We start from the raw sequence: 57,671 nt of genomic DNA, 5'->3' as shown, positions 1-57,671 counted from the left end.
CCGCCCGTAGCCGCTGCCTGCATCGGCGACGAATCGGGCACGACTTGACTGCCATCAAATTTCCATTGCTTGCCATCGGCCATAAACACCACACCTTTGCCATCCGCAGGGATAGTTATGGCTTCAAATGGCAGGGCATCGGCAGTATAGGTTTTTCCTGAAGCGGTTGATAATGCCGCCGCAAGTTTAGCATGATCGAAAGCCGCACCTTTGCTGCCATTTTTAGGGTTGAACATCATGAACTGGTTACCTTCACGATACCAAAAGCGGTCATCGGTTGTCCAGTTTATGCGGGTGCCAATACCGCTGCGGGTAACTAAAGGGGTAAGCGCCCCGGCCATCTGGCTTTCGGCACGTTCATAATCTTTAGCAGTGTAGGCTTGCTGGGCGCCGGCACTTAATGCCAATGCCAGCGGGATAGCCGTAAGTAAAAATTTATTCATGTAAGTTTGGTTAAGCAGTTATGCTGTATTTGGATCAATTAACAAAGCAAGATACTGCAAATCCGCCGTTTGTCAAGTAACGTTTATGTTAGATGATCGACGGAAAACTAGGGTTTCGGTTTACGCAGGTTTCTCGCAGAGACTCTGCGCCCGAATGAGCGCGTCATTGCGAGCGATAGCGTGGCAATCACCGGTAAGCAGGTCCGCTCTGCACATGGGGATTGCCACGTTGCTGATAGAAGCTCCTCGCAATGACGCGTGGTTGGTGGTTTTATCTTTGTGGTGGCGAAAATAGGGGATTCTCTGTTATATAAAATATCAATTGCCTGCCCTGTTCTTTTCGCTATCCGCGCTGCCTGTATTGCGTTTTTTAGGGATGTTTGCCGATTTACCAAAGTTATAGCTAAAACCCAGCGTTACCGAACGGTTGGCATTATCGTTATGATAGGTAATGGCCGCACCGGGTACATTCCTGATGTTACCGGCTGAATAATTACCCTTGAAAAGGTCACGCGCGCTTAGTTTTATAGCGCCATTGTTGTTTAATATCTTTTTTTGCAGGCCCATGTTTAATTGCTTGCGCGCTATGTGGGTAAATTGCGAATCGGTAAAAGGTGAAACATAAAACATGGTTAGCTCCGCGCTCCAGCCATGCGATAAGGTAAACTGGTTGGTATTGTTTATGAAACAGTAAGCGGTAGTGTTATCAACCGGTATAGTACCCAATTGGCCCTTGTAGCGTGTCCAGTTATATTCGGCATCCAGGTAAAAATGCCACCATTTAAACGGATCGAGATTGGTTATAGCCGCAACATTTTTTTCGGCCCGGCTGCCCAGGTTAATGCTATTGGCAAAAAATATGTCGCCTTTTTGGTAATCGTATTCAACCCTGTAATCGGTAACATAGCTATACCCTGCCGATAAGACCAGCATGCTTTTATAGCTATAGCTAAGCTGGTAATTATTGGTAAACTGCGGTCTTAAAAACGGGTTACCCGTAAAAGCACTGTACTTATCCAGGATGATAATGAATGGATTCAGATCCTGGTAGGCAGGCCTGTCTATACGGCGGCCATAAGAAACACTCACGCTATTCGACCCTGCCGAATCCAGTTTATAAAGCACAAAAGCAGTAGGAAACAGATCAGTATAGTTTTTTACAAATGATGAATCCTGCCCCAGGGCATTACCCAACTGGTGGGCATTTACGCGGGTATTTTCGGCCCGTAAGCCTGCTTGCAGGGAAAAACGCTTCCATTCCTGACTAAAGTTTGCATAGGCCGCGTTAACATTTTCCTTATATATAAAACGGTTAGTGTTGTTATTATCTACCGTAGTAACATTGTTTACAATGTTGAAGTAGTTGGCCGCGTTATCAGTATTTACATAGCTGGTTTTCAGGCCAAGGTCAAGCCTTGTTTTTTTATTAAAAGGTAAGCTGTAATCTGTTTTACCCGACCAGATATTAACGTATACCGGCAGGTTATCAATAATATTTTGATTGCTGCCCAAAGCGCCTGAGGCATTATAAGTAGTGTTGTAAAAAGACTGATCGCGGTGATTACTGTAGCGCACATAATCAAAATCGGCCGTGATATTTGTGCCCAGGCTATCGTATTTGTGGCTATAGTTAAAATTAATGCCGCCGTTGTAATTTTTGTAGTTGGTGTTGTTCTCCGCAACAACGGTCGAATCGATCTTACCCGCGGCGTTCTTTAAAAAGCTATTGACCGGGTTGTGATTATCACCGGTTGATATGACGCCGCTAAGCACCACACCTAAGGTGGTTTTGGGTGATATATAATAATCTACACCGGTTTTTAAATTGCTGTTATAGAAAGATGGATTAAAGAAAGCAACCTCGGTATACGATGATCTGACGTTGTTGCCGGCATCAAAGTAAGTTCGGCCTACATCCAGCCGGCGGTAGGAGTTTTGTATGCTGTAACCTTCCAGCAGGAAAAAGTTAATCTTATCTACCCTGTAATTCATGTTAAAACTTTCGGAAGTACGCCAGTACTTAGCAAGGCCAGCGTTTGCCGCGGCCGAACCATTGAACCCTTTTATTTTTGAATGTTTGGTTTTGATATTGATGATCCCTGCATTGCCCGATGCATCGTATTTGGCGGGCGGGTTGGTCATTAGCTCTATCTGGTCAAGATGCGAGGCGGGGATCGATTTAAGGTAGTTGATCAGGTCGTCGCCCGAAAGATAGGTAGGCTTATCATCTATCAATATCATCACGCTCGATTTTCCTTTGAAGCTGATACCACCATTCACATCCACAATTACACCCGGGGCTTTCTCTAATGCTTCAAGCGCGTTTGCGCCGGTATTGGTTATAGATGACCCTACGTTCACCACCATGCGGTCAACCTTTTGTTCAATGTATGACTTTTGCGCGGTTACTGCCACCTCTTTCAAGGTTGTCCCGCCAGGCTGAAGCGTGATTGGGGTTAAGTTAACTAATGATTTTTCAGTAGAAATATAGACAACATCGCTGCGATAAGTTTTAAAACCCACATTACGTACCTGTAAACGATAGGCCCCGTTGCCGATATTACTAAATACAAACCTACCCTGTGCGTCAGCCTGTCCGGTTTTAACCGTTGCTGAATCCTTTGCGGTAACTAAAACTACGGTTGCTGCAATGGCAGGTTGTTTATGATCGTCCAGCACCTGCCCGAATATTTTGCCTTCGGGCGATTGGGCTTGTGCAAAATTCAGGGCAAAGCCCAGCCATGTGGCTAAAAAAGCCAGGGTTAATGTTTTCATAATGAGTGGTTGGGATGGGGCTTTACAGCAATTCAACAATGCGTCATGCTGAACTTGTTTCTGCATCCCACATGCAAAGAGTGGAGGGTGGTTACTTTGCATGTGGGATCCCGAAATAAATTCGGGATGACGTATTGTACTACAGACTTTATTTCGCTTTGCGGATATAGATATTGCCGTTCATATTCTTCATCAGTATTTCGGGGCCACCGCCGTTTATTTTACCGTTAACCCAATCTTCAACGGTTATGCGGTACATGCCGTCTTTAGCGCTTTTAGTTGATTTTGCCGGGCTTTTTTCGGTTACCATATCAAAGTCGCTGTAAACATTGCCCTGGTCAGATCGTGCTTTAATATTGGCCTTTAAACTGGCCGGGAAAGTTACATCAACATTGCCGTTAAGCGTAGTAAAAGCCATAGCCGCATTCGGCTCGACCGATTTAAAACTTACAGTTACGTTACCATTAGTAGTGTTGGCTACTACCGAGCCGGATACGTTGGTGAGTTTAATGGCGCCATTGGTATTGTTCATTTCCATATCGCCGCTAATATCATCGGCAGTAATGCTTCCGCCATTGATGGTACTTAGATTGATATTTGTGGCACCACGTGGTATTTTAATAGTTAACGATGCCATTTTGCCGGGTAAATTATTGTTAATGCTTACTTTATTGCTTTTCTCGGAAGCACTAATATCCAGGTTTTCGCCACTTGATATACGCCTCATACCGTTGCTGATTTCCTTGCGGTCCTTGCGGCCATGCTCGCTTTGGGCATCAATTATTATGTCTTTTCCATCATACACACTAACTTTTATAGAGCCGCTTATGGTGTGTACATCAATTTTGTACGGTTTGCCCGGATCGCTCAACGGGACGGTTAACTGTTGCGATTCCTGTGCCATCAGGCGGGTGCTTAGGGTTAGGGCTAATGCTACCAGGCCTGTAAATTTTATTGCTTTCATGTTATTTGGAGTGTTAAATTATGCTTTTTTAATATAAATATTGCCGTTAAGCGTTTCAAATTTGAATACTTTGCCGCCTTTGCCAATTTTTATGGCAGTGTTTTTATTTAAGCGGTAGGTGGTGCCGCCAGCCTTTTTGTTTTCTGTTTTGGTGATCTCGGTAGGTAATACCTCGGTATCGGGAAAGTCGGTGTAAAATTGGCCGTTCATACTTTTAAACTGTACGTTGGCTGCCAAATCTGAAGGAAATGTAGCCTCCAGTTTGCCGTTTAATGTATAATAGCTTGATGCCTCGGGCGGGTTACTTAAATAATTAATGGTAAGGTTGCCATTTATGGTGCGTGCAACGGTAGTGCCTTTGGCATTTATAATGCTGATAGCGCCGTTTACATTATTTACTTTCAGGCTGCCGTACACGTCTTTCACACCAACATTACCGCTGTTTACAGTGCCAACATTAATATTTATATTGTTGGGTACTTTCACGGTGTAGTCCAACTTTACGGTGTAGTAACGGTGCCTGTCCCCATCATTATTCCAGCGGCCGCTATGCGGACGGGTATCATAAGGTTCGGCAGTGTAAGCGATAATGCTGTCGGCTTTTTGGTCGAAGCCCAGTTTAAATTCAGCTTTTGCTTTGGCCATTTCCTCGGCATCGCGGGCCGAGATAGTTTCGTCTATTTCAATTACAACCTGGTTGCCGTTGTAGCCTTCAACTTTAACGCTGCCAAATACATTGTAAAGGGCAAATACGGTAGCTGCCGCCGATTGTTGAGGTGTAAACTGCTTGCTGATATGGTCTTTAAATTCAACGTCGTACGACTTTTTTTGGGCAAAAGTATGGCCCCATCCCGCTAAAAGCGCGATCAATACTAACTTCTTCATGATGTGTGTTTTGGTTTTAAATTAAACTGTTAATCGTCTCTTTGATCTTGTTCCTGACACCGTGGTCAAGATTCTTTTGTTTTAAAAGTTCTTTAAATTCACCTACCGACCGTTTCTCTTGCAGTTTCAGCATCACATCCGCAATGGCCGATTGCATCAGTGGCGAATCCTGTTCGGTGATAGATTTTATAAGTCCCGCCCGCACTTCCGGGTGACCGGCCAGCTGTGCCAGTGCATCCAGCGTACTCAGGCGTACGTTTACGTTCGGGTCGTTATTCAGCGTGGCCAGTAAAGCATCAATTACCTGCTGGTCTACGTGCTTTATCTCGCTGGTGTAGCTCACCCCCTTAATCCTTTCAGATGCCGACGGGTTCTCCAGCATGGCCAGCATCATGGTTTGTTTTAACTCATGCACCTGGCTGCTCAGTGCCTGTAGTTGCTTATCCTGCTGCCCGCCTTTACCTGCATTAAATACCCAATAACCGCAGGCAAAGCTTATCAAAATAATCACCAGGCTGTAAGCCATAGGCAAGCGCGGCTGCACCAGCCAAAACTGGCTTAGCTTTTCTTTTAGTTCCGCCCAAATATTCCCTTTAGATGCCGCCTCTTCCTTGAAAGTATCCAGCATGGCTTCAAACTTCACCTGCATGTGTGCCGATGGGGCAGGGGTTTCAATAGTGCCCATTTCTCTCCACAATTCCTTCATGGCGGCTAATTCTTCTTTACAACCGGGGCAATCGCTCAGGTGTTGTTCCAGTTTCACCCGCTCGGCCGGCGGCAGGTCTTTATCTATCCAGCCGGTAAACAGCTCCTTATATTTATCACAATCCATTTTATGTCTGTTTAACGTTCAACTTTGGTATAAATCTCTTTTAGCTGGCACATGGCCCGGTGCACCCGCACCTTAACCGCGCCCTCGCTTATATTCAATATCTGTGCAATTTCCTGGTGTTTTAACTCCTGGAAACGGCTTAATGATAGTATCTCCCTTTCATCTTCACTTAACCTGCCCATGGCTTGCTGCAAACCCTGCGCTGCCTGCTTCCTTTCCAGCTGCTCCTCTATATTGGTGCTGCCGGGTATCCAGTCGGCCATGTCCTCAACACTGCTGGCTGCCATGGCCAGTTTTTTGCGTTTACCCTGGTCTTTTAGCACATTGCGGGCAATGGCATACATCCAGTGGATAAATTCGCCGCTGCCGGTAAAATTGTGCCGGTATTTCAGCATTTTATAAAATACCTGTTGCACCATATCCTCGGCGGCCTCGCGCTGGTAGGTCATGTGGTAAAGGAAACCGTACAACTGGCGATGGTAGCGCTGGAAAAGCAGCCCCATCCGGTCCAGGTCGCCGGCTTTTACTTTTAGCATGATCGCGTTATCATTCAGCGTATCCAAGCAGGTTTAGTTTTTATAGTTAATCATTATAGCCCTGTAAACTCCGGTTAAAAAAAATGGTTACAGGAAATTTAAGAATTTTTTTCAAGTATTAAAATCCCCGCGTTAGCGATAGGAGCGGATACCGGCCCGTGGCTAAGGCCCGTGCAGTATGAGCGGATAGCGCGGGCCGAAGGCAACGCCATTATAGTGGTTTGCTAATTGGATATGAGAGATAGTTACTGCTACGAGATTGCCACGTCGTTACCTCACCCACCACCTGCATGCCAACTCCTCGCAATGACAAATTTGATATAAATAAAATATTTCTACCTGATAATCAACGCATTTCAAATAAACACTACTAAATCTATAGATTTTATTTGGTATTTAAATTATTGCCCTTATATTTGTTGCCGTAATCGTTCTTTATTTACTTATCCAGAAAGACTGAGGGAAAGGCCCGAAGACGTCTTAGCAACCTGTGAGACCGCGTATATGCGACTTAATAAGGTGCTAATTCCTGCTCTGTAACCAAACAGGGAAAGATAAGCGAGTGAACAAAAATTCCACACCGTATTTACGGTTCCCTCTCTTTTCAGCTTTTGCAGATAAGCAACATTAAGTATTAAATTTTTCGTATTGGGTTTAAAGTTAATTATTCCGGTAATTTGCTTTAACTAACAAAATACATCTAACATTAAAAAACTGAGACCATGAGTTTACGATTAGGCGACGACGCGCCAAACTTTAAAGCCAAAACCAGCCAGGGCGAAATTGATTTTTACGAATTTTTAGGCGATAGCTGGGGTGTACTATTCAGTCACCCGGCCGATTATACGCCGGTTTGCACCACCGAACTGGGCCGTACCGCAGCCCTGAAAGAAGAATTTGCCAAACGCAATGTAAAAGTGGCGGCGCTGAGTGTAGACTCGGCAGAATCGCACCAGGGATGGATAAAGGATATCAACGAAACGCAAGACGTTGAGGTAACTTTCCCCATCATTGCCGACGAAGACCGCAAAATAGCCGAAGCATATGACATGATCCACCCTAACGCGTCGCTGAACGCTACGGTAAGGTCGCTGTTCATTATAGGCCCGGATAAAAAGATCAAACTGATCATCACTTACCCGGCATCAACCGGTCGTAATTTCAACGAGATATTAAGAGTGATTGATTCGCTGCAACTGACAGCTTACCATAGCGTAGCCACCCCGGCCGACTGGAAAGATGGCGAAGATGTAGTGGTATTGCCGTCTATTAAAACCGAAGATATACCGGCTAAGTTCCCTAAAGGGCATAAAGTAATAAAACCTTATTTAAGGACAACGCCGCAGCCAAATAAATAATACACAAGCCCCCCGAGCCCCTAAAGGGCAGGGTTTAAAGTAAAACTGTGCAAGGTTTTAACACTCCTCCTTTAGGGGTCTGGAGGGCAAAAAATATACGTATCTCCTTTAGTAAAGTAAAACTGTGCAAGGTTTTATGAAGCCGTCTCCGCTGATATATAGCGGAGCGGCTGGGGGGAGATGAATAAAACGATCAGATGGCCGAGTGGATAGGCGGAGGTTAGCAAGGCCTTTAACGGTGGTTCAACTCCATCTCTGATCTCTCTGTTTTAAATTAATAAATTAAGTAAGCTGATGAGCAACCTGCAATGCCCGGTAGATTTTGTAACCATTAACGAAAATAAGGCCCGTGTTAATGCCTTTTTTGTGCTGGCCCTGGGGGTAACTTTTTTGCTGACCAACGCCTGGGTGATAATTGCTATACTGGCCGTTGATTTTTTATTGCGCGCCACCAGTTGGGGGAACTACAGTCCGATAGGGTTTTTAAGCGACGCAGTGATCAAACAACTGAAAATTAAGCATAAACCGGTTGACCGTGCCCCTAAACGATTTGCTGTGGGCGTTGGGTTTGTGTTTACGGCGGGCATATTAATATTGCTGGCATCACAACAAAATTTCGCGGCGCAAATACTAACTGTGGTACTTATTGTATTTGCATGCCTGGAAGCCTTCGGTGGGTTATGCGTGGGTTGTTATGTGTACACTTTAGGCTTATTACTGATTAAAAAAACAAGTAAATAAAAATTTATCAAAAAAGACTACTAAAATTGTCGTCTATTTAAATGCTTTTGTTATGAAATATCAAAACATGAAATATTACGGAATTATTTACGGGTTGGACCACTGTTGTTGTTAGGCTGCACCTTCGCTTTAGTTATTGCCGAAAGGCTATCTGTTTATTCAATAAAATATATTATCATGTTAACTACCACCATTAACACCAGTAAATACCCATTTTTCGACCTTTCAGAAATTGTGCCCGAGGCCGATATTGCGTTTAAGCCATATAAGCCCCTGAAGCCGGTACGCACCGGGAATTACCTGCCCAATTTTACTTTGCAAAATACCTATACCCGCTGGCAGCACTTTTTTAATGGTGCCGAAACACACGGCGCCATCCTTTTAAAGCAATTGCTGAGCAAGCCGCTGGTAATAAGTTTTTATTCGCCACAGTGGCAGCAGCATGGTTTAGATCAATTAAAGCAGTTGAATGCTATCCAGGCGGAAATTAAGGCAAATGGCGGCAACTTGCTCATTATCACTGCAGAAAAGCAGGATAGCCTTGAAAAACTGGTTTGGGAAAACAACCTGTCGCTTAATTTCTATTTCGATGCGGCGCATGAAATTGCCCAAACCCTGCGGATATACAGCGATGCAGACCCGGTATGGAATAGGTTTTCGGGTATTGATATTAATGTGCCGCTACCGGCCACTTATGTATTGGATGCAGCGCGCCAGGTGGTTTACAGTCATGCAGAGTTTGAAACTGCATTATCAAATCGTGATGTTATCTCGGCAGTATATAACGCCAGCTTAGCGGGGAATTTGAAAAGGTCGGCATAAGGAGGGCCTCACCTAACTCTTTCCAGGGAGTATAGCCTATAAATAGGCAGAATTCACAAATTCCCTCCCATGGGGAGGGGGAGTTAGGATGTGCGGTGGTAGGGAGGGGTTTCGTGACTTTACAAAACCCCTCCCTGCACCCTCCCCATGGGAGGGAATCGCACATGGCCGCTTAAAATAAAAACATAGCAATTCTTTCAATGCTTCTCAACTTAGGTTTATGAATTGTTTGTTTGGTTAGGCCCCGGTAACGGGGCTTTTCTTATATCCTTACAAACAAGGGGCACCCCATTTTAACAAAAAACCTTATCAAAATGGAAAGGGTTATCCGTGCCATTTTTTTAAAATATTAATACACTAAGCTTAACTTGTCTTTTTTCGCAAAAGTGAATTTATGGCACTATTTTAGTATGGATATATTATGCATGCATAATATATTAAGTATATTTGTGCACTAATTAATTTACAACAATAACAATAAGCAGCTATGATAACTATAGTTAATACCATTTCAATGTTATGCCTTATCGCCCTCCCTTTAGCAAGAAAGACCACCCAAAAACACGATAAACCTGTTGTTTATAAAATTGATACAGATACTACCGAGGCCAGCTATGCTATAAATAGTAACGGATACCTTGAAGAAGTAGCCGAGAACAAGGTGAAAAGATAAATTATAAATTCAGCTCGATTAACGTATATGTAAGTCATTCTTACATCGGCCCCGGCAACGGGGCTTTTTTATGCACGTTAAAGCCGTTTTTGCAGGTCATATGTTGCTAAAAGCAGTACGGCAGGATGCTGCGGTTTGGAATTTTAGGCTTAAGGTTGTACACTTGCATTATCTACACAACAGTCGTTTCATATACCTAAAATTTAATATTTTGAAAGTAATACAAGCTGTACATCCCGAAGATTTTAAATCGTACCAAACTGCCAAGATCCGCGAGCGTTTTTTGCTGGATGGCATTGTCGATCCGGGAAAAATTAACCTGGTTTACACCCATTACGACAGGATGATAGTAGGCGGCGCCATGCCGATGGGTACCGAACTTAGCCTGGGTAATTATCCTAACCTACGTGCCGAGTACTTTTTAGAGCGCCGCGAGATAGGCATTATCAACGTGGGCGGCGATGGTACAGTTACCGCCGATGGCACCAGCTACAATGTTAACAAGCTGGACTGCTTGTATATTGGTAAAGGTACTAAGGATGTGAAATTTGCCAGCAAAAGCGCTGACGCACCTGCGGTATTCTTTATCCTGTCATCACCGGCGCACATGACCTATCCAACCGCGCTAATGACCAACGAGGACGCAGTTAAAGTAAACGCGGGCTCAGCAGAAACGGCTAATAAGCGTACCATTAATAAATATATATTTTTAGAAGGTATACGCAGCTGTCAACTGGTAATGGGCTTAACTATTTTAGAACCAGGCAGCGTTTGGAACACCATGCCGGCCCACGTGCACGACAGGCGCATGGAAGCTTACTTCTATTTCGACGTACCGCAGGGCAATAAAGTAGTGCACTATATGGGCGAAGGCGACGAAACCCGCCACATTATGATGAACAATCACGAGGCGGTAGTATCACCACCGTGGAGCATCCACAGCGGCAGCGCTACCAGCAATTATAAATTTATTTGGGGTATGTGTGGTGAGAACCAGGATTACACTGATATGGATCCGATTGCGATACCTGACTTGCGATAATTAAACATCAACCAAAAGACAACAGACATAGTGGAAAATAACTTCTCATTAGCCGGTAAGGTAATTGTAGTGACCGGCGGTACCGGCATTTTAGGCAAATCGTTTATTGATGGTATTGTGGCGGCCGGTGGCGCTGTAGGCATACTAGGCCGTAATGCTGAGATTGCTGAGCAACGCGCGGCCGAGATCAATAAGAATGGCGGCAGGGCTATCGCCTTAGTTGCCGATGTGCTGAATAAGGACGAATTGATGGCCGCTAAAGAAAAAGTTTGGGCCGAATTTGGCCGGCTGGATGGTTTGGTGAATGGCGCTGGTGGTAATATGCCCGAAGGTGCGATACAGCCCGACGAGGATATATTTAACATGAACCTTGATGGGATGAAACGCGTAGCCGAACTTAACCTTTGGGGTACCATTATCCCTACGCAGGTTTTTGGTGAGCTGATTGCCCGTACCGGCAACGGCAGCATTGTGAATATTTCATCTATGAATTCCAAACGTGCTATTACTAAGGTATTGGGTTACAATATGGGTAAAGCCGGGGTTGATTGCTATAACCAGTGGTTTGCTGTTGAACTGGCTAACCGGTATGGCGATGCCATCCGTATGAACGCGCTGGCGCCTGGCTTTTTCCTAACCGAGCAAAACCGTAACATGCACCTGAAACCCGATGGCAGTTATTCGCCACGTGCCGAGTCTGTGATCAGGCAAACCCCATTCAAGCGTTTCGGCAAGCCTGAAGAGTTAATTGGCGCGCTGGTATGGTTACTGAGCGATGCATCGGCCTTTGTAACAGGATCGATGGTGTGTGTGGATGGCGGCTTCTCTATTTTCGGGGGAGTTTAGGCCCCACCCAACCCTCCCCTGAAGGGGAGGACTAAAAATAAAATCCAACCTTCAATAGTCTCCCCCTCTAGGGGGAGATTTAGAGGGGGCTAAACCAATATAACCAAATGAAAAACCTGTTTAAACTAACCGCATTAGTAGCTATATCGGCAGTGCCTTTTATGCTAAAAGCGCAAACTGTTACGCTTGATTATTACTTCAATCACGAGGTGCACAAAACCAAAGAAGGCGCTGTAGAACGCTTCCATTACCTATGGGAAGAGAAAGACCTGAACGGCTATTCTAATTGGGGTGACGCTTTTGTGGCGGCTGGGGCCAAAATAAAGTCGCTGGATGCCGCGCCTACGGTTGATAATTTGAAAGGAACGGATATTTATATTATTGTAGACCCCGATACTAAAAAAGAAAGCCCGAACCCTAACTATATTATGCCCAAAGATGTTGAACAGATTGAAAAATTTGTGAAAGCAGGCGGCGTATTAGTAATGATGGCTAACGATAGCGCCAATGTGGAATTACCGCACTTTAATACCCTGGCGGCCAAATTCGGCATGCACTTTACCGATGATTTGAATAACCACGTGCTGGGCAACAAAATTGAAAGCGGTACTATGATGGTTGAAGGTAACCCGCTGTTCCCGACAGCTAAAAAGATATACATGAAAGACATCTGTGGCATCGCATTAACTGGGCCCGCAAAACCATTATTAAAAAATGGCGACGCGGTAGTTATCGCGACAGCCAAATATGGCAAAGGCACCGTCTTCGCTGTAGCCGACCCATGGCTGTATAACGAATATACCAACGGCCACCTGCCGGCAGGTTATGATAATGATAAAGCTATTGTTGATGTAACCCAATGGCTGCTAAAACAGGTGAAGAAGTAATGTGCAGATAACAAGCTTAAGAAATGTCATTTCGACCGTAGGGAGAAATCTTATACGCACAGCCGGCTGCATGCATAAGATTTCTCCTCGTACCTCGTTCGAAATGACATTGATGGAAAAAACTTCCGAACTCTCCTAAAACAAACTCTCGTAATCCTCCATCGTATCCACATCAATAGCAGCCGGTTTAAACGGTACAGTTACCAGGCGCTGTGGTGGATCATCGAATATTTGCCGCGCGCCTTTATCACCCTTCAACTGGTAAAGCGTTTCAAACACTTCGCGACTAAATATACAGGGCGAGCCCACCACATTGGCAAAAGCCGTAGCCACAATTACCTGGCTGCGGTGGTGTAAAAACATATCCAGCAGGTTGTTCAGGTGCTCGGTAGTGATAAGGGGCTGGTCGCACAGCATAATTAACGCGCCGGTGGTGGCCGGATTTGTGCGCGTTAAGGCCCGCAATCCTGTATGAATGGAAGTTGCCATGCCTTGCTGCCAGTTAGTATTATGCGCCACCGCTATGTTAAGACCGGCACACTCTTTAAACAATTCATCGTGGAGGGCGCCGGTAACTACCAGCAGTGGCCCCTTGCAGCGCGATGCCTGCGCGGTTTCCACCGCGTGGCGCAGCAGCGACGTATCTTTATATTTTAATAATTGCTTAGGCTGCCCCATACGGCTTGAACTGCCTGCAGCCAAAATAATGATACCAATATTATCCATTACTCAATATGTTAATAATAGGGTTGCGGTTATGTATAGGTGCGTCAACATCGCGCAGGAAGCCGCCTTTAAAGCCATTGCGGACCGCCTGTAATTCAGCCATGATGGATAGCGCTATTTCTTCAGGGTTCTCGCCGCCAATATCCAGACCAATAGGGCTGTGTATGCGGTTGTTCAACGTAGCAGTGTCAATGCCTTTTTGCTCCAGTTCATTCAGCATACGGTCAGTTTTTTTGCGCGGGCCAAGTATGCCAATATAGGCTATTTTTTGCTGTTGCGATAGGGCTTCCAGCGCGGCCAGGTCGTAGTAATAATTATGACTCATCAGTACAGCAAAGCCTTGGGTGTTTACAAACTTGTCCATTTCCCCCACGCGTGCCACAGTCACCTTTTCCGCTTCAGGGAAACGGGTGCTGGTTGCTAATAGTGGCCTGCCGTCCATTATCATTATTCGCCAGCCTAAGCTTTTAGCCATGCGGCATAAGGGTTGTGCATCGTTCCCTGCGCCATAAATAGTGAGTATGGGAGCGGGTTTTATCAGTTCCAAAAACAGGCGGATGCTTTGACCCGCATATTCATAATCATGAACAACAGAACTACATACTGCAAGTATCTCGTGCATATCTGGCAGCACTTGCTGCTTTACAAAGTCAGGATTCATTTGCCCCGGTTTAACTGAGCCATCTTTTAACAACAAAACCCGTTCAGCAGGCGCTGCTATAGTTGTGCTGGTGCTTTTTAAAACAGTGGCCAGTACCGATGCCTGTTGCAGTTGAAAGGTTTCCCGCAATAATTCTAAAGGATTATAAGCATCATTGAAGTTAATTGGTTCCATCAAAATAGAGACCTCGCCCTGGCAGCCTAATTGCGCACCATTTTCCAAGTCATCTTCAATGTCGGTGCTATCGTAAACGATAATTTCGGGTTTGCCACGCAGTATCACCTGTTGCGCCCGGCGGCGGGCATCGCCTTCCAAACAACCGCCGCTAACGGTGCCGGTTAGCTGACCTTCATTGGTCACCAGCATACGTGCCCCGGGGCGACGATAAGCCGAACCATTCACCTCAACCACCGTGGCCAGCGCGCAGGGGTTGACCAACCGGCGTTCGGTATCATAAGCGGCTAAAAGGCGTTGTAGTTCAGACATGGGTAGTTATTGGTTAGGTAAAGATAAGCCGAATGACTTGTATTAGCAATATCGGGTTAGCTTGTTGTTGTTTGGCTAAAGCCAATTCATTGGCCTTCTACCCGTTGACTAAAGTCAACGGCAATGAGGATAGCTAGACATAGTTTCAATTCATTGCCGTCCCATTTATGGGACGGGACAAAAGGCTAAGGGTCGGCTTCAGCCAAACTTCCGTAAATCATGGTTTACATGGTTTACAAAATTCGATGTTTATTTTTACACAAGTAATTGATAATGAATGTATTAAGTAGTTTACAGCCCCAAAATGTGTAAACCATAAAATCGGTAAATTCTACTTGCATTATACTTAGTTTGTATTTATCTTAGTATCTAAGATATTTATTAAACAAGATAAATGAAGGATACAGTACAACAAGCAGATAAAGTAAGCGCCCTGGGGAGCCGCTTTTCCGATGCCATCATCATTTTACATGAAACGATAGCCCGTAAAGCTGGCTTGTCTGGCACCGAGCATAAATACTTAACCATGCTGATAAAAAAAGGTGCTATGACCGCCGGCGAACTGGCCAAACAAACTGGTTTAACCACGGGCGCAATAACCGGATTGGTAGACCGGCTGGAAGCCAAAGGTTTGGTAAAACGTGCTTTTGATAAAACTGACCGCCGCAAAATTATCATTGTACCGGAACTGGATAAGATCACCGCACTGCTGACGCCATTATTCAGCAACCTGCAAAGCAAAATGATGCAGTTAATAGCAACCCTGAGCGAACGCGACAAACAGGTTATTGAACAGTACCTGTTAGCCACTATTGGTGTAATGGAAGAAGCAACTCAAAGTTTAAACGATAAATAACCTACCAATGCCATCATACGATTACCTGCACCGCGCCGAGTTTTGGCTGCTGATCACCACGCTTGTTTATTTCCTGATGAACGGGGCACAAATTTTTGAAACCGCCGTAATTATTCCCCGGTGGACGGCTAACGCCCCCGCATCATTCAGCCTGTTGAAAGGCATCGATTTAAAAACTTTTTGGATAGTTATGCATTCTGTGCATGAAATCACCTTTATGGCGGCCATTTATTTTTGCTGGGATCTCGGCCAGGTGCGCAATTGGCTGCTATTGCTTTTTGGTATCCACTTTGCCGTGCGAGTATGGACAATAGTGTATTTCGCACCCATCATTATCAGATTTCAAAAAAATGAGAACCTTGCCGCAACTGATGAGGAATTACAAATTATTGCAACCCGTTGGCGTAAACTTAACTATATCAGGGTAGGGCTATTTGTGGCTATTTCAATAGCTATGGTATTTACTTACTTCCTTTTTATGAGTATAAGATATTAAGCCAGCTTATTTAACGCTTGTTCCAAATCCTCTATCAAATACTCCGGTTCTTCCAATCCCACGTACATGCGGATGAGTTGATGGCGGATATTCCCGGCATCAAAGTCTTCTGCCTTAATGGTGGCAATGGCGGGGATAACCAGGCTTTCGTGCCCGCCCCAGGATACCGCCATCAGTATGTGTTGAAGGCTGTTACAGAAATTTTCTATCTTCTGCACTGATCCGTCCTTTAGTGTAAAACTGAACAGTCCACCGCATCCCTGCATTTGTTTTTGCGCTAATTCGGCTTGTTTAAATCCGGGCAGGAAGGGCCATATTACTTTATCTATCGCCGTGTGGTTTTGCAGCCAGTTGGTAATTACTTTGGTAGATTCAAAACTACGCTGCAAGCGCAGGGGCAGGGTGCGCAAGCCCCGGATCAGTAACCAGGCCGACTGTGGCGCCATGCTGGCCCCAATGTTCATGTATTCCAGCTCGAATATCTTTTTCAATAGCGCGCGACTGCCTGTTAACACACCTGCCACCACATCTGAATGCCCGCCAATGTATTTGGTAGCCGATTGCGCCACCAGATCTATCCCCAGCTTAATAGGTTGCTGGTATAAAGGTGAGCAGTAACTGTTATCAACCATCGTCAACAACCCTTTACTTTTGGCCAACTGGGCGATGGCTGCCAGGTCCTGCAACTCGTAACTAAAAGTGTTCGGACTTTCCAGGTATATCAGTTTGGTGTTGGGTTGCAGGGCATCCTCAAAATTTTGCAGCTCCGTACCGTTAATAAACGTGCAGGTTACGCCAAAGCGGGGCAGCAGTTTGGTGAACAGTTTAATGGTCCAGCTATAAGGGTTCTCTACACAAACTACATGGTCGCCTTGTTGCAGCAGCGAAATAACCGGGATGGCTATCGCGGCAATGCCGCTGCCAAAAACAAGGGCATCCTCGGCGCCATCCAGTGCTGCCAGCTTTTTGCGCAGGATGTTGATGGTTGGGTTGTTACCCCGCGAATATAAATTAGCATCATACTCATCGCTTAAAGCATCGCGAAAAGCATTTACCGTATTGAAGGTAAAGTTGCTGCTCTGTACAATCGGCGGCGCTATGGCATTAAAATACGTGTCACGGTCTTCGCCAAGTTCGTTTAGTATGTAGGAGATATTCATGGGATAGTTGGAACGATAAACAAAAAGTAGGTTAAGCCAAGTGCGGGGATTATAAAAAATATACCCGTTATGATAAGCTTTAGTTCCGTTGCCCGGTAGTTAAGTTGTTCCACCGGTTTCAATAAAATGCTTAACATTAGCCCGTTAAAAATTAACGCGTATATGGCCGTGGCTATAGTTAAAAAAGTCCCTGTGCTAAAGGTATCCCAACACTTTATTATAAATATTAAGAGGAAACACAACTGGAATATAAATATGCCCCGGGCAGTTTTCTTCATGGCCTTTAGCGATCTTTCATCCGCCGTTTCGGTGCTTTCAACAAATGGTTCCATTATTTCGTCGGGATCTTCCCTTTATTCAAATAAACACTCAGGTAATAAATAGCTAACCCCAAAGCAAAAACCCCCAGGCAAACAAAAGCCGCACCCGGGTTAGCCCAAAAAATATTCAAAGTAACAAACCAATAGGAGAGGATAAAGATGACAGGCACCAGCGGGAACCATTTAATAGTGTAAATGCCCGTGCCATCTAGTTGCTTGGTACGCTTGCGCAGGATGAAGATGGATAGCGCCGCCAGCGATAAGCCTATGGTATCAAAAAACATTACATAATCCAGCATCTTGCGGAAGCTATCGGCAAAAAACAGTACCACCAATATGCACAGTACAAAAAAGGTAACGCCAAATTCCTGCACCTGTGTTTTAGGGTTCACCTTGCGGAAAATATAGGGCAGGATACCGTCCTCACTCATGGCGTAATATACCCGCGGGTTGCTCATTACGTTCACATTGATATAAGCCAGCACCGAAACAAACATCAGGACAGAAGCTATTTTTGAGCCAATACTACCAAAAATAACACCAGCCATAGTAGCCGCCAGCGTAGTGGTTTGCTGCAAGCCACCCAACCCTAACACTTTATAGTAAGTAAAATTGATAGACAGGTAAAGAAAGATAACTACCCCAATACCCACGCCAATAGCCTTAGGGATATTACGTTTAGGTTCAATAATATCGCCGCCAAAGTTGATGGTTTGCTGATAGCCGCCATAGGTAAAAAATATAGGTACTAAGCTTAAACCGAGGGCGGTGATGATGTTACCGTTATTAGGTAATCCTTTCACTATCATGTGCGTATCATCGTGCATAAAAACGGCGCCGCATAAAACCAAAATGGCCAGCACTTTAAATAATGTTAACAGGTTTTGGGTGCGGGCGCTAACTTTTATGCCTAAAAATGCCAGGGCATAAAGGATCAATACCGATACTACCGCTACTATTTGTACATATAACGGCGATTGCCAATCGGGGGGCAGTAATACCGGGTTAATATAATTGGCACCGATAATGGCCACCACAGCTACCGATGCTGCGTTACTGATAACCAGTACCCAATTGATCATAAATGCGAAGGCGGGATGATAGCAATATGAAAATACCTTATAAAAACCGCCTGTGTGCGGATAGCGTGCGCCAATCTCGGCAAAGGTGAGCGCCCCGCACAGGGTAACCAGCCCGCCGAATAACCAGGCGCCGAAGAATATCCAGGTGCTGCCCGCCCGTACGGCCACCTCGCTGGGGTTAGCAAAAATACCCATGCCTATCACCAGGCTGATAACGATCATGGTCAGGTCGAACCGGTTAAGTCGTGGGATGATACTCATGTTTATCTAAACGTTAAAATGCTTTCTTAATATTATAATTTCAAAATATGATATAAAACCCGAACCAATATTTTATATATTCGTTTAACTGATCTGTATCACATCATCTGATGAATTATTCGTCACGGCAAATTAAACAAATATTGTTAATTACCTGCCTGCTGTTTTGCATGGGGGCAGCTATTGCTCAAACCAAACCTGCAAAGGAAAGCCATGAATATAAGAGCTTTTCAAAAATAGCATCCCGTTCAAACGTTACTTTTACCCTGCCCGAAGGTTTTAAAGAATTACCTGTATCCGGCGATAACATATTTAATTACGGCATGACCATACCCGGCGAGGATTTTGAAATATGGTTAAAGGTTACCCCGCAAACAGATAATACTTCCGATTCACTTTATGTAGAAATGGGCAAAGCAGAAGCAAAGCTTTTAGCCGGTGATAATCATTATTATACCCACGGCATGCCCGAACGTGTATTGACCGATTATAATGCCGATGCAGGAAGAAGCTACTTTATTTATCTGTCCGACTCGCCTGCTACAAAACACTATAAGTTTGCTTTGCTTATCACCTTGCAAAAAAACAGCAAAGGCACCATAATGGCACTTTGTATGACCAACGACAAAGGCCCCGATTTTTTTAAAAACATTAATAAGGCGCGTAATTGTATTAGGTTTAAGCCATAATCCCGCCAACCCCTTCTAACCATTTGGGAAATAATTGCCTATCCACCCAACATATTTGATTTTTGATACGATGATGCAATAAACAGAATCATTAACACATCAATAATCATCAAAAATGAAAAAATTAATTTATTGCTTGTTTGCCATTTTGCCTGCGTATTTTATTATCCAGGGTTGTAATAAATTAGATGGCATTATCTCGGCAAACGGCCAGCTAACTGCAACCAAATCTGAAGTGAAAATTAACGAGCCTGATACCCTGGTGGCTGTTGATGCAAAGGCTACCGATAACATCAGCTGGATAGTTACGCCAGGGGGAGCTAATAGTATATCAACCAACAAAAATGCCGCCGCTATTAAATTTACCCAAGCCGGTACTTATAATGTTAAGGCCAGTATAAATGGCGTAAATACCGAAAGTTTAACTATCAAGGTCAACTCATCGGTTTATACCCCGCCGGCAGGTAGCACTACCCTGCCTTTAACCGGCGATCAGATGAGTATTACCCCTGGCTTGTATAAAAGCGTATATAGCGATAGTACTTACATTTACCTTAATTTTCAAACTACCAATACCTATTGTGTTACCGACAGGCTTAATTTTACCGGCAGTGTAGATGCAGGCAATTATCAGCTTGCTTTTAATAACATTACAGAGTTTGGTACATGCACCGGCTCAACATCAACATTGCATGGCGGCCTTAATTTTAAACAAAGCGCTGCCCTGTTAGCCAATGGCACCTACCCGCTTAATATAAGTTTAAATGGTACTACCTATACAGGCAGCATAGTAGTAACATCAGCCACAATCACTTTTAATTGGACTTATACCAGTGGTGTCGTTATTAACCCTAAAATAATTACCCGGTAAAGCAATTGATATAGCTTTTTACAGATCGATACTTGTTAGGGTCGATCTGTTTTTATATTTATTGTAAAATATTTTTTGTGATACCCAGCGTTTTTGTTTCGGTGCACGAAGATGTTTTGGCTGATGAACGAACTTTCTGAATGAATCTTACCAAAGCACAAGCTGAAAAACTGGTAAAGGGGTGTATAAATAACGACCGAACAGCGCAAGAAGCCTTGTACAAGCTTTTTCATGGCGAAATGCTGCGTGTATGCTACACTTATTTGTCTGCTGAAGCATTGGCTAAAGAAGCTTTTAATACCGGTTTTTTAAAAGTATTTCAATCCATTAATAATTTTGATGCCGAAAAAGGGGAATTAGGAGGGTGGATAAGAAAGATAATGATCTACACAGCTATTGACTTGTGCCGGAAAGAACTAAAATTTAACAACCTGATCAGTCCGGTGCAGGATGACGATGATCAGTTTATTGCACCTCATATTTTAGATAAGCTTTATTTTGAAGATATACTTCAGCACATCCGCACACTGCCTGCTGCAACCCAAACAGTATTCAACTTATCGGTGATGGATGGCTTTTCGCACAAGGAAATAGGTGAGCAACTGAATATAAGCGAGGGGACATCGCGCTGGCATTTAGCCGAAGCTAAAAGACAATTAAGGGAATGGCTGCAACCAGCCGGACAATCTGCCAATCAGCCTAAGGAAAGGAGTGGAAAACAGCAATGAAAGATCTTTTGAAATACTCCAAACTATGGCAGAAGAAGCGTGATGAACTGAATATCACTGCCGACCCGGATAAGGACTGGCTGGATATGCAGCAGGTATTAGACAAGCACCTGCCCCAAACCCACAGCGCAACTGGCGGCAGCGGGGCAAGCCACCTTGCCAAATTCTTTAAAGCAGGCCCCATAGCCGGGTTATCGGCAGTAGCCATTGTTGCTACTTATTTGGTGGTGCAACTGGCCGGGCCGAAAATTAATAAGCAGCAAAAGCCGGATATTCTTGCAGGTAAACATGATACCATGATAGTATCGAATACCAATCCGCACAGCAACATTACAGCGGATTCCGCAATTATCAGCAAAAATCAAACAGCATTAACAGATTCAGTTGCCAATAATGTTGTTACGAATAATAAAAAAACTAAACCAGCGGGAACATTAGCAAATGTTAATAACACAGCCAATCAACCTGCAGGAACATTGACAGCTAACAAAGCAGGTCACCAGCCAAATGGCGCAGCCGTGTTGAATTCAACTCAGGTTTTAAATTCAAATAAGTTGTTAACACATAGCAATAACAATCAGTCGCCAATATCTGGTAAGTATAAGGGTGGGGTGAACCGATTGACACAACACGGGGCGCCATTTATTGCGGCTAATACCGCTGCCAAAGGAAACAATAAGCCTGGCAAAGAAAATGCCGGCAATGGTCAGCCCGGTGGTAGTAACTCGCCGGTTAAAATAGATTCTTTAAGAAATATTTTACCTGCTGGTTTAATTGGAGATAATACACAGCACCAACAAACCAGTACTACTGATAAACAGGCTGTACAGACAGGCGCCAACAACACAAACGTGCAATCTGGGTTAAACAATGCTGATGTGAAAAAAGGGGATAACAAGTCTGCTGTATCATCGGGTAATAACACCAGCTTGAATGATAGTTTGGCAAAAAATAATCCTGCCAAATCAAACGGCCGCCGCAGGCAACCTGTTGTTACAAGTAAAGACAACAAAAAGGACAAACGAAAGAAGATAAGCAACTCCAACGATTCGTCCTCGGTACATTCTTCACGCATAGACTGGGGTATTTTAGCCGGGGTAAATACTTCGGGCAGTTTTACACCTAAGGCTCAAAATTCAAACATCTATGGTAGTTTCCCTATTGATGCTTACCTGGGTTTATTCAGCACGTGCCACTTTAATGAAAAATGGGGCATAAATTTGCAGTTACAAGCCTTGAACCCGCAAAAAATAAGTGGAGGTTATAGCCACGCTAACGGCAGTAAGGTTGATTCAGGCAAGATCATCCAGGTGACCGACGAGCGTAAGGCTTGGTTTGTGAGTTTACCTGTACATATAGCTTATAAAATAACAGATAACATAAGCGTGAAAGCCGGGCCGGTGATCAATATCCCGGTAAAACAACTTAGTATAAATAATAGCCTTACACCAACTACCATAAACAAGGATACGGTTTATTATAAAAAGGTAACAGGGCAAATAAGAGCAGCACGGTACGATCAAAAAATAAACCTTGGGCTCTCCGCGGGGCTGGGGTTAGAGTTTGGTCGTTTTACTATAGATGCCACGTATCTTAAAAGCCTGAGTGGTTATCATGTGACCTCGGACTTTGGAAGTTATAAAGCAAACAGCGGTTCATTGCAGTTTACAATCGGGTTTAAATTTAATAAGCCCCGGTAATTTCCAATGGCCACATTGTTAATATGTGGAATACTTCCCCGCCTAAAAGTCGTTGCTATTATTATTTTTGCGTAAACGCAAACGCGCGTTAAACTTTCCAAAATACAGATGGCAGAACAAGTTGAATATTCGGATGATAGTATACGGTCGTTAGACTGGAAGGAACACATACGCCTTAGGCCGGGTATGTACATTGGTAAACTGGGCGACGGCTCGGCTTACGACGATGGTATCTACGTGCTGCTGAAGGAGATTGTAGATAACTCTATTGATGAATTTGTGATGGGGGCAGGCCGCACCATTGATATTACCATGAGCGACCATAAGGTTGCCGTGCGCGATTACGGCCGGGGCATACCATTGGGTAAGGTGATCGATTGCGTATCTAAAATAAACACCGGCGGTAAGTACGATAGTAAGGCCTTCCAGAAATCGGTTGGTTTGAATGGTGTGGGTACTAAAGCGGTTAATGCTTTATCGAACGTTTTTACCGTACAGTCATACCGCGATGGTCGCACTAAGCTGGCCGAATTTGCCAAAGGCGAACTGGTACGTGATGAACCGGAGAAAGAGACCACGCAGCGTAACGGCACGGCAATCAACTTCTTCCCCGACGATACTATTTTCCGCAACTACCATTTTATACCGGAGTTTGTAGAGACCATGATATGGAACTACGTGTTCCTGAACTCGGGGTTGACCATCAACTTCAACGGGCAAAAATTCTTTTCAGAACGCGGCCTGTATGACCTGCTGACTAAAAACACCAATGTTGAAAACATCCGCTACCCCATTATTCACCTGAAAGGCCCTGATATTGAGATAGCCATGACCCACGGGCAGCAATATGGCGAGGAGTATTATTCATTCGTGAATGGTCAGAACACTACCCAGGGTGGTACCCACCAGGCGGCATTCCGTGAAGCAGTGGTGAAAACGATTAGGGAGTTTTATGATAAAGATTACGATGCCTCGGATATCCGCGCATCTATAGTGGCGGCTATTGCCATTAAAGTACAGGAGCCGGTTTTCGAATCGCAAACTAAAACCAAGCTGGGATCGCAAAACGTTGGTCCTGAAGGGCCATCGGTGCGTACCTTCATCGGCGACTTTGTAAAGAAGGAACTGGATAATTACCTGCACAAAAACCCCGCTACTGCCGATGCCCTGAAAGCCCGGATATTGCAGTCGGAGCGTGAGCGTAAGGATATTGCCGGTATTAAAAAACTGGCTAACGAGCGTGCAAAAAAAGCATCGCTTCATAACCGTAAGCTGCGCGATTGCAAACTGCACTTTGAAGATACGCACGAGCGCCGCCAAGACACTACGCTGTTTATTACGGAAGGTGACTCGGCCAGCGGATCGATCACCAAATCGCGCGATGTGATGACGCAGGCGGTATTTAGTTTGAAAGGTAAGCCACTGAACTGCTTTGGCCTGACCAAAAAAGTGGTATACGAGAACGAAGAATTTAACCTGCTGCAGCACGCGCTGAATATTGAAGATGGTATTGAAAACCTGCGCTACAACAACGTAGTAATTGCTACCGATGCCGATGTAGACGGTATGCACATCCGCCTTTTGCTGATGACCTTCTTCCTGCAGTTTTTCCCCGACCTGGTGAAAGCCGGGCACGTTTTTATCCTGCAAACCCCGCTGTTCAGGGTGCGTAATAAAAAGGAAACAGTTTATTGCTATAGCGATGAGGAACGCATAAACGCCATCAACCGCCTGGGTGTAAAACCCGAGATCACCCGCTTTAAAGGCTTAGGTGAAATATCACCAGAGGAGTTTGGCCTGTTCATCGGTAAAGATATCCGCCTTGACCCGGTGATCCTGAAAGACGCCAACATTAAAGGCCTGCTGGAATACTTTATGGGTAAGAATACGCCTGTGCGCCAACAGCATATCATTCAAAACCTGCGTGTTGAAAAGGATGACGAAACCGTTAACCCAACTATCGCTGTTGAGGAGGATGAGGTGCTGCCGGTAGCGGTGTAAAACAAAATATCGGCGATTCTAAGAATAACAATAACTAACTTGTAGTTGTATGAAAAGTATTTGGCTATCGCTGTTAATAATTTGTTGTTTTAGCTGCTCTAATCCTGTAAATAAACATTCCTCCAACGATACTGTATCAGTTTCAAAGTTTGATGGGAAGGAAAAGGTTGACGGGGGAAAAGATTCTTCGAACGATATAAGGGTTTCTACGTTACACAACAAAATGATTGGCATTTGGACAGCAGGTGAGTCTGAAAACGCGACATTTGATATGCGAAAAGATTCTGTTTATTATGTTGATCAATTTTCAACTTATAAGTACACCTTAAAAAAGGATTCGATTACATTTTTTTATTCTGACGGCCCGCAGAAGTTCAAGATATATTTTGTTCGGGATACAATGGTGATGGAGAACAAGGATTTTGGAACAAGTAAGTTTTGGAAATTTAAGGGTTAAACGAAAGCTGGATGTCATGGCGAGCCTGTTGAACCATTAGGTAGACCTCGCTCCATCCTTCGACTAAACTCAGGATGACAGGCTGTCTTAGGATGGCCATAATTTCCACTATGGTCGGTCTTATGACTGCACCATTTTAAGGCAGTCATTTGCATTTTCGAATATAACTCTCTATCTTGTTTCCCCCGCTTTTTGGACGGGTTGAAATAATGATAAATCACGAGATAAAAATAGCCTTTGAGGAGTATAGTACTTTAGCAGAGTTGAGCAAGGCAGACCAAAATATATGCCAAGAGGCGGTAAAAGCGATGGAGAACTCGCATTCGCCTTATTCGAAATTCAGGGTGGGAGCGGCTTTACAGTTGCAGAGCGGCAAGGTAATCCACGGCAGTAACCAGGAGAATGTAGCTTATCCATCGGGCCTGTGCGCCGAGCGGGTGGCGCTGTTCAATTGGGGGGCTAACCATCCAGCTGATCCTATTAAAACCATTGCCATAACGGCGCATACCAACGATTTTGAAATCATTAAGCCGGTAACGCCATGCGGATCGTGCCTGCAGGTAATGGCCGAATATGAAAAAAAACAAGATGAGCATTTGCGAATAATCCTATATTGCATTGACGGACCGGTATGGGTAACCACGGGCGTTGCCAGCTTTTTACCGTTCATGTTTTTTGAAGACAGATTAATTGCCCAATGACAATGAAGTTTAAGTTTTTACTGATTATTGCGCTGGTATTTAGCGCTAACGTGTTCGCGCAGGAAACTGCCAAACCCAAATTAGCTTATCCATTCGAGGATGAAATTAACGTCTTTAAACACCAGGATAGTATAGCTATGCCGAAACCCGGCGGCATCCTGTTCATCGGTAGCTCATCTATCCGCAAGTGGACGGAATTGCCAAAGCATTTTCCCAATAAACCCATTATTATGCGTGGTGTGGGCGGTTCTAAAATAGAACAATGGGTAAAATACTATATGCCATTGGTAGTATACCCGTATAAGCCATCAAAAATATTTATTTATGTGGGCGATAATGATATTGCTGCTGGCAGCGGCGCGCAGGCGGTTTACGATAATTTTGTGCAAATGCTGGGCATGATCAGGGAACATTTACCCAATACCAAGGTGTACTTCATGTCTATGAAGTTAAGCCCAAGTCGCGCCAGATACTATAATGAAGTTGCCCTGGGCGATATGATGATAACCGCCTATATTAAAACACAAAAAAACGTGGAATATATTGATGTGAACACCACGTTGCTCACCCCAAAATCATTACCCGATTCCGTATTGTTTCAAAAGGACATGCTGCATTTAAACCTTACCGGTTATGAGCATTGGGAAAAAGTAATTGCCCCGTATTTATAGCGGTACTGACAATGTAACATGTGCACAGTCTTCTCCGGAATACCCTGCGGCGACTGAAAAATATGGGCGTGTAATTTTATGTACGTTTGAGTCATGGCTGTAATCATTATTGTTGTTTTACTGGCGCTTGCTTTGTTAGCATGGCTTTTATGGGGCAAAAAGCGCCCGGTTATTGTTATAGATGAAAAACAAACCGCGGGTTACCGGCAAATATTAACATATAACGTAAGCTATTATCAAAATCTTGATGCAGCCGCTCAAACAAAATTTGAGCAACGGGTAATCGCGTTTTTAAGCAGTACAATTATTGAAGGTGTGGATATTGAAGTTACTGAGCTGGATCGGGTGCTGATAGCCTCAAGTGCGGTGATCCCGGTTTTTGGCTTTCCCGAATGGGAATACCGCAATTTAACCAGTGTGATACTTTACCCCGATACTTTTGATAACGATTTCCAGTTTGAGGGCGGTAACCGCAGCATTATGGGCATGGTAGGCTCGGGTTATATGAACGGGCAAATGCTTTTATCGCGACAAGCGCTGGTTAACGGATTTGCAAAAAATGGCGGTAAAGCAAACACCGCTATCCACGAGTTTGTGCACCTGCTGGATAAAACCGACGGAGCGGTTGATGGTGTGCCCGAAATATTAATAACACATGATTACGCCGTGCCCTGGCTGAAAATGATGCACCAGGAAATGCACCGCATTGAGCAGGGGAAGTCGGACATTAATATGTATGCCACTACTAACGAAGCAGAATTTCTGGCTGTAGCTGCAGAATATTTCTTCAGCAAGCCCGACCAATTACAGCAAAAGCACCCCGAATTGTACGACCAGCTTAGCCGCATGTTCGCGCAAGATCCTGCTGTTGACTAATAAGCCTACAAAAACTTCTTCACGTATGCCAGGTAAATGTCCCAATCGCTTGGGACAGTACCATGACCGCCCTGGTGCATGTAATACCCCAGTGGATTATAAGCTAACGAGGTATCCCCGGCTTTAGGCCATTCTGCGTTACCAGGCCCTTGTAAACCAAACAACTGATAAGCCGGCTGCGCTGCTACAGCAGAAAGAAACTCGCCATGCGGGTCCGACCAGAAATCGGTATCGCCGGTTTGCAATAATAACGGGCGCGGGGCCATCAGTGAAACCAGCATATGCGCATCAACAGGGGAAAGGTTGAAATCCTTAGCATACTTATGCCATTGCGGCGCGAATTGGTAGTAATAGCGTGACGTATCGCTCATGTGCGCCAAATTCTCGCCGTAGTTGCGCCTGCTTAAGGCCGCGCCGCCTTCGCCGCTGCAACTGGCTATCACCATTTTAAAGCGGGTATCGTGCCCGCCTGTCCACAGTACGGTTTTACCCAGGCGTGATACGCCCTGCAAGGCCACACGTTTGGCGTCTACCTGTTTATCTGTTTCCAGGTAATCCATGGCACGGCTTAGCCCCCAGCTCCACGCAGATATCGCGCCCCACTCATGGTCGCCGGGAACCTGCTCGCCGGGTTTCATATAATGACCGATAATCCCTTGCTTGTAGCCGGTTTTAAAGTCAGGCTCAATATCGCCGTAGTAAACGGTTGCAATACCATAACCATTGGATGTGAACCGCTCTATGTCAGCTTTGCTTAATTTACCTAACCCGATTTTAGGCGCAGGTAATTTCTTACCATTCTTATCCCACATAGTTCCCTGCTTAACGCCGGGATCATCAACCGATAAACTGGAATTAGGCGCGAAGGAGATCATCAGCACCAAAGGTGCAGGTTTGTTGGTTTTTGGCAGGTACATTAGCAGGTCCATTTTATAGGTGGTATCAGCTGTAAAATATACGGTCACCTGCTTGCGGATGGCATCGCCGTTAAACACTGGCGTGCCTTTGTCAAACACATCAAAGTGGATATCGGTTGGTTTGCCCGGCATAGTGCCAAACTGGTTTTCTTCAAAAAGCTTTACTATTTCGGGGCGACGTTTGCTTAGCCAGGTTTGCTTATCGGTAACCTTTTTGCCGTTTTGCATGGTCAGTACATCAGGCAGGGTGTAGTTGCCCACTTTAGCCTCATCATAATTTACCGGGATGCCCGCCACTACCGTTGCCAGTGGTTTTGCCGGCGCGGTCTGACTAAAAGCTGAAACCGAAGCGCAGGCTAAAACGCCCACTGCCAAAATTGATTTGATGTAATGCCTTTTCATAACGTTTATTTTTTGTGGTGATGATCAGTGTAATTGGTAAGGTGTAGCCGGTTGCGGTATCGGGTCTTGCGATTTTGGTGCCGGTATGGTTACCGCGCCCTCCAGCCCTTTGCCGCTCACATTATAAATGCGAAGCATCGGTCCGCTAATGCCGGTAACGTTAATGTTTTTAATATTAGCGTTTTTGATGTTGACCAGCGTAATGCCCGATTTAGCTGTACCTGTAATATTTGCCAGGGTAAAGCCCTCTAAAGGTTTATTAGGATGTATGCCCGTGCCGCCATCAACCAGTACCGGCACATCGGTTACCCTGATATTGGTGAAGCTGAAGTTTTTAGTGGTCGGGATGCCTTCATTGCCCGGCACCGGGTCCTGATCTTGTAAACCGCTGCCGCTTAGATTAAAGCGCAGGAACCCGCCTTGCATACCCGAGACTTCCAGGTTATTGGCGCTGATATTCTCGATAAACGCTCCGCGACCAACACGGCTTTTCATATAAAGTGCGAATGTCTTGGCCCCGGTGAACGCGCAGTTTTCGATAGTGACATTGCGGATGCCGCCGGATGTTTCACTGCCGATACCGATGCAGGCAAAAATAGAATCGGCAAAAGTGCAATTTTTGATATGGACATCCTCGGTAGTGCGCAATAAACTATAGCCTTCCATTCCGCGACCAGATTTCAGCGAGATGCAATCATCGCCGGTGGCAATATCGCAGCTATCAATCACCACGAGCTTACAAGAGTCAACATCGATACCATCGCCGTTACCGCCTGTGCTGCGGATGTACAGGTTTTTGATATTAACCGTATCGCAATAAGTTAAGTGGATAGACCACATGGAGTGGTATTCGGTTGCGAAGTTGGAAAACCTGATATCGGTGCAGTTGATCGGTTCAATCAGTGCAGGGCGACGCAAAGGGTTATCAGCAGTTGGGCGACCGCTTACCTTATCATTACCCGCAATTTTACCCGGGCCGGTAATGGCAATATTTTTCGCCCCGAAAGCATAAATTAACCCGGAATATCCCTGTATCCATTTGCCTTCCCAGCGCACCTGCATCACATGGTAATCGTTCAGATCGGGCGAGCCCTTGATTACCGCATCTTTTTCCAATCGCAATTCAACATTCGACCGTAACTCAATAGCCCCCGTTAAGTAATTCCCGGCTGGCACAATTACCTCGCCACCGCCCAGGATATTACATCTGTCGATAGCCTGTTGGATAGCAGCCGTGTCCTTAGTTTGCCCATCGCCTTTAGCGCCAAAATCGCGCACGTTTAGACTAACGCTGATAGCTTGGACGGCAACATCAACTTTATCTAATGAAATATTTTTGGCCAACGATACCGTGGGTACAGCCAGCAGGCCAATCCCGGCATGTTTTAAAAACGTACGGCGTGTGTTTGCTTTCATAAGCAGGTGTTCAGAATAGTGTAATGCTTGGGGCAGGTTTATTTATACGATATTAAGAAAGTATTCTTCATCATACCTACACAAACCGTCTAAATATTTACGCAAACGATTGCGCTATTACTTGCCTGATAGTTAATAAAGTACTTCCTGTTTTTTAGCACCAACAGCTTGTTGCCAGCCAAGGTAACCAGCCGCTATTTTATCCGCATACTTACCTGTTTCCACTGTCAATTTTTGCGCGTACAATTTTTTAATGGCAGCCAGGTCTTTAAATGTTCCTGCTTTCAATCCGGCCAATAAAGCCGCGCCAAGGGCGGAGATATCAGGCATTTCGCTGCGCACTACTTTGCAATCCAGCAAATCGGCTAGGAAGTTCAGCACAAACTGGTTGGCTGTTAACCCGCCGTGTATCATCAACCCGTTTAATTGCATGCCCGCATCGGTTTGCATGGCGGTTATCACATCCTTTATTTGGTAAGGAATGGATTCCAGCGCGGCACGTACTACGTGGTTCTTATTACAATCGAAAGTCAACCCGCAGATGCTGGCCTTGCGGCTCATATCCCAATGGGGCGCGCCTAAACCGCTGAAAGCCGGGATAAGATAAACGCCATTATTATCTGCCACAGCATTGGCCAGGGCCTCGGTTTCTGATACATTATGGATGATGCCCAGTTCGTTTTTCACCCATTCAACGGTCGACCCGCAGGAAACGATAACACCTTCCAGCGCGTAGTCTACCTGCTGGTCGGTACTCCAGCAAATAGTCGTGATCATTCCGTTGCCCGATGCTTTTGGCTTATCGCCGATGTTCATCAAAATAGAACAACCCGTACCCAGCGTAGCTTTGGCCGTGCCGGGTGTAAAACAACCCTCGCCAAATGCCGCCGCGTGGGAATCGCCAATCATACTCATTACCGGGATAGGGGCGGGCAGCAGGCCGCCAAAATCGGTATCGGCAAAGTGTGATGATGATGGCCTTAGTTCCGGCAGTTTCAAAGTATCTAAACCAAATTGTGCCAGCAGTTCTTTATCCCATTGCAATGTATGCAGGTTGAAGAATAGCGTACGCGATGCATTAGTATAATCGGTTAAATATTTTTTGCCCTTGGTGAATTTATACAGCAGCCAGGTATCCACCGTGCCAAAATGCGCCTGACCTTCGGCTACTGTAGCGGTTACCAGGGGGATATGCTGGTTAAGCCACATCATTTTGGTGCCCGAAAAGTATGGGTCGATAATGAGGCCGGTTTTATGGTTGATCTCGGCTTCCAGGTCGCGTTCCAGCAATTCCTTACATACCGGCACCGATCGTTTACACTGCCAAACCACTGCGTTATACAGCGGCTGACCGAATTCGTTCCACACCACAAAGGTCTCGCGCTGGTTAGATATGCCGCAGGTTTTAATATCGGTCAGGTCCCCGCCGTCTTTCTCAAATTCGGCCAGGCAGTTTTTTATCGATGCGAGTACATTGGTGTATATTTCTTCCGGGTCCTGCTCCACAAAACCGCCTTCATCATAAAACGTTTTCAGGGGTTCGGTAGCTTTGGCAAGCACTTGTCCTTTGCTATCAAAAACAATGGTTTTAGTACTGCTGGTACCCTGGTCTATAGCTAATATGTAGTTGTTTTCCATGTAATGCTTAGTCGTTTTTTGAGTTGGCTTTGTCAATAATTACCGCCAATAATATCACCCCGCCTTTAACTACCTGTTGCCAAAACGGTGATACATTCAGCAGTACCAGCCCGTTATTCAGCACACCGATAATGATAGCGCCCAGCACAGTACCCATGATAGTACCACGCCCGCCCGACAGCGATGTGCCGCCGATAACCACCGCAGCGATGGAATCCAATTCGTAGCTCATGCCCGCGTTGGGTTGGGCCGAATCTAACCGTGAGGTAACCATGATACCACCCACCGCGGCCAGCGCCCCGGCTATCGCATACACAGTAAGTTTTACTTTGTTAATGTTGATACCCGACAGGCACGAGGCATGCTCATTACCGCCAATGGCGTAGATATAGCGCCCTAATGCAGTTTTTTTAGTAATCACAACCGCCGCGATGACCACCACGCCTGATACCCAAACAGGCAAAGGAATACCCAGGAACCAGCCCGTGCCGATGTAATCGAAATTATCGCCGAGGTTGGATATGGGAAAGCCTTTTGTCCACAACATGGTCAAACCACGGGCAATGGTAAGCATGGCCAGTGTTGCCACAAAGGGGGGAACCTTGAACTTGGTAATGGTCCAGCCATTGAATAAACCTAACAAGCCGCCGACGATCAAACCTATAAGAATAGCACCCAATACCGTAAACCCAATGAACAGGTTTTGCGATGCCATTTCAATGCCGAACTTTAACAGCCCGGCGGTCATGGCCCCGCAAAGCGCCAGCACCGAACCTACTGAAAGGTCGATCCCCGCGGTGAGCACCACCAATGTCATCCCCACGGAAATGCAGATGTTGACCGAGATCTGCCGCATCACGTTCCAGGTGTTATCCACCGTCAGGAATTTATCCGACATCAGGGCAATGCCAATGCACAGTAAAACCAGCGCAATCAGCGATTGAAATTTTACCAGTTGGGGTTTGTAAGTAGCTAAAGTTGCTTCCATATTTTAAATGCTATCCGCAATGGCGGCTTTAAGTATGTTGTCTTCAGTTGCGTTAGCCGCGTCGAATTCGGCGGTGAGGCGGCCATCGGCCATCACCAGTATACGGTCGGATATGGCCAGTATCTCCGGCAGTTCGGACGATACCATGATGATACCCAAACCTGAGGCAGCCAGTTCGGCAATGAGTTTATAGATCTCGTTTTTGGCGTTGATATCAATGCCGCGTGTCGGTTCATCCAGCATTAAAACCTTGGGGTTTGTGGCCAGGCATTTGGCTATCACAATTTTTTGCTGGTTACCACCGCTCAGGTTTTTAACGATCTGTTTATCCGATGGCGTCTTGATCTTCAGCGCGCCGATATATTTCTGTGCCAGCGCTGCTTCTGTTTTATGGTTCAGCAAACCCGTAGCATGCTGCATGGCATTTAGCGAGCTCAGGCTGATATTTGTCTTTACATCCAAACCTAAAACCAGGCCGTCCTTTTTCCGGTCTTCGGGAACTAAAGCCAGTCCGGCGTTTATCGCGTCGGCAGTAGTTTTGAACTTTACCCGTTGGTTATCAAGCGTAATTGTGCCGGATACCAGCCCATCACAAGTGCCTAATAATGCTTCAGTCAGTTCTGTGCGACCGGCGCCCATCAAGCCAAAAATGCCCAGCACTTCGCCGCTGTTTAATTGGAAGCTGATATTTTGCAGCACCTTTTTAGGCCCGTTATCCAGGCAAAGATTGCTTACTTGCAATAGAGTATTTTTCTCTTTGGCGACGTTGTTATTCCGCACAAGGTCAATCTCACGGCCTACCATTTTGTGTATCAACTCATCGTGACTGATACCCTTCATTGCGCCGCTTTCAATGGTTTTGCCATCGCGCAGCACGGTATAGTTTTCGGCTATTTTGAATAGCTCATTCAGCTTATGCGAGATATAGGCGATGGCTTTATTCTCCTTTTTTAAACCTGCAATAATGCCAAACAATACCTCAACCTCGCTTTCGCTGATGGCCGAGGTTGGTTCATCCATAATGATCACTTCTGCATCGTACAAAAGTGCTTTAGCAATTTCTACCACCTGTTGCTGGCCGACTTTCAAATCAGTGACCAGCGTATCGGGGTTAACCTGCAGCTTTAACTTTTGCAATAGTTCAACAGCCTTTTCGCGCATGGCTTTTTTGTCCAGCATACCCCAGCTATTTTTTAACTCGCGACCTAAGAATAAATTCTCGGTAATGCTGAGATAGGGGATCAGGTTCAGTTCCTGGTGAATGATGGCAATACCGGCCCTTTGTGCTTCGCGCGGGTTTTTGAACCACACTTGTTCGCCTTTAAAAAGTATCCGGCCATCATACTCATCATACACACCCGACAGTATCTTCATCAGGGTTGATTTGCCCGCGCCGTTCTCGCCAATAATAGCGGTTACCTTGCCTGCCTCCAGTTGCAGGGTCACACCATCCAGCGCGATAACACCGGCAAACCTTTTCGATATGTTTTCGGCTACTAACAAACTATTTAATGATTAAGTTAACTGGGATGATCTCGATGTTATTCAGGTTCAAATGCTCCTGGTTCAGTTCAAAAGCCCCCGCGAAGGTGATGTTATCGCCCTTTTTGGCTTTGCTTTTAAATGGCGGTAATATTTCGTTCCGCACCAGTTTATTCACCTCGGCAGATACGTTGTTCAAATCCATGCTGTTGGTGAAATCGTTCACGGTGATAATACCCGGCGCATCGCGCAAAGCGTTGCCAAAAATGTACTCGGTGGCAATCTTCAAAGTTTGCTTGCCGGGGGTAAACAGGTAAACATCGGTTTCATCTACATTAGTGATCACGCCCTGGCCCTTCACCATAAAAAAGCGGGTATTGCCAATATCCAGCGAATGGGCATCGGTCTTAAAGGCTTTAACCGGATTATTCTTCAGCTCCCCGATAAGCAAGTCTATATCGGGCGCTCTATTGGCTGCAGGTAACAGTTGTTTGTCCAGATAAGTACGGGCATAAGCAGCAGGATCGAAAGTTTTACTGGCCGCCGCTTTTACATCGCTTAGCTTTTTAAAATAAACCGAGTTATAAGCCAGGAAAGTAACAACGGCAATAGTCACAATGTATTTAATGATCTTCTTATTCATGACTTAATTCTTTTTACCGTAAGCGATGTAGTCATTAATATTTTCACTCGTCACCATTTCAACGCCTACTTGTATTTTCTTAGGGAAGTCACGCTTGCCTTTAAAATAAGCATCGGCATAGTTAGCCGCGGTTTGCGCCATCACTTTGGGGAATTGCATAGCTGTGGCCATAATTTTGCCGTCTTTAATGCCCTGTATGGCATCGCCTGCACCATCGAAGCCAACTACTTTTACCTTATCGGCTTTACCTGCGGCAGCCAGCGCCTGGTAAGCGCCCATGGCCATCGCATCGTTCCCGCAGAACACAGCGGTAATATCAGGATGCGCTTGCAGGATGGATTCCATTACTTCCATACCCTTGTTACGGTCAAAGTCGGCGCTTTGTTGGGCTACCATTTTAAGGCCGGGGTAGTAATCGACAACACTATGGAAACCTTTAGAACGCGCCCAGGTATTGTTATCGGCCACGATGCCTAAAATTTCTACATAATTACCTTTAGCATGTGTTTTTTTTACAAAATATTTACCCAGATCAACGCAGCCCGAATAGCTATCAGAAAGTATCTGCGAGGTAGCGGCATCAGGCGAGTTTACTTCCCTGTCCATACAAAAAACGGGTACGCCGGCCTTTTTTGCCTTCAGCACATTGGCTACCGAACCGTTAGCATCGGTAGGGTTAAAAAGTATAGCGCTATAGCCGGATGCAATGGCATTTTCAAAGTGGTCAGCCTCCACAGCGGTATTGTTCTGCGAGTCAAAGATCTTTGATTCATAACCCAGCGCTTTAGCTTGCGCCGCGGCAGTCTGCGCTAAAAACACAAACCAGGGGTTATTAAGGGTTGATACCACAATAGCCATCTTCTTTTGACGGCTATCCGTGTGCCGGTTACAGCCCGCGAAAGGCAATAGCACCAGTAATAGCAGTACTTTTAAGTATCTCATTATTTTAGGTTTAAGCCCCACCCAAACCCTCCCCTGAAGGGAGGGCTTTTTTGAAGCTATGGTTATATAATTGTAATCCTACCATAAAGTCTCCCCTACAGGGAGAGATTTAGAGGGGGCAGAACATCCCATTCACAGCCGCTGCAATCCCATCTGCATTGAGGCCGTAATGGTTAAATATTTCAACTTGCGATCCTGTGACGGTATATTCATCGGGGATGCCCATTATTTTAAATGGTTTGTTATAACCGTTTTGCAGTAATAACGATGCGCAGGCTTCACCCAGGCCGCCGTTTACCATGTGTTCTTCCACGGTAATAATGGCCTGTGTTTTTTCAGCCAGTGCTAATATCAATTCGCTATCCAGCGGTTTAATGGTGTGCATGCTTACCACGGTGGCACGGATACCGCTTTCGCTTTCCAGCTTTTGGGCGGCCAGCAATGCCGGGTAAACTGTTTCGCCGTTAGCTATAATGGCTACATCGATACCTTGTTTAATTACGCGACCTTTGCCAAATTCAAAGCCAATACTGCTGTCTTCCGTCAGCAAAGGCATGGGCTTTTTACCGAAGCGCAGGTACAATGGTTTGTTATGTTTTACCGCCAATTTTACTGCTTCACGGGTTTCAAAATTATCGGCAGGGGCAACAATGGTAATGTTGTTAATTGCCCGCAGCACAGCGTAATCGTGCAGGCTGTGGTGTGTGGTACCCAAAGCGCCATAGCTTACGCCCGCGCTGATACCGATCAGCCGCACCGGGTTATCAGAATAACACGCATCGTTCTTGATCTGTTCCAGCGCCCGTGCCGTAAGGAAACAAGCCGGAGATACCGCGAATGCTTTTTTTCCAGCCGATGCCAGTCCGGCGGCCACACCCACCAGGTTTTGTTCGGCTATACCAATCTCCACGATCTGCTTCGGCAAAGTTTGTCCAAACGTCACCAACTTGCCCGAGCCACGCGAGTCGCTGGTAACGGCTACAATGTCCTTATCGGCTTGTGCCAGTTCCAGCAACGTAGCCGAGAACACATCCTGGTTAGGTTGGCTGTTTGGGTTTGTTATTTCTATTGTTGCTCCCACGTTTATTAATTTATGCAGCAGCTCGGCTCCAGCCGAGTTGTAATTATTGCCCGGCCTCTGGCCGGTTATGCTTTTACTTCGGCCAGAGGCCGGTTGATAGTCGTCACTCGGCTGGAGCCGAGCGACTGCTTGTTATTTTATTTACTCCCCTTTCAGGGGGCTTGGGGGGCTTAATTCCCCCAACGCCACCTCATATTGCTCGGCATTAGGCACGCCGTGGTGCCATTTCACGCTGTTCTCCATAAAGCTTACGCCCTTGCCTTTTATGGTGTGGGCGATAACCAAGTTAGGCTTGCCCGGCTCAAACGGCATGGCAGCGAACACTTCCTTCAGCGCTTTTACATCGTGGCCGTCCACCTCACGTACCGCCCAGCCAAAACTTTCAAACTTTCCGTCAAGCGGGTCGGTGTTGCATACTTCCGCATTGGTGCCGGTTATCTGTAATTTATTATTGTCGATGATGGCACACAGGTTGTCCAGCTTGTAGTGAGCAGCGGTTAAAGCCGCTTCCCAGTTGCTGCCTTCGGGCAACTCGCCATCGCCCAAAAGGGTGTAAACTTTGAAGTTTTTATCATCCATTTTTGCTGCAAGAGCGGTACCTACAGCAATTGGCAAACCATGACCCAGCGCGCCCGTATTTTGCTCGACCCCGTGCACCTTTTTAGTGGGGTGACCGATATAGTGCGATTGATATTTACACAAGGTTTCCAGATCACTTTCCGGGAAGAAACCGGCGTCAGCCAGGGTTACAAACAATGCTTCCACACAATGTCCCTTGCTTTGAATATACCTGTCCCTATCCGGTGAGGTAAAGTTTTCCGGTGATACGTTCAGTACTTCATTGTAAAGCACATTCAGTATATCAATACACGATAAACTACCACCTGTATGCCCGGCCTTAGCGCCCACAATATATTTGAGAATATTTTTACGGTACTGCACCGATTTTGCTATCAGTTCCTGGTCGGTCATAGCTTAATTAATTATGCTGATAAAATTCCCAGCCCATGTAATTACCTAAGGCTTCTTTCAATATGCCTACGGTTTTGCTGGCATTCATTACCACGTGGTGTTCAAAACCGTTGCGGCAAACGTATTGCATCAGACCTTGCAAATCGGGTATTTCGGCTACGGCGCGGTTACCAAAGGTATTCAGCGCATCATTGGTTAGTTCGCCTTCACCCATGTAAACCTTAATCACGCCTTTCGGGTCATCGGTACTGATACGCCCATAGGTCAGCGGCATAGCAGGTGTACGCCCGGCCAAAGCACCGTAGGTATTTTCCACGCCAACTGTAGTCCCCAAAATAGGCGCGGTGCTGATCTCGATGTCCGGCAGGAAGGATTTGGCCCAGTTACCGCAATGGAAAAGGACACACTTATTAGGGTCTTCAGCGTAATTATTATTCCAATCTACCAGCGCGCTTGGTGAACCCGAGGCCAGTTGCATGGCATACATGGTCAGCGTGCCGGTAACATCAACCTCGCAGGCGCTGGGCAGCATGTTCTCACTCATAATACTCATGCTGGTACACACGTTGCAGCCATAATTTTTCTGTAACGATGTCCAGCATTGTATAGCCGTAGCGTCAAGCGCGTTTTCTTCCACAAACTGGTTTAGCACTACATCCAGCTTGGCAATTTGTATCATGGCCTCATCGGGTGTGTTACCGATAGGGGTGTAGTGCACTATTTTTTCGAGGTGGTTTTTTACCTCGATATCATCTTTGGTCAGGCGGTTGGCGCGACCTAATATTTCAGAAAGATCCACCGTTGTTACCGATATGCCATTACGCTGTAATATCTTCTCACTATACCGAACGGTATTAAATGCACCCGGGCGCGCACCTACTGCACCAATACGTACTTTGCGCATACCTTTAACCACGCGGCAAACGGCCACAAAGTCAAGCAGTTCTTTACTGAATTCAGGCTGATTTGGATGGATCACGTGCTGACTGGTCAGCGTATATTTAATGCCGTATTGATAAAGGTTATTGCAAACCGATATTTTACCACACCAGGAGTCCCGGCGACGGGCTACATCCAGTTTATTCAGTTCGTCAGGGTAAGCTTGTATAAGCACGGGTACATCCAGGCCCGAAAGTTTAATGGTTTCGGCTACGCCTTTTTCATCGCCGAAGTTGGGCAGTAAAACCAATATCCCGCTTATTTCGTCACGGTGGCGGCTGAACAGTTCGGCGCAGCGCTGGGCATCCCTGAAAGTTTCCACCCCGCCCAGTTTCGATTCATGCTCTTCCAGCATAATGGGGTTGATATTCAGTGTGCTGAACAATGCCAGTATATCTGCCCGTGCTTCAGAAATTAAACGGTCGGGGAAAAAATCACGGTTACCTATAATTACGCCTAAACTTACTTTAGTACTCATATTTGCTTGAAATGGTATTAATTGGTTATCTGGATAAATTCCGCAAGAGAATGCGGCTTCCATTTCAAAACTATTGTATAATCGATTAAGATTGTGATGAAAGGTTATCAGGATATTGTATGATTTTATCCTCCACCGGGCGCTTCCGCCAATAATTCGCTAAAATGCTACCAGAAATATTCATCCACGGACTAAACACTGCGGCGGCCAGTCCAACCGTAGCCAGCTTACCCATAGTCCCTGCCAGTCCCGATGCCATCCCACCGTTCTGTAAACCAACCTCGAAAGCTATAGTGCGCGCTGAGTTTTTATCCAGTTTAAACAAGCGGCTAAGCCAATAACCAAAGAAATAGCCCGCGCCGTTATGTATCACCGATGCCAGGAAAAGCAACAGCCCAACATTCAATAAATTATCCCTGCCCGCGGCGGTGGTAACGGTAGTGAAATATACAATGCCGAACATGGACAGGTAGGGGATATACGCATCTATTTTAGGGAAGCGGGAATACAATTGATGATAAGCCCAGCCCACAATGAACGCGCCGGTTAGGAAGTTAAATACAGACGCTGATTGTAATGCAGGGTCGGAAAAATGCTGGCTGAATACATCCCACAAAAACAAATACTGCCAGGCCAGCCAAACCATACAACAAACCGCAATACCAGCAGTAACTTTTTTGCCTTTCGGCGATGCGCGTTTCAGGTAATCGTGAACAAAAGCGGCACCTATAGGGACAATGACTATTTTGATGATCTCCATCATCATGTTTACAAACTTCACCTCGATCAACGTTCCGGCTAATAGCCTCATCAACAGTGGCGTTAAAAAAGGCGCCGCCAGGGTAGCCATTGCGGTAACGGTTACCGATAATACCAGGTTAGCCCGGGCCAGGTATACCATTACGTTAGATGCCAGCCCGCTTGAGCAGGAACCGATAAGGATGATGCCCGCGGCAATTTCAGGCTCGAAATGAAAGATGCGGGTAAGCAGGAAACCCATCAGCGGCATAATGGAAAAGTGGCAGGCCAGGCCTATCAAAACACCCTTGCCGGTGCTGGCCAATCCCGAAAAATCCCGGATGCTCATCTGGATGCCCATGCCAAACATCACCATTTGGACGATGACCAATATCAGCCATTTATTACGCAGATCAACAGGCCCCCATTTCAAAAAAGCATGCGGGTAAACCATGGCCGCCACTACAGCAACGATGATCCAGGCAGTATATTGATAGTTTTTCAAGGCTGATAAACAACCGATACCAATTGCAAAAGATACAGCCAGCGCTACCGCCGATGGCTGCCAAACGGCAGGGTTAGCCATAACCAAACCCACCAGCAGCGCTATAACCGTGATACCGCTGATGCTTAAGCATATCTTTTGTAATTGTTTCATTTTTAGGTTTAGTTGTTAATTACCGTTGCTAAATGTTTCACAGCCGTCGGCGGGCTGGCCACAATCGGCACTCGTTTATCTTCATCGCTTAAAGTATCCACCACCCGCGCCATGCTGGCCTGGGCCAATAATATCACATCAACTTGTTTAGATAGTTCGCGCAGGGCATCAGCAACAATGCGGTCGTGCGTAGCCGCGTCGCCGCTCATCAACGCTTCAAAAGCGCCATTGCAAAGCTTGGCGGTCAGTTCAATTTCTTTACCGGCTATGGCGGCACGGCGTTTCACCAAATCGCTGGTAGGTTCAAGCGTGGTAGGCAGCGTAGCGATAACCCCGATGCGTTTGCCAGTTTGCACCGCCAGGTCGGCCATAGGCTGGTCTACCCGCAGTACCGGGACTTTAGCATTTTCCGCCGCCGCTTCAATAGCCGCCCCGATAGATGAGCATGTTACCAGCACATAATCAGCGCCCGAATCGATGGCGGAATCCACGTAATCGGCAACGCGTTTGTAAATGGCAGGGGTAACCTCGCCGCGCTCGCGGATATTGCGCACCAGGCTATCGTCAACAATATTAAATGTGGTCACACCCGGTAAATGTTGTTTGCACAATTCCTGGAATACCGGGATCAGCGTATGCGATGTATGGATCAGTCCTAATGTTTTTGGTTTCATATGTTTATTTCTTCTAAAAATTCCTCCCATGGGGAGGGTGTGTTTGGTTGTGTTGTAGCAGGGAGGGGTTTCTTAAAATAGTATTAGCCCCTCGCTGCATCCTCCCCGTGGGAGGGAATCGCACAAGTCCCTATTTCCCTTCTTTAACTTTCACAAAATAATCCTCGGCGCCCACCTGCCCACCTTTAAAATTCACCTCGATGCCATCAATAGCAGTACCCGGCGCGTAGGCCCGGCAAAGCGGCGCCCCGGGCGATACCGGAGCTATCATTTCCACAGCCTCAATGCCCATCGTCCGCGCTACAAAGCTTGAAGTATCGCCACCCGCAATAACCAGTCGTTGCAGTTTTATTTGTCCGGCTACGCCGGACGCTATTTGCCCTAAAACCTGCCCGTAAAGCTGGGCCGTTTTACTGCGGATAGTGGCTTCGGTCAACCCCTTATCGGTAAATACTTTGTGTGTGTCGGCAATGCGCGGGTCGTCTGCGCCAAGACTGGTGTGGATGATCACATGTTTGCCTTGTTCCATCAAGCCGGTAACTTCGGCAACGTATTGTTTAACCATTGCAGAAATATCAGCCGCGGTGGCTAACGCAACGGTATCAATAGCCACACTTGCAAAGCCTTTCTTTACAGCATACTCAATTTGTTTAGCCGTAACCGGCGAACAACTACCCGACACCACCAGCATGCTTTTAGCCTTACCGGCAGCAGGCCAGTCGATTATAGGTTGGGTTAATCCCTGCTGTTCCCACAACTGCCCTAAAGCCATTTCTATGCCCGATGAGCCGATGGAAAATAAGGGTTGGGTTTTATCGGCATATTGGTCTATTAGTTCGGCAATGGGCAATAGTTGTTCGGTGTATAACGCATCAAACAAAACGATTTCACTGCCCGATCCGATCAATGTTTCCAGTTTATCTTCAGCCGCATCCTGATCGATGCTTAAAATATCCATCAAGCCAATTTGCTGTTGGGTTTGCTTACTCAAATGCAGGCGCAGATCAGCCTCGTTCATTGGCGTTGATGGGTGCCGGCTCATGGATGGGTGCCTGTCCAGGCGGTAAATCTCGCCCTGGCTGCCAATACCCATGCGGGCGTACAGGTTACCATAAAGACAATACCTGCCCAAAGGCGGTGCAGCAACCAACAACGGAATGAAAGGGGCTTTAAAAACCTTTGCCCCAACATCAGCCGCACGCCCGATACTGCCAATAGCGGGTGATGAATCGAACGTGGAGCAGACCTTATAATGTACGTGCGATGCGCCTAAATCTTTCAGCGCACTAAAGGCAGGGATCAATTCCTGCTCCATTTCATCAGGCGGCAGGGCACGGGTATTGCCAGCAACGCCTATGGCCTGCAGGTTTTTATATTTTGATAATTGCGTAGTAGTAGGCGGCTCAATAAACAGCACGGTCTTTACCCCGGCGCGACTTAAAAATTCCAGCGCGTCGGTGCTGCCGGTAAAGTCGTCGCCATAGTAGGCCAGTAAAAGGTTGTACTGTTGCTTTGCCATTTTTACCTGCCGCCAAATTTTTCTACAGATTTTGCAAATTCAGGGTATTGCTGCGTGGCTTGCGCCAGTGTTAAGCCCTTAACCGCACCTTCCCAGGCTTGTTGTAGGGCTACCACACCGCCGGTCGGCCCATCCGGATGGGCCATAATTCCGCCGCCAGCCATGTAAAGCAGGTCAGTAGTGTGGGTGCGTTGCCAGGTTTCAAACGCCTGACCGCCCCACTGGCCTGATGATACCACCGGTAAAGGTGTTTCACCCGTAAACAATGGTTTCAGGCAAGCCTCTATCGAGCGGACAACCGAGTCGTCACTCTCCCAAAATTTATTTTGTATGCCATTAACATGCAGTTGATCTACACCAGCCAACCGCCATAATTTTTGATAAGCCGGAAACTCAATACCCAGCAACGGGTGGCGGTTCAGCATGCCCCAGCCATTGCGATGCCCGTGAATAACCAGTTGACCCTGATCGCACACCTTTTTAGTGCCGCTTAAGCCAACGCTGTTAATGCTCACCATGGCGCAGGTTGCACCAGCTTTTACCAGATATTCGTAACGGCGCAGCATATCGTCAACCTCACCGCTCAGGTTAAAGGCATACATTACCTTTTTGCCTGTTTTATCGGCATGGGTATTAATAACGCGCATAATTGCATCAACCCGATCTTCAAACTTAGAGTTGGCTGCCGATGACTGCAATTCGTCATCCTTTACAAAATCGATACCCGCTTCGGCCAAAGTTTTTACCAGCGCGGCAGTAACTTGAGGTGTAAGGCCAATGCTGGGTTTAATAATAGTGCCGATCATGGGTCGGCCGGTAACTCCCGCGCTTTTTTTAGAACCTGTAATGCCAAATCGCGGCCCAATGAAATGCTCGCCATAGGATGCGGGCAGTTCTATATCCATCAGCTTCAGCCCGGTAAACTGGGTGATCTCGTACAAATTACCTTGCAGGGTAGATACCAGCACCGGCAGGTTATAACCAAAATTTTCTATCGACCATGAGACTTCGATATTGGCCCGATGATATTTAGCGCCAGGTTTAGCCGATGCACCGGGAATAGCGGGGGTATCAACAGAATCAAGTGGAGTAATCTTTTCAACCCTCGCCGCAAAGCGTTCCTTCAGTTCCTCAGTTTCGCCCGGCACGGCCACAAACGTCCCCGACGATTGCTCGCCAGCCAGCACAGCCGCTGCTTTTTCGAGCGGGTAGGGGGTCTCAATATAATATTTGCCAATAATACGCTCCATGCTTAGGCCAACTGTTTTTTGATCTTGTAACCGCTCATCCCAAAGTACAGTACCACCACAAAACAGATCAACGGGATCACATAACCGCTCTGTACATGGTCGTTATTGGCATCGATAATACGCGCCATAATAAACGGCAGGATAGCGCCGCCAACGATGGACATCACCAACCACGATGAACCAGGCTTGGTGTCATCGCCAATGCCATCAATACCTAAGCCAAATATGGTTGGGAACATAATAGACATAAAAAAGCCAATAGCGCCAAGACAATAAACTACGTATAGCCCGCTGCCAAAAATGGCTACCAGACTTAACAATATGGAGATAACAGCATACAAAGACAGCAACTTATGCGATGCGATAAACCTTAAAAAGAACGTGCCTACAAACCTGCCGACAGTAAATAAAAAGCCGTACAGGATCAGGTAATCGGCAGCGCTTTTTTCATCCAAACCGGCGCCTTGTTTGGCTTCGCGGATAAAGAAGCTGGTTACGCATACCTGCGCGCCAACGTAAAAGAATTGCGCAACCACACTCCACGATAAGTGACGGTGCCTTAACGCGCCAAAAAACTTACCGCCGGTAGTTTCTTCTTTTGATACATTCTTAATTTCAGGCAGGTAGCTGAAGAAAAACAGGATAGCCACGGCAATTAGGATACACGCCAAAACTATGTATGGCATTTTTACCGCCGATGCTTCCTGCATAAAATAGCTGGCTTTAGTGGCCGCTGGCATAGCTGCCAGTTGATCTTTAGTATATTCTTTACCCGACAGGATAAATGTTTTGCCAATATAGGGGGCAACCATGGCCGCTAAACCATTAAAAGATGCTGCAAGGTTCAATCGGAAAGTCGATTTAGCCGGGTCGCCTAAGATAGCGGCGTAGGGATTGGCAGCAGTTTCTAAAGTAGCCAGTCCGCAACCTAAAATAAACAGTCCGCAAATAAACAGTCCGTAAGTAAGCGTATTAGCAGCAGGAACGAATAGAAATGCCCCGCAGGCGAATAGCACGAGGCCAATAATAATACTGTTTTTGTAACCGAACTTTTTCAGCATCATCCCCGCAGGGATAGCCATTACAAAGTAGGCAAAAAACACAGCCATATCTATATAGCTGGATTGCACATTGTTAAGGTTGCAGGCTTTTTTTAGGTGCGGAATAAGTACCGAATCTAAATTGTGGGCCATGCCCCATAAAAAGAACAGACTGATCACCAAAATAAAAGGCAGCGTTAAATTCTTTCCTTTCAGTTGCGACTCGTCGATGACGGCGGTATCCGCCGGGTTGCTGATGTTGGCCATAATGTTAGGTTGTTTTCTTTTTTGCAAGTAATAAATGGTCGCACACTACCACCACTTCGCCGTGCTGATTAATGATCTCCACATGTTCTGTCACGGTGCCGTATTCGGGCTTTTTAGCGTCGGCTTTTTCTGATATCGTAATTTCTGAGTGGATGGTATCGCCAATAAAAACCGGTTTTACAAAGCGCAGTTTATCATAGCCTTTGCTGAAAGCCTCAGGGTTTATTTCAGATGCTGTCAGGCCGATACCAATACTGAAGATCATAGTGCCATGCGCAATACGTTGTTTAAACGGTTGCGTTTTGCACCACTCGGCATCCATGTGGTGCGGGAAAAAATCGCCGGTATGGCCGGCATGCACCACAAAGTCGGTTTCGGTAATGGTGCGCCCAAAGGTCACGCGCTTATCACCCAGGGTATAATCTTCAAAAAATGTCGATTTAAAGTACATGGTATATGGTTGTATTGTGTTATTGCATAATTGTTTTACCCCAAATAATCCCTCACCGCACTCACCCGGCTCCAGCCGAGTGAGCATTATTTTTCGGCCTCCGGCCGTTGTGATTAAATAACTCCGGCCAGAGGCCGGTTGATAGTTGTCACTTGGCTGGAGCCAAGCGACTGCGGTGGGGTCTACCCACCAAACCTTTCCGCTACCACCACACCGCCATTATCACTGCTGATGTAGGCACTTTCCACCACCGCCATCGTTTTTATTACATCTTCTACACTGGTAGGCAATACATTTGTTTCGCCATTCTTATATCGCATCAGGCTGCCCATAGTGCCGATGAATGCATCGGGGAACCACGACCCTTCCAGTTTAACTTCTGTCCACTCCGGCGCCTTTCCTTCCTCCAAGATACAATATTCAAACTTATCTGGTACACCATGCGGATAATCCATTAGCAAGCCCATGCGGGCTTTTATCGCGCCTTTGGTGCCTTCCCACTTAATAAAGCTTTCCTGATTATGCGGACCGAACGCATGATCGTGATTTGTATTGATCACCGCGTGCATGGTATCGCCGTAATCAAACAATATCGTACTGCGCGATGATGACAGCGTTTTTGTCGGATGTTTCAGCGTTTTGGCCATTACCGTGCGCGGGTCGCCCAGGAACGACCGCATCAGATCAATATAATGGATGCTGTGATATTGTATCTCTAACCGCGGATGAATAATCACGTGCGGAAACAGTTCCCATGGTGTTTGCAGCGTTACCCGCACTTCCATATCGTACAGGTCGCCAATTAAGCCTTTTTCAATTAAGTACCGCGCGGCGCTCACAAAAGGGGCGAAGCGCAGCTGGCAGTTAATGGCTGCCGCCAGGTTCTTTTTGCGGCACACTTCCAGTATCTCTTTGCTCTGCCAAAAGTAATCGCCCATAGGTTTTTGTATCAGTACACCGGCACCGTCGGGCAGTTTGTTCAGGGTTTCTACAAACTGCTCGGGCATAATAGTAATATCGTAAACGGCGTTGGCCGGGGCGTTGGCTACCGCTTCGTCAACCGTATCGTATACATTCGGAATATCCCATTCCGCCGCTAGTTTTTCAGCGCGCGATCGGGTGCGGTTGGTAATGCCAAAAACGTTGAATCCTGCCTTTTTGTAAGCCGGTAAATGTGCGTCACCCACAATACCGCCCGCGCCAATAATAATTATGGGCAATGGGTTAGTGGGTAATATGGGTTTATATGGTATTTCCATTGGACGGTTTATCAATCAAATTTATCTTTTCCTGACCAGCAGCCAGCAGTATTTCTACAGGCGTATCGGTGTTGATGGCCTGTAAAACCACTTCATCAATTAGTTTAGCTATTTGTGCCCAGTTGGCTTTTTGCGGTAACGACCGGGCGCTTTGGTGCAATTGTTCCAACTTATAATAATAGGGGATAATAGCATTCACCCCACCATCAACCCAGGTAGAAATACGGCAGCCAATACCGCCTTCCAGTGTCAGTAATTTATCGCTGCGGCTGGTGGTAGCAAAGCGGATAAAGTCATAAGCAATGTCCTTGTGCCTGCTGCCACTGCCAACAGTATAAGTCCAGTATACGTTCAGTGATGCCGATTTACTGCCCGGGCTGCAAGGTATAGGTGCTATATCAACTTTGGTTTTTACTTTCGATTCGTCAATTACCTCGCACATGGATGCGAAACCAAACCAGTTCACCATCATGGCTGCCTCGCCGCGGGCAAAGGCCATGCCCGATTGCACCGACTCGTACTGCATAGTGCCGGGGTGTACTGCTTGCTGATCGCGCAGCATATTTTTATAAAAGGTTAAGCCTTCAACGGCTGCCGGGGTATTGATATTTACCTGGCCAAATTCATTGGTCAATTCGCCGCCACGCGTCCATAATTGCAGGCAAAAATCGAACACGGTATTATGCCCATCGGGCAGACCAGCAAATACGGTTCCGTACAGGTTTTTTTCAGGGCGATGAAAAAAGCGGGCTATATTTTTAAAGTCGTCCCAGGTTTGGGGTGCTTGCAATGGCTTGCCGTATTGTTCGTGATAGTTTTGCATCTCAGTGCTGTTCTCAAACAAGTCGCGGCGGTATATCAGGCATTCAGGGCCATCGTGAAAAGGCAGACCAGCTACGGCATCGCCAAATTGCTGCATGCCCAAAAGCGAGCTACTCCAACCGTAAGGGAAATCATCAGGCGGGTTTTGGGCGATATAAGGTTGCAGATCAAGCAATGCGCCTGCGGTCCAGGCCTCGTAAAGCCAGTCGGTTACAACATGGGCTACATCCCAATCACCGTTTTTAAGGCCACCTTTTTCAATAATGGCGCTGTGCAGGTCATCCAGGTCCATCGGTACCATTTCCGCTTTCAGCTTACAGCCCGAGTGGTCACAATATTCGTCCCACAGTTTGTGCAGGGCGGTTTCAAACGGCCCGAATTTGCGTACGGCTATCCTGATGGTATCTGCGCTCATTTGTTTAATTTGGTTATGATGTTTGCATTATCCTGCCCCAATTTTGGCGACCCTTTGGTGGATTTAAATAATTCGCCATCCATGCGTATAGGGCTGCGGGTAGTACGGTATTTAAAACCATCGTTCATTTCCACTTCCTGTATCATATCCAGCACTTTGAAGCCTTCGTGCTGCATTAGGGTATCCCAGTTCATTACCTCAGCGCACCAAATATCGGCGGCCTGTAATATCTTCAGCCAGTGCTCGGTAGTATTGGTTTGCAGGTGTACGGCCAGTATGGCTTTTATCTCATCGCGCTGGTGGAAAGCCTGACCAGCATCAGCATAGGCTAACAGTGCATCGCAGCTTAACAGTGTTCCCAGTTGCGGAATAGAGCCCATGGCCAAAGCCATAAAGCCATTTGCGGTTTGGTAGATGCCGTAAGGTGCGCCTAAATAAGCATGGGCGTTGTTCTTTTCAGAACGCTCGGGCAGTTTGCCATCATAATAATAGGTGGTGATGGCCTCGAATTGGAAATCCAGCGCCGATTCCAACATGCTTACCTGCACCAAAGCACCTTCGCCACTAATGGTTTTACGCAGCAGGCAAGCCAGTATTCCTTGTGCCAGGTGGTTACCAGCCAGCATATCTACAATTGAAAGTCCCATTGGTGTTGGTCCGCCCGCATTGCCGCTCAACCAGGTTAAGCCGCTTAATGATTGTAGTAATAAGTCCTGCCCGGGCTTATCCTTCCATGGCCCGTCATTACCATAGCCGGATATTTCGCCATAAACCACCGATGGATTAACCGTTTTCACGCTGGCATAATCAAAGCCCAAGCGTTCCATAACGCCTGGGCGGAAATTGTGCATCACCACATCGGCTTTCTTAACCAATTCCCAGATTAGTTTTTTATCAGCTTCATCTTTTATATCTGCCGCAAAACTTTCTTTATTGCGGTTAATGGCATGGAAAACCGACGATTCACCATTTAGAATAACGTTTGACGTATATAGGTGACGGCAAATATCGCCTGTACCGGGCTTCTCTATTTTTATCACCCGCGCGCCCAGATCAGCCAATTTTAAACTTGCTGACGGCCCCGAAAGGAACTGGCTAAAATCGACCACCAAATAATCTTCTAAGGGTTTCATAGCAGGTTAAATTGATAGTTAATGGTTTCAGTTTGCGCGCCGGGGCGCGGGGCGGCTACATCGCTATATAATCTTTCCCCGTTAACACGGATAGGACAGCGGGTAGTGTTTAGGCTGCCGCCGTCGGGCAGGGTAACCTGTTGCTGCATACCTAATATTTTAACGCCTTCGTGTTGTAGGGTTTGTTCGTAAGTCATTACTTCCGAACACCAGATACCCGCGTTCTCTAATATCTCCAGCCATTCGGCGGTAGTTTTATGTTTGATGTTTTCGGCAAGCTTCGTCATAATTTCATCGCGGTTATCAAACCAGGTCGATTTTTCCGTATAACCGGATAAATCCACACCAATAGCCTCGCCAATTTTATGCAGATCGCCCATAGCCAGCGACAGGTAATTATCTTTTGTTTGATAAATGCCATACGGCGCACTCAAATAGGGGTGACCGTTGCTTTTTACGTTACTGCGTTGAGGCAGTTTACCGCCGTCGTTTAAATAAGTGGTAATAACCTCAAATTGCAGGTCTAAGGTCGATTCCAGCAGGCTAACCTCAACCAGCACGCCTTTATTGGTTTTTGCGCGCTTGATTAGTGCCGCTAAAATGCCCTGTACAAAGTGCGCCCCGCAGATCATATCGGCAGTAGCCAGTCCGAAAGGAACAGGCCCGGCGTCATTAGTATCAGATAAGTAGGCTAAGCCTGACAGGGATTGGATCAGTAAGTCCTGACCCGGGCGCAATGCCCATGGCCCTTTATTGCCATAGCCAGTAACCACTCCATACACAATGCGCGGGTTAATAGCTTTAACGGAATTATAATCCAGCCCGATTTTCTCCATTACTCCCGGACGAAAATTATGGGTGACAACATCGGCCTGTCGGATCAGTTTTTTAACGCGCTCCAAATCTTCAGGATCCTTCAGATCAGCCGCGTACGATTCTTTGTTGCGGTTAATGGTATGAAAAACCAAACTGCTGCCATCGACAAAAATATTGCGGATAGCAATTTGCCGGCCTGCTTCACCCTTAACGGGGCGTTCTATTTTAATTACCCGCGCGCCAAGGTCGGCCAGGCGCAGGCCTGCAGTAGGGGCGGCCATAAACTGGCTAAATTCCAGTACCAGCAATCCTTCCAGCGGTTTCATCATGCCTGTACTTTTTGTTTTGATTGCAGGTATAGATCGTCCAGTTGGCGTAATACTGCTCGCTCATCGCCGCCTTGCATTAAATAATCGCGCACCACATCGCCTGCGTGGTCCTGGAAAAACATGTGCCCAAAGTAACGTGGGCGCAGGTAGGCCCGTTGCAGGGCAGGCAGTGTATTAGCAAAATAGTTATGAGTGATGGCGTTAGTATGCTCATCAGTCCACGCACTTAAATGTCCCGGCTGACCGCCATTATCGGTATATAAACCAGCCTGGCAAGCGGGCGAGGCCACAAATTTGGCATAGCGCATGGCGATATCTACATGCTGGCAATTGACTGAAACCGCCAAACCCGTACCACCTAACGAACTGCGCAGGTTGGTTTTACCATCCAGCGTCACCATATCATGAAAATGCAGCAGCTTGCGGGCGTAACCATTGCGTGAGTAATTAGAATAACCGTAAGCAAACGGACAGTAAGCAATATCATCACCCAAAGTCATGGCCTCGTACGTTTGAATTGGATTGCGGTTAAAACAAGCGGGGTCGATGTGTTTAGCCAGCTCGCGGTATAATTGTAAGGCTTGAATACCGGTAGCTTCGCTGATCACCGTATCGTCCTGCTGGCAAGGGTCCTCACCTAACGAGCAGCAGAAGGTGTAGAAAGTCATTAACGAATCGATAGGGATGACAGGGAATGCTGCCAACCCTTTTTTCGCCATGGCTAACAGGTCATCGTAAGTTTTTGGAAGGGATAAGCCGTGGTGCTCCAGCAAATCGGGCCTGCTGGCCGCGACCGGAGTTGCAGCGTCGATAGCCAACGCCCATTGATGGCCATCGTAGTTGTAACTCTCGTACGAGTGGCCTACGGTATTTTGCTCCTGATCTGCTAAATATTCTGCAGAAAGGTATTTATCGAAAGGTAATATTGAACCGGTTTTAGCAGCAAAGCCCGCCCAGGGGTGGTCTATCACCAGCAGGTCGTAACGCTCGGCTAATTGTTGGATAGAAAGATCGGCAAATTGCTGCAGCGAACGCTTTTCCCAGGTGATATTCACGTTGGGGTTCAGTTCGCTAAAGCGCTGCGCAGTGGCCGTCATGGGTGTAAAGCCACGGCTGTGGTTCCAGGTTATTCCTTTTAAAGTTATCAGATCAGACATGCAGTATCGTTGTTCAGCCTTTTAGGGGCTAACAGGGTTTCACAGTAAATTTTAACAGAATTAGATTTATCGCTAACAAATTTATCAGGAACAACGATTGCTGCATTGTATAATATATGCAAGGAATTGTAGGAATTTGCCATGAATGGGGGAGTGATGGCAAAAAAGATAGGAAGATAGTAGAGAATAACTCACCCCGACGCCGTTTCACTCTTCGACCCTCTCTTCGCGTTCCGCGAAAAGAGGATAATACGAATTTTTACATACATTGTGAGGGATACAAATAAAAAACCCTCTTTCCGCCGCAGGCGAAGAGAGGGTGGTTAAGCATAGCGCAAACCAGGTGAGTCTAAAAAGCAGGCATTAAATTTTAGCCAATATGGCACTTATCGGCGCCCGGTTGCGGAAATCCTTATCAAAATGGGCGTAAGCAATTTTGCCGCTTTTGTTGATGATGTAGGTAGCAGGCACGGGCAGCATATGGTCGGTATTACCATTATTCTTCTCCAGGTCTATACCGTAACCTTTGTATTTAGCTACTGAGGCATCGTCCATTTTGTAATCAACCTTGTAGTCTTTCATAATCTTGTAGCCTTCATCGTGCACCAATGAAAACGAAGCATGGGTTTTCTGCACAGTTTTTACCATCGCATCGGTGGTCTCAGGGGTAACCGCTAATACGTAAGCGTTTTTCCCGGTGATCAGGCTTAAGGAATCCTGCATGTGCTGCATTTGTTTGTTGCAATAAGGGCACCACTCGCCGCGATAAAATATCAACACAACTGAATTGTATTTTTTCAGCAGTGTTTTCAAGTCGACGGTTTTGCCCGCATTGTCTTTAGCGGTAAATACAGGGGCAGTAGTCCCTGCAGGTAAACCTGTTTGGGCAAATGCAGATGTTAATGCTACGCCGAAAATAAAAAGTAAAGTAAATAGGTGCTTTTTCATAAAATATATTTGTTTATGGGCTTTGTCGCTCATGTGCATTAAGCCTTACAAATATTTTATTCCAACGTACCAAACTTTCCTGATTGAAACTCCTCAAACGCTTCCTGTAATTCGCGGTTGGTGTTCATTACAAATGGACCATATTGGGCAATAGGTTCATTTATCGGTTCACCGCTTAGTAATAATAGCACGCTTTTTTCAGATGCTTTTATGCTGATCTCTTCGCCATCGTTTTTAAATAGTACCAGGCTGTGCAATGCGGCAGTTTCCCCGTTCACTTCAATAGCGCCTTCAACCACCAGCAGCACTGTATTGTGCGATGCCGGGATCATGGTGTTTAATTCGCCGCCTGCATTCAGTTTAATATCAAACATGTTTACCGGCGTAAAAGTGGTTGCAGGGCCTTTGTTATTGTTAAAAGAACCGGCAATTACGTTCACCAGGCCGGCATCATCCGGCAAGGTAACTTTACCCATTTGATCAGCTGTTATGGCCTGGTAGTTTGGCGGAGTTAGTTTGTTTTTGGCGGGAAGGTTTACCCAAAGCTGTACCATCTCGAAGGGGCCGCCGCGTTTGCTGAATTCCTGTTCGTGATATTCCTTGTGCAGCACACCTGCACCAGCGGTCATCCATTGCACATCGCCTGGATTAATTACACCGCTGTTCCCTGTACTATCATGATGCGCTACGCTGCCTTTATAGGCAATGGTTACGGTTTCAAACCCCTTATGCGGGTGCACATCAACCCCACGGATATGCTCTGATGCGCCAAAATCGTATTCGGCGTTAAAATCCATCATTAAAAACGGGCTTACCCTTTGCTGCGGGATGCCGCCGCCGGGAAAGTAGTTAAAAACCCTAAATCCGTCGCCCACCATACCCGGGCGGGCAGGGCGGCTGAATATATGTTCAATTGACCTTTTCATTGTTTTGAAATACTCCTTATAATAATTGTTGAACAAAGATAACCCTGATTAAGCTGGAATTTGTTGATGTAGGTCAAGAAGTACGTCTGAACCATGATTTAGCAGATCAAGCCGATTACGTGATTGTAATTTACCCGGTAATCCTATAAATCCTTTAATCGTGTTTCGGATAGCTGACTGTACAGGATAGTTATGCCAAGATGATGCTATAAATTTGCAAGGATTGATTATCATTTAACCGTTAGATACACCTAATTTAGGCGTTTATTTACTATAACTATGCGTGTTGGGCTATTTATTCCATGTTATGTTGACCAGTTTTACCCCGGTGCAGCAATAGCTACCTTGCAACTACTGGAAAAACTGGGTGTTGAAGTTGTATATCCTGCTAACCAAACATGTTGCGGCCAGCCTATGGCAAATTCGGGTTTTGAACACCTGACACATGGCTGCAATGAACTTTTTATTAAAAACTTTGACGGGTTCGATTATATCGTAGCACCATCAGGCAGCTGCGTACTGCACGTGCGCGATCACCTGCACGACGAACACCAGGAAGATAAAGCCAAAGAAATACGCAGTAAAGTATATGAACTTACCAGCTTTTTAACCGATGTGCTAAAAGTGAAAAGCCTGCCCGCGAAATTTCCGCACAAGGTAGGCATGCACCAAAGCTGCCACGGTCAGCGCGGGTTGCATATCAGCAGCATGAGCGAACTGGTAGCGCCCAGCTTTTCAAAACCAGGTAGTTTACTGGCGATGGTTGAAGGAATTGAAATAGTGCCCCTGAACCGGGTAGATGAATGCTGCGGCTTTGGCGGAACGTTTTGCGTTGCTGAGGAAGCCGTATCGGCCAAAATGGGTAAGGACAGGGTAGACGACCACCTGGAACATGGCGCCGAATACATCACCGGTGTTGATATGAGTTGCCTGATGCATATGGAAGGCATATTAAAACGCCAGGGCAGCAAAGTAAAAGTGCTGCACATTGCGCAGATATTGAATGGAATTAATGATTGAGTTTTGAATGAGCGGATGAGTGAATTAGAATATAATAATCACTCATTCACTCATTCACTCCTTCAAAATTAAATAAAATGCATAACCAGGGTAAAGACCACGCCGAACTGGCGGATATTTTTAACAAGGACGAGGACAGGGTAGACTGGCACGATGAAACCTTATGGTGGATACGTGCTAAGCGGGATAAATCGGTACACCAACTGCCTGAATGGGAAGACTTGCGTAATGCGGCTTCGCAAATAAAGCATAACGTGCTTTCGCACCTGGATGAATATTTAGTGCAGTTTGAAGCCAATGCCAAAGCTAACGGCATTACCGTCCATTGGGCTGCCGATGCTACCGAGCATAACCGGATTGTACACGGCCTGATAAAAGAGCAGGGTGTAACGCAGATGGTGAAAAGTAAATCCATGCTTACCGAGGAATGCGGCCTGAACGAATACCTGGCTGAGCATGGCGTGGAGGTAATAGACTCTGATCTGGGCGAACGCATTGTGCAATTAGCTAAAGAACCGCCAAGCCATATCGTATTGCCTTGTATCCATAAAAAGAAAGGTGAAATTGGCGATCTGTTCCACATGTACCTGGGCACCCCAAGTAACCTGGACGATCCGCAGCAACTGACTGAAGCCGCGCGTATACACTTGCGCGATACCTTCCTCACCCGTAAGGTGGCTTTAACCGGCGTGAACTTTGCAGTAGCCGAAACCGGTGAATTTGTAGTGTGTACCAACGAGGGTAACGCCGATATGGGCGCGCACCTGGCCAACGTGCACATTGCCTGTATGGGTATTGAAAAACTGATCCCTAAACGAGAGCATTTAGGCATATTCCTGCGCTTACTTACCCGCAGCGCTACCGGGCAGCCCATTACTACCTATTCCAGTCATTTTGCCAAACCGCGCGAAGGCCAGCAAATGCATTTGGTGCTGGTTGATAACGGTCGTACCGTGCAATTGGGTCGCGAAGATTTCCGTAACTCGTTAAAATGCATCCGGTGCGGGGCTTGTATGAACACCTGCCCGGTTTATCGCCGCAGTGGTGGCCATAGCTATCATACCGCGGTTGCGGGCCCGATAGGCTCTATTTTAGCGCCGAATTTGGATATGAAACAATACGCTGATCTGCCTTTCGCTTCAACGCTTTGCGGATCGTGCAGTAATGTTTGTCCTGTTAAAATTGATATCCATGATCAGCTATATAAATGGCGCCAGGTATTAGTAAAAGAAGGCTACGCACCGACCGTTAAAAAAGTAGGCATGCAGGTAATGACCAAAACGCTAAACTCGCCCACGGTTTACAGGATAGCCGGCAAAATGGGGCGTATAGTAATGAAGTACGCGCCATTTGCGGTAAACAATGGCCTAAACCCATGGTACAAACAACGCGATATGCCAACCCCGCCAACGGAATCGTTTGGTGAATGGTATAAGAAGAACAGATAGCCCCCAACCCCCTGAAGGGGAGTAATGATAGAATAAGATGTCACAAAACACAACAAATACCGATAAAGAATTCCCCCTTCAGGGGGCAAGGGGGCGAATACTTGCCGCCGTTAAGCAAAACCAACCCGATGCGGTTGCTTTGCCGGATATCTCTGCCCTGCAGGGCGAACCTGTTGATGTGGTGGAAAAGTTTACTACCGTTTTAACTACCATTGGCGGTAATGTAAAAAAGGTAAGCAGTTATGATGAAATAGCGGCTTATGTGAAAGAATATTACAGTGCCGATCACCGTGTGCTGACTTTGATCCCTGAACTGGCAGGGATCACTAAAGAAGTCTTTGCCCCAAGTCCTGCCGCGCATCATTTGGAAGATGTGGAACTGGCCGTATTAAAAGCTCACTTTGGCGTAGCCGAGAACGGCGCGGTTTGGATAACTGAAGAACTAATGGGACATAGGGCGCTGCCGTTTATTACCCAACACCTGGCCATTGTTATTAACGCTAATGATATTGTGCCTACCATGCATCAGGCCTACGCGCGCATTGGCGATGCCCGCCAGGGTTTTGGCACCTTTATAGCCGGTCCGTCAAAAACCGCGGATATTGAGCAATCGCTGGTTATCGGTGCGCATGGTTCACGGAGTATGACGGTGTTTTTAATGGTCTAAATTACGGTGTCATTTCGAACGAGGTACGAGGAGAAATCTTATACATGCGATGGGTCCGCTCGTATAAGATTTCTCTCTAGGTTCGAAATGACATTGTAGTTATCACACATTTATTTCCCGAAATCACGTTAAATTTTAACAAATTTTAACACTTTAGCGCTTTAAAGCTATTGGCAAAAAATTGGCGGGGTGATTAAGTTTGCCTACCGAAAAAATTAACGAGATTTTAATGGAAGAGTTAAGTAACAATACTTCAGCTGCGCCGGTTACGGGCAGCACGTCGTATTCAACAGATATCAGGGCGCTGAACGAGATGATAGAGCGCGAAAGCGCCTTTATTGATCTGCTGCGGATGGAGATGGACAAAGTGATCGTCGGCCAAAAATACATGGTAGACAGGTTACTGATAGGCCTGCTGGCCGATGGGCATATCCTGCTGGAAGGTGTACCCGGATTGGCAAAAACATTAGCCATCAATACACTCTCTAAGTGTATCCAGGCCGATTTTAGCCGTATCCAATTTACCCCCGACTTGCTGCCTGCCGACTTATTGGGTACCATGATCTATAACCAAAAGAAAGAGGAGTTTGTGGTGCGTAAAGGCCCGTTATTCTCCAACTTTATTTTGGCCGATGAGATTAACCGTGCGCCTGCTAAGGTTCAGGCAGCCTTGCTTGAAGCTATGCAGGA

At 46.2% G+C, this 57,671-nt stretch carries 55 protein-coding genes, 1 tRNA gene and 1 riboswitch (2 of these 57 cut by a window edge); of the genes, 23 read left to right on the top strand and 33 right to left on the bottom strand.

Annotated features, from left to right (window positions below; all coding sequences use genetic code 11):
- From IRJ18_RS13335 to IRJ18_RS13310, 6 genes are all read right to left on the bottom strand, one after another.
- Positions 1-443: the 5' portion of a S9 family peptidase gene (locus tag IRJ18_RS13335; protein ID WP_194106818.1), read on the bottom strand. 1,891 nt of this gene lie to the left of the window's left edge; the window shows 443 of its 2,334 coding nt (coding positions 1-443); it begins with the start codon at positions 441-443; its stop codon lies off the left edge, out of view.
- 318 nt (positions 444-761) lie between these two features.
- Positions 762-3,218: a TonB-dependent receptor gene (locus tag IRJ18_RS13330; RefSeq protein ID WP_194106817.1), complete on the bottom strand. Its 2,457-nt coding sequence runs from the start codon at positions 3,216-3,218 to the stop codon at positions 762-764.
- 148 nt (positions 3,219-3,366) lie between these two features.
- Positions 3,367-4,182: a DUF4097 family beta strand repeat-containing protein gene (locus tag IRJ18_RS13325; protein ID WP_194106816.1), complete on the bottom strand. Its 816-nt coding sequence runs from the start codon at positions 4,180-4,182 to the stop codon at positions 3,367-3,369.
- 18 nt (positions 4,183-4,200) lie between these two features.
- Entirely contained in the window at positions 4,201-5,067 is an 867-nt protein-coding gene (locus tag IRJ18_RS13320) for a DUF4097 family beta strand repeat-containing protein (RefSeq protein WP_194106815.1), read from the bottom strand.
- 16 nt (positions 5,068-5,083) lie between these two features.
- Complete coding sequence (locus IRJ18_RS13315) at positions 5,084-5,899, bottom strand: zf-HC2 domain-containing protein (protein WP_194106814.1); 816 nt, start codon at positions 5,897-5,899, stop codon at positions 5,084-5,086.
- Between the two features lie 11 nt (positions 5,900-5,910).
- Positions 5,911-6,462, bottom strand: coding sequence for an RNA polymerase sigma factor (locus IRJ18_RS13310; protein WP_228072854.1), 552 nt, complete (start codon positions 6,460-6,462; stop codon positions 5,911-5,913).
- A gap of 413 nt (positions 6,463-6,875) precedes the next feature.
- Positions 6,876-6,996: riboswitch (SAM riboswitch) on the top strand.
- 161 nt (positions 6,997-7,157) lie between these two features.
- Here IRJ18_RS13310 and IRJ18_RS13305 point away from each other — a divergent pair.
- The 8 genes from IRJ18_RS13305 (at position 7,158) to IRJ18_RS13270 (ending at position 12,804) form a co-directional block, all read left to right on the top strand.
- Complete coding sequence (locus IRJ18_RS13305) at positions 7,158-7,793, top strand: peroxiredoxin (RefSeq protein ID WP_194106813.1); 636 nt, start codon at positions 7,158-7,160, stop codon at positions 7,791-7,793.
- A 191-nt stretch (positions 7,794-7,984) separates the two neighbouring features.
- Positions 7,985-8,055, top strand: a tRNA-OTHER gene (locus tag IRJ18_RS13300).
- A 32-nt stretch (positions 8,056-8,087) separates the two neighbouring features.
- Entirely contained in the window at positions 8,088-8,534 is a 447-nt protein-coding gene (locus IRJ18_RS13295; RefSeq protein WP_194106812.1) for a DUF4395 domain-containing protein, read from the top strand.
- A 177-nt stretch (positions 8,535-8,711) separates the two neighbouring features.
- Positions 8,712-9,356: a peroxiredoxin family protein gene (locus IRJ18_RS13290; RefSeq protein ID WP_194106811.1), complete on the top strand. Its 645-nt coding sequence runs from the start codon at positions 8,712-8,714 to the stop codon at positions 9,354-9,356.
- Between the two features lie 487 nt (positions 9,357-9,843).
- Positions 9,844-10,029, top strand: coding sequence for a hypothetical protein (locus IRJ18_RS13285; protein WP_194106810.1), 186 nt, complete (start codon positions 9,844-9,846; stop codon positions 10,027-10,029).
- Positions 10,030-10,240: 211 nt separating this feature from the next.
- Positions 10,241-11,071 carry a 5-dehydro-4-deoxy-D-glucuronate isomerase gene (gene kduI / locus IRJ18_RS13280; protein ID WP_228072852.1) on the top strand — a complete coding sequence of 277 codons (831 nt, stop codon included), beginning with the start codon at positions 10,241-10,243 and terminating at the stop codon, positions 11,069-11,071.
- 30 nt (positions 11,072-11,101) lie between these two features.
- On the top strand, positions 11,102-11,917 hold the full coding sequence (locus IRJ18_RS13275) for an SDR family oxidoreductase (RefSeq protein WP_194106809.1): 816 nt from the start codon (positions 11,102-11,104) through the stop codon (positions 11,915-11,917).
- A 107-nt stretch (positions 11,918-12,024) separates the two neighbouring features.
- The gene (locus IRJ18_RS13270; protein WP_194106808.1) at positions 12,025-12,804 is read left to right on the top strand and encodes a DUF4350 domain-containing protein; all 780 of its coding nucleotides are present in this window, start codon (positions 12,025-12,027) and stop codon (positions 12,802-12,804) included.
- A 135-nt stretch (positions 12,805-12,939) separates the two neighbouring features.
- On the opposite strand, the gene IRJ18_RS13265 is transcribed toward IRJ18_RS13270, so the two are convergent.
- Both IRJ18_RS13265 and IRJ18_RS13260 read right to left on the bottom strand, forming a co-directional pair.
- Positions 12,940-13,530: a nucleotidyltransferase family protein gene (locus IRJ18_RS13265; protein WP_194106807.1), complete on the bottom strand. Its 591-nt coding sequence runs from the start codon at positions 13,528-13,530 to the stop codon at positions 12,940-12,942.
- Positions 13,523-14,677, bottom strand: coding sequence for an XdhC family protein (locus IRJ18_RS13260; RefSeq protein ID WP_194106806.1), 1,155 nt, complete (start codon positions 14,675-14,677; stop codon positions 13,523-13,525). Before IRJ18_RS13260 ends, IRJ18_RS13265 begins: the two co-directional genes overlap by 8 nt.
- Before the next feature lie 394 nt (positions 14,678-15,071).
- Here IRJ18_RS13260 and IRJ18_RS13255 point away from each other — a divergent pair, with 394 nt between their 5' ends.
- Together IRJ18_RS13255 and IRJ18_RS13250 are read left to right on the top strand one after the other, a co-directional pair.
- Positions 15,072-15,533 (top strand): MarR family winged helix-turn-helix transcriptional regulator, encoded by a 462-nt coding sequence (locus tag IRJ18_RS13255; protein ID WP_194106805.1) that lies wholly within the window; start codon positions 15,072-15,074, stop codon positions 15,531-15,533.
- 7 nt (positions 15,534-15,540) lie between these two features.
- The gene (locus IRJ18_RS13250; protein ID WP_194106804.1) at positions 15,541-16,029 is read left to right on the top strand and encodes a transposase; all 489 of its coding nucleotides are present in this window, start codon (positions 15,541-15,543) and stop codon (positions 16,027-16,029) included.
- On the opposite strand, the gene IRJ18_RS13245 is transcribed toward IRJ18_RS13250, so the two are convergent.
- Together IRJ18_RS13245 and IRJ18_RS13240 are read right to left on the bottom strand one after the other, a co-directional pair.
- Entirely contained in the window at positions 16,026-17,189 is a 1,164-nt protein-coding gene (locus IRJ18_RS13245; RefSeq protein WP_194106803.1) for a trans-sulfuration enzyme family protein, read from the bottom strand. The genes IRJ18_RS13250 and IRJ18_RS13245 overlap by 4 nt on opposite strands.
- A gap of 331 nt (positions 17,190-17,520) precedes the next feature.
- Positions 17,521-18,852, bottom strand: a complete 1,332-nt coding sequence (locus tag IRJ18_RS13240; RefSeq protein ID WP_194106802.1) for an APC family permease — start codon at positions 18,850-18,852, stop codon at positions 17,521-17,523.
- A gap of 110 nt (positions 18,853-18,962) precedes the next feature.
- Between IRJ18_RS13240 and IRJ18_RS13235 the strand changes: the two genes are divergently transcribed.
- The 9 genes from IRJ18_RS13235 (at position 18,963) to IRJ18_RS13195 (ending at position 27,546) form a co-directional block, all read left to right on the top strand.
- A complete protein-coding gene (locus tag IRJ18_RS13235; protein ID WP_194106801.1) occupies positions 18,963-19,541 on the top strand; it encodes a hypothetical protein in 579 nt (192 codons plus the stop codon).
- Between the two features lie 115 nt (positions 19,542-19,656).
- Entirely contained in the window at positions 19,657-20,412 is a 756-nt protein-coding gene (locus tag IRJ18_RS13230) for a hypothetical protein (protein WP_194106800.1), read from the top strand.
- A 140-nt stretch (positions 20,413-20,552) separates the two neighbouring features.
- On the top strand, positions 20,553-21,140 hold the full coding sequence (locus tag IRJ18_RS13225) for an RNA polymerase sigma factor (RefSeq protein ID WP_194106799.1): 588 nt from the start codon (positions 20,553-20,555) through the stop codon (positions 21,138-21,140).
- Positions 21,137-22,840, top strand: coding sequence for an outer membrane beta-barrel protein (locus IRJ18_RS13220; protein ID WP_194106798.1), 1,704 nt, complete (start codon positions 21,137-21,139; stop codon positions 22,838-22,840). Before IRJ18_RS13225 ends, IRJ18_RS13220 begins: the two co-directional genes overlap by 4 nt.
- Positions 22,841-22,948: 108 nt before the next feature.
- Positions 22,949-24,841, top strand: coding sequence for a DNA topoisomerase IV subunit B (locus tag IRJ18_RS13215; protein WP_194106797.1), 1,893 nt, complete (start codon positions 22,949-22,951; stop codon positions 24,839-24,841).
- Positions 24,842-24,890: 49 nt separating this feature from the next.
- Entirely contained in the window at positions 24,891-25,298 is a 408-nt protein-coding gene (locus IRJ18_RS13210) for a hypothetical protein (RefSeq protein WP_194106796.1), read from the top strand.
- A gap of 209 nt (positions 25,299-25,507) precedes the next feature.
- Positions 25,508-25,999 carry a cytidine deaminase gene (locus IRJ18_RS13205; protein ID WP_194106795.1) on the top strand — a complete coding sequence of 164 codons (492 nt, stop codon included), beginning with the start codon at positions 25,508-25,510 and terminating at the stop codon, positions 25,997-25,999.
- A 2-nt stretch (positions 26,000-26,001) separates the two neighbouring features.
- The gene (locus IRJ18_RS13200) at positions 26,002-26,670 is read left to right on the top strand and encodes a GDSL-type esterase/lipase family protein (RefSeq protein ID WP_194106794.1); all 669 of its coding nucleotides are present in this window, start codon (positions 26,002-26,004) and stop codon (positions 26,668-26,670) included.
- A gap of 93 nt (positions 26,671-26,763) precedes the next feature.
- Positions 26,764-27,546 (top strand): M90 family metallopeptidase, encoded by a 783-nt coding sequence (locus IRJ18_RS13195; protein WP_194106793.1) that lies wholly within the window; start codon positions 26,764-26,766, stop codon positions 27,544-27,546.
- Positions 27,547-27,551: 5 nt separating this feature from the next.
- Here IRJ18_RS13195 and IRJ18_RS13190 read toward each other — a convergent pair whose 3' ends face one another.
- From IRJ18_RS13190 to IRJ18_RS13080, 23 genes are all read right to left on the bottom strand, one after another.
- The gene (locus IRJ18_RS13190) at positions 27,552-28,865 is read right to left on the bottom strand and encodes an alpha/beta hydrolase family protein (RefSeq protein ID WP_194106792.1); all 1,314 of its coding nucleotides are present in this window, start codon (positions 28,863-28,865) and stop codon (positions 27,552-27,554) included.
- 24 nt (positions 28,866-28,889) lie between these two features.
- A complete protein-coding gene (locus IRJ18_RS13185) occupies positions 28,890-30,281 on the bottom strand; it encodes a glycoside hydrolase family 28 protein (protein ID WP_194106791.1) in 1,392 nt (463 codons plus the stop codon).
- A gap of 132 nt (positions 30,282-30,413) precedes the next feature.
- On the bottom strand, positions 30,414-31,919 hold the full coding sequence (locus IRJ18_RS13180; RefSeq protein ID WP_194106790.1) for an FGGY family carbohydrate kinase: 1,506 nt from the start codon (positions 31,917-31,919) through the stop codon (positions 30,414-30,416).
- 7 nt (positions 31,920-31,926) lie between these two features.
- A complete protein-coding gene (locus tag IRJ18_RS13175) occupies positions 31,927-32,907 on the bottom strand; it encodes an ABC transporter permease (RefSeq protein WP_194106789.1) in 981 nt (326 codons plus the stop codon).
- 3 nt (positions 32,908-32,910) lie between these two features.
- Positions 32,911-34,410 carry a sugar ABC transporter ATP-binding protein gene (locus tag IRJ18_RS13170; protein WP_194106788.1) on the bottom strand — a complete coding sequence of 500 codons (1,500 nt, stop codon included), beginning with the start codon at positions 34,408-34,410 and terminating at the stop codon, positions 32,911-32,913.
- A gap of 1 nt (position 34,411) precedes the next feature.
- Entirely contained in the window at positions 34,412-35,032 is a 621-nt protein-coding gene (locus IRJ18_RS13165) for a DUF2291 domain-containing protein (RefSeq protein ID WP_194106787.1), read from the bottom strand.
- Between the two features lie 3 nt (positions 35,033-35,035).
- Positions 35,036-35,974, bottom strand: coding sequence for a D-ribose ABC transporter substrate-binding protein (locus IRJ18_RS13160; protein ID WP_194106786.1), 939 nt, complete (start codon positions 35,972-35,974; stop codon positions 35,036-35,038).
- 109 nt (positions 35,975-36,083) lie between these two features.
- Positions 36,084-37,055 carry a transketolase family protein gene (locus tag IRJ18_RS13155; RefSeq protein WP_194106785.1) on the bottom strand — a complete coding sequence of 324 codons (972 nt, stop codon included), beginning with the start codon at positions 37,053-37,055 and terminating at the stop codon, positions 36,084-36,086.
- Between the two features lie 141 nt (positions 37,056-37,196).
- The gene (locus tag IRJ18_RS13150; RefSeq protein ID WP_194106784.1) at positions 37,197-38,027 is read right to left on the bottom strand and encodes a transketolase; all 831 of its coding nucleotides are present in this window, start codon (positions 38,025-38,027) and stop codon (positions 37,197-37,199) included.
- A gap of 7 nt (positions 38,028-38,034) precedes the next feature.
- Complete coding sequence (locus IRJ18_RS13145; protein WP_194106783.1) at positions 38,035-39,444, bottom strand: L-fucose/L-arabinose isomerase family protein; 1,410 nt, start codon at positions 39,442-39,444, stop codon at positions 38,035-38,037.
- Between the two features lie 85 nt (positions 39,445-39,529).
- A complete protein-coding gene (locus tag IRJ18_RS13140) occupies positions 39,530-40,840 on the bottom strand; it encodes a bile acid:sodium symporter family protein (protein ID WP_194106782.1) in 1,311 nt (436 codons plus the stop codon).
- Positions 40,841-40,848: 8 nt separating this feature from the next.
- A complete protein-coding gene (locus tag IRJ18_RS13135) occupies positions 40,849-41,514 on the bottom strand; it encodes an aspartate/glutamate racemase family protein (protein ID WP_194106781.1) in 666 nt (221 codons plus the stop codon).
- 130 nt (positions 41,515-41,644) lie between these two features.
- Complete coding sequence (locus tag IRJ18_RS13130; protein ID WP_194106780.1) at positions 41,645-43,033, bottom strand: four-carbon acid sugar kinase family protein; 1,389 nt, start codon at positions 43,031-43,033, stop codon at positions 41,645-41,647.
- A gap of 2 nt (positions 43,034-43,035) precedes the next feature.
- On the bottom strand, positions 43,036-44,283 hold the full coding sequence (locus IRJ18_RS13125) for a ribulose-bisphosphate carboxylase large subunit family protein (RefSeq protein WP_194106779.1): 1,248 nt from the start codon (positions 44,281-44,283) through the stop codon (positions 43,036-43,038).
- A 2-nt stretch (positions 44,284-44,285) separates the two neighbouring features.
- Positions 44,286-45,590, bottom strand: coding sequence for an L-fucose:H+ symporter permease (gene fucP / locus IRJ18_RS13120; RefSeq protein WP_194106778.1), 1,305 nt, complete (start codon positions 45,588-45,590; stop codon positions 44,286-44,288).
- A gap of 4 nt (positions 45,591-45,594) precedes the next feature.
- Positions 45,595-46,041: a MaoC/PaaZ C-terminal domain-containing protein gene (locus IRJ18_RS13115; protein ID WP_194106777.1), complete on the bottom strand. Its 447-nt coding sequence runs from the start codon at positions 46,039-46,041 to the stop codon at positions 45,595-45,597.
- Between the two features lie 182 nt (positions 46,042-46,223).
- A complete protein-coding gene (locus tag IRJ18_RS13110; protein WP_194106776.1) occupies positions 46,224-47,300 on the bottom strand; it encodes a Gfo/Idh/MocA family protein in 1,077 nt (358 codons plus the stop codon).
- The gene (locus IRJ18_RS13105; RefSeq protein WP_194106775.1) at positions 47,284-48,537 is read right to left on the bottom strand and encodes an extracellular solute-binding protein; all 1,254 of its coding nucleotides are present in this window, start codon (positions 48,535-48,537) and stop codon (positions 47,284-47,286) included. Before IRJ18_RS13105 ends, IRJ18_RS13110 begins: the two co-directional genes overlap by 17 nt.
- Positions 48,534-49,670, bottom strand: coding sequence for a CaiB/BaiF CoA transferase family protein (locus IRJ18_RS13100; protein WP_194106774.1), 1,137 nt, complete (start codon positions 49,668-49,670; stop codon positions 48,534-48,536). The genes IRJ18_RS13105 and IRJ18_RS13100 overlap by 4 nt, the downstream gene beginning before the upstream one ends.
- Complete coding sequence (locus IRJ18_RS13095; RefSeq protein WP_194108229.1) at positions 49,667-50,812, bottom strand: CaiB/BaiF CoA transferase family protein; 1,146 nt, start codon at positions 50,810-50,812, stop codon at positions 49,667-49,669. Before IRJ18_RS13095 ends, IRJ18_RS13100 begins: the two co-directional genes overlap by 4 nt.
- Positions 50,812-51,972 (bottom strand): ABC transporter substrate-binding protein, encoded by a 1,161-nt coding sequence (locus IRJ18_RS13090; protein WP_194106773.1) that lies wholly within the window; start codon positions 51,970-51,972, stop codon positions 50,812-50,814. The genes IRJ18_RS13095 and IRJ18_RS13090 overlap by 1 nt, the downstream gene beginning before the upstream one ends.
- A gap of 363 nt (positions 51,973-52,335) precedes the next feature.
- On the bottom strand, positions 52,336-52,920 hold the full coding sequence (locus tag IRJ18_RS13085; protein WP_194106772.1) for a peroxiredoxin-like family protein: 585 nt from the start codon (positions 52,918-52,920) through the stop codon (positions 52,336-52,338).
- Between the two features lie 56 nt (positions 52,921-52,976).
- A complete protein-coding gene (locus tag IRJ18_RS13080; protein WP_194106771.1) occupies positions 52,977-53,846 on the bottom strand; it encodes a pirin family protein in 870 nt (289 codons plus the stop codon).
- A 279-nt stretch (positions 53,847-54,125) separates the two neighbouring features.
- Between IRJ18_RS13080 and IRJ18_RS13075 the strand changes: the two genes are divergently transcribed.
- The 4 genes from IRJ18_RS13075 to IRJ18_RS13060 form a co-directional block, all read left to right on the top strand.
- The gene (locus IRJ18_RS13075) at positions 54,126-54,866 is read left to right on the top strand and encodes a (Fe-S)-binding protein (RefSeq protein WP_194106770.1); all 741 of its coding nucleotides are present in this window, start codon (positions 54,126-54,128) and stop codon (positions 54,864-54,866) included.
- A 77-nt stretch (positions 54,867-54,943) separates the two neighbouring features.
- Positions 54,944-56,314 carry a lactate utilization protein B gene (locus tag IRJ18_RS13070; protein ID WP_194106769.1) on the top strand — a complete coding sequence of 457 codons (1,371 nt, stop codon included), beginning with the start codon at positions 54,944-54,946 and terminating at the stop codon, positions 56,312-56,314.
- Between the two features lie 37 nt (positions 56,315-56,351).
- Positions 56,352-56,981: a LutC/YkgG family protein gene (locus IRJ18_RS13065; RefSeq protein ID WP_194106768.1), complete on the top strand. Its 630-nt coding sequence runs from the start codon at positions 56,352-56,354 to the stop codon at positions 56,979-56,981.
- Positions 56,982-57,210: 229 nt separating this feature from the next.
- A protein-coding gene (locus IRJ18_RS13060) for an AAA family ATPase (protein WP_228072850.1) crosses the window boundary here: on the top strand, positions 57,211-57,671 show its beginning. Its footprint extends 586 nt past the window's final position; only the first 461 of its 1,047 coding nucleotides appear in the window; its start codon is at positions 57,211-57,213; its stop codon lies off the right edge, out of view.

This window comes from Mucilaginibacter boryungensis, from assembly GCF_015221995.1.
Taxonomy (GTDB): domain Bacteria; phylum Bacteroidota; class Bacteroidia; order Sphingobacteriales; family Sphingobacteriaceae; genus Mucilaginibacter; species Mucilaginibacter boryungensis.
This window is presented reverse-complemented; position numbering and strand designations above follow the sequence as displayed.

What these genes read in the sequence shown, in the direction of transcription:
- IRJ18_RS13295 (WP_194106812.1), top strand. Translation starts at nt 8,088, where the DNA reads ATGAGCAACCTGCAATGCCCGGTAGATTTTGTAACCATTAACGAAAAT.
- fucP (WP_194106778.1), bottom strand. Translation starts at nt 45,590, where the DNA reads ATGGCCAACATCAGCAACCCGGCGGATACCGCCGTCATCGACGAGTCG.
- IRJ18_RS13325 (WP_194106816.1), bottom strand. Translation starts at nt 4,182, where the DNA reads ATGAAAGCAATAAAATTTACAGGCCTGGTAGCATTAGCCCTAACCCTA.
- IRJ18_RS13190 (WP_194106792.1), bottom strand. Translation starts at nt 28,865, where the DNA reads ATGAAAAGGCATTACATCAAATCAATTTTGGCAGTGGGCGTTTTAGCC.
- IRJ18_RS13195 (WP_194106793.1), top strand. Translation starts at nt 26,764, where the DNA reads ATGGCTGTAATCATTATTGTTGTTTTACTGGCGCTTGCTTTGTTAGCA.
- IRJ18_RS13305 (WP_194106813.1), top strand. Translation starts at nt 7,158, where the DNA reads ATGAGTTTACGATTAGGCGACGACGCGCCAAACTTTAAAGCCAAAACC.
- IRJ18_RS13085 (WP_194106772.1), bottom strand. Translation starts at nt 52,920, where the DNA reads ATGAAAAAGCACCTATTTACTTTACTTTTTATTTTCGGCGTAGCATTA.
- IRJ18_RS13255 (WP_194106805.1), top strand. Translation starts at nt 15,072, where the DNA reads ATGAAGGATACAGTACAACAAGCAGATAAAGTAAGCGCCCTGGGGAGC.
- IRJ18_RS13100 (WP_194106774.1), bottom strand. Translation starts at nt 49,670, where the DNA reads ATGAAACCCTTAGAAGATTATTTGGTGGTCGATTTTAGCCAGTTCCTT.
- IRJ18_RS13160 (WP_194106786.1), bottom strand. Translation starts at nt 35,974, where the DNA reads ATGAGATACTTAAAAGTACTGCTATTACTGGTGCTATTGCCTTTCGCG.
- IRJ18_RS13070 (WP_194106769.1), top strand. Translation starts at nt 54,944, where the DNA reads ATGCATAACCAGGGTAAAGACCACGCCGAACTGGCGGATATTTTTAAC.
- IRJ18_RS13110 (WP_194106776.1), bottom strand. Translation starts at nt 47,300, where the DNA reads ATGGAAATACCATATAAACCCATATTACCCACTAACCCATTGCCCATA.
- IRJ18_RS13205 (WP_194106795.1), top strand. Translation starts at nt 25,508, where the DNA reads ATGATAAATCACGAGATAAAAATAGCCTTTGAGGAGTATAGTACTTTA.
- IRJ18_RS13185 (WP_194106791.1), bottom strand. Translation starts at nt 30,281, where the DNA reads ATGAAAGCAAACACACGCCGTACGTTTTTAAAACATGCCGGGATTGGC.
- IRJ18_RS13140 (WP_194106782.1), bottom strand. Translation starts at nt 40,840, where the DNA reads ATGAAACAATTACAAAAGATATGCTTAAGCATCAGCGGTATCACGGTT.
- IRJ18_RS13065 (WP_194106768.1), top strand. Translation starts at nt 56,352, where the DNA reads ATGTCACAAAACACAACAAATACCGATAAAGAATTCCCCCTTCAGGGG.
- IRJ18_RS13245 (WP_194106803.1), bottom strand. Translation starts at nt 17,189, where the DNA reads ATGAATATCTCCTACATACTAAACGAACTTGGCGAAGACCGTGACACG.
- IRJ18_RS13215 (WP_194106797.1), top strand. Translation starts at nt 22,949, where the DNA reads ATGGCAGAACAAGTTGAATATTCGGATGATAGTATACGGTCGTTAGAC.
- IRJ18_RS13285 (WP_194106810.1), top strand. Translation starts at nt 9,844, where the DNA reads ATGATAACTATAGTTAATACCATTTCAATGTTATGCCTTATCGCCCTC.
- IRJ18_RS13145 (WP_194106783.1), bottom strand. Translation starts at nt 39,444, where the DNA reads ATGAGTACTAAAGTAAGTTTAGGCGTAATTATAGGTAACCGTGATTTT.
- IRJ18_RS13225 (WP_194106799.1), top strand. Translation starts at nt 20,553, where the DNA reads ATGAATCTTACCAAAGCACAAGCTGAAAAACTGGTAAAGGGGTGTATA.
- IRJ18_RS13210 (WP_194106796.1), top strand. Translation starts at nt 24,891, where the DNA reads ATGAAAAGTATTTGGCTATCGCTGTTAATAATTTGTTGTTTTAGCTGC.
- IRJ18_RS13080 (WP_194106771.1), bottom strand. Translation starts at nt 53,846, where the DNA reads ATGAAAAGGTCAATTGAACATATATTCAGCCGCCCTGCCCGCCCGGGT.
- IRJ18_RS13075 (WP_194106770.1), top strand. Translation starts at nt 54,126, where the DNA reads ATGCGTGTTGGGCTATTTATTCCATGTTATGTTGACCAGTTTTACCCC.
- IRJ18_RS13270 (WP_194106808.1), top strand. Translation starts at nt 12,025, where the DNA reads ATGAAAAACCTGTTTAAACTAACCGCATTAGTAGCTATATCGGCAGTG.
- IRJ18_RS13330 (WP_194106817.1), bottom strand. Translation starts at nt 3,218, where the DNA reads ATGAAAACATTAACCCTGGCTTTTTTAGCCACATGGCTGGGCTTTGCC.
- IRJ18_RS13235 (WP_194106801.1), top strand. Translation starts at nt 18,963, where the DNA reads ATGAATTATTCGTCACGGCAAATTAAACAAATATTGTTAATTACCTGC.
- IRJ18_RS13165 (WP_194106787.1), bottom strand. Translation starts at nt 35,032, where the DNA reads ATGAATAAGAAGATCATTAAATACATTGTGACTATTGCCGTTGTTACT.
- IRJ18_RS13200 (WP_194106794.1), top strand. Translation starts at nt 26,002, where the DNA reads ATGAAGTTTAAGTTTTTACTGATTATTGCGCTGGTATTTAGCGCTAAC.
- IRJ18_RS13090 (WP_194106773.1), bottom strand. Translation starts at nt 51,972, where the DNA reads ATGTCTGATCTGATAACTTTAAAAGGAATAACCTGGAACCACAGCCGT.
- IRJ18_RS13230 (WP_194106800.1), top strand. Translation starts at nt 19,657, where the DNA reads ATGAAAAAATTAATTTATTGCTTGTTTGCCATTTTGCCTGCGTATTTT.
- IRJ18_RS13125 (WP_194106779.1), bottom strand. Translation starts at nt 44,283, where the DNA reads ATGGAGCGTATTATTGGCAAATATTATATTGAGACCCCCTACCCGCTC.
- IRJ18_RS13250 (WP_194106804.1), top strand. Translation starts at nt 15,541, where the DNA reads ATGCCATCATACGATTACCTGCACCGCGCCGAGTTTTGGCTGCTGATC.
- IRJ18_RS13150 (WP_194106784.1), bottom strand. Translation starts at nt 38,027, where the DNA reads ATGACCGACCAGGAACTGATAGCAAAATCGGTGCAGTACCGTAAAAAT.
- IRJ18_RS13180 (WP_194106790.1), bottom strand. Translation starts at nt 31,919, where the DNA reads ATGGAAAACAACTACATATTAGCTATAGACCAGGGTACCAGCAGTACT.
- IRJ18_RS13290 (WP_194106811.1), top strand. Translation starts at nt 8,712, where the DNA reads ATGTTAACTACCACCATTAACACCAGTAAATACCCATTTTTCGACCTT.
- IRJ18_RS13260 (WP_194106806.1), bottom strand. Translation starts at nt 14,677, where the DNA reads ATGTCTGAACTACAACGCCTTTTAGCCGCTTATGATACCGAACGCCGG.
- IRJ18_RS13095 (WP_194108229.1), bottom strand. Translation starts at nt 50,812, where the DNA reads ATGAAACCGCTGGAAGGATTGCTGGTACTGGAATTTAGCCAGTTTATG.
- IRJ18_RS13135 (WP_194106781.1), bottom strand. Translation starts at nt 41,514, where the DNA reads ATGAAACCAAAAACATTAGGACTGATCCATACATCGCATACGCTGATC.
- IRJ18_RS13115 (WP_194106777.1), bottom strand. Translation starts at nt 46,041, where the DNA reads ATGTACTTTAAATCGACATTTTTTGAAGATTATACCCTGGGTGATAAG.
- IRJ18_RS13175 (WP_194106789.1), bottom strand. Translation starts at nt 32,907, where the DNA reads ATGGAAGCAACTTTAGCTACTTACAAACCCCAACTGGTAAAATTTCAA.
- IRJ18_RS13265 (WP_194106807.1), bottom strand. Translation starts at nt 13,530, where the DNA reads ATGGATAATATTGGTATCATTATTTTGGCTGCAGGCAGTTCAAGCCGT.
- IRJ18_RS13105 (WP_194106775.1), bottom strand. Translation starts at nt 48,537, where the DNA reads ATGAGCGCAGATACCATCAGGATAGCCGTACGCAAATTCGGGCCGTTT.
- IRJ18_RS13320 (WP_194106815.1), bottom strand. Translation starts at nt 5,067, where the DNA reads ATGAAGAAGTTAGTATTGATCGCGCTTTTAGCGGGATGGGGCCATACT.
- IRJ18_RS13130 (WP_194106780.1), bottom strand. Translation starts at nt 43,033, where the DNA reads ATGGCAAAGCAACAGTACAACCTTTTACTGGCCTACTATGGCGACGAC.
- IRJ18_RS13220 (WP_194106798.1), top strand. Translation starts at nt 21,137, where the DNA reads ATGAAAGATCTTTTGAAATACTCCAAACTATGGCAGAAGAAGCGTGAT.
- IRJ18_RS13240 (WP_194106802.1), bottom strand. Translation starts at nt 18,852, where the DNA reads ATGAGTATCATCCCACGACTTAACCGGTTCGACCTGACCATGATCGTT.
- IRJ18_RS13315 (WP_194106814.1), bottom strand. Translation starts at nt 5,899, where the DNA reads ATGGATTGTGATAAATATAAGGAGCTGTTTACCGGCTGGATAGATAAA.